The 57,671-nt window shown below is 36.3% G+C and carries 50 protein-coding genes, 2 tRNA genes and 1 rRNA gene (1 of these 53 running past the window's edge); 16 read left to right on the top strand and 37 right to left on the bottom strand.

The window, feature by feature from the left end:
- The 5 genes from ACN5J7_RS03990 to ACN5J7_RS03970 form a co-directional block, all read right to left on the bottom strand.
- Positions 1–483, bottom strand: partial view of a zinc-dependent peptidase gene (locus tag ACN5J7_RS03990; RefSeq protein WP_311940785.1) — the 5' portion only. The gene continues 369 nt to the left of window position 1, outside the view; 483 of the gene's 852 nt are visible here — the first part of the coding sequence; the start codon lies at positions 481–483; its stop codon lies off the left edge, out of view.
- A 95-nt stretch (positions 484–578) separates the two neighbouring features.
- Positions 579–1,601 (bottom strand): UDP-glucose--hexose-1-phosphate uridylyltransferase, encoded by a 1,023-nt coding sequence (locus ACN5J7_RS03985; protein ID WP_418602879.1) that lies wholly within the window; start codon positions 1,599–1,601, stop codon positions 579–581.
- A 22-nt stretch (positions 1,602–1,623) separates the two neighbouring features.
- Complete coding sequence (gene galK, locus ACN5J7_RS03980) at positions 1,624–2,772, bottom strand: galactokinase (RefSeq protein WP_418602877.1); 1,149 nt, start codon at positions 2,770–2,772, stop codon at positions 1,624–1,626.
- A gap of 18 nt (positions 2,773–2,790) precedes the next feature.
- Positions 2,791–3,675 (bottom strand): aldose 1-epimerase, encoded by an 885-nt coding sequence (locus ACN5J7_RS03975; RefSeq protein ID WP_418602876.1) that lies wholly within the window; start codon positions 3,673–3,675, stop codon positions 2,791–2,793.
- Between the two features lie 20 nt (positions 3,676–3,695).
- Positions 3,696–4,688, bottom strand: a complete 993-nt coding sequence (locus ACN5J7_RS03970) for a GntR family transcriptional regulator (RefSeq protein ID WP_418602875.1) — start codon at positions 4,686–4,688, stop codon at positions 3,696–3,698.
- A gap of 141 nt (positions 4,689–4,829) precedes the next feature.
- Between ACN5J7_RS03970 and ACN5J7_RS03965 the strand changes: the two genes are divergently transcribed.
- Positions 4,830–6,479, top strand: a complete 1,650-nt coding sequence (locus ACN5J7_RS03965) for a sodium/sugar symporter (RefSeq protein WP_418602873.1) — start codon at positions 4,830–4,832, stop codon at positions 6,477–6,479.
- Positions 6,480–6,726: 247 nt separating this feature from the next.
- Here the strand turns inward: ACN5J7_RS03965 and ACN5J7_RS03960 are convergent.
- The 15 genes from ACN5J7_RS03960 to mraZ form a co-directional block, all read right to left on the bottom strand.
- Positions 6,727–6,800 (bottom strand) — tRNA-Arg (locus ACN5J7_RS03960).
- Positions 6,801–6,815: 15 nt separating this feature from the next.
- Complete coding sequence (locus ACN5J7_RS03955) at positions 6,816–7,265, bottom strand: GatB/YqeY domain-containing protein (RefSeq protein ID WP_311940765.1); 450 nt, start codon at positions 7,263–7,265, stop codon at positions 6,816–6,818.
- A 217-nt stretch (positions 7,266–7,482) separates the two neighbouring features.
- Positions 7,483–9,471 carry a cell division protein FtsZ gene (gene ftsZ, locus ACN5J7_RS03950; RefSeq protein WP_418602871.1) on the bottom strand — a complete coding sequence of 663 codons (1,989 nt, stop codon included), beginning with the start codon at positions 9,469–9,471 and terminating at the stop codon, positions 7,483–7,485.
- Positions 9,472–9,527: 56 nt separating this feature from the next.
- The gene (gene ftsA, locus ACN5J7_RS03945; protein WP_311940757.1) at positions 9,528–10,838 is read right to left on the bottom strand and encodes a cell division protein FtsA; all 1,311 of its coding nucleotides are present in this window, start codon (positions 10,836–10,838) and stop codon (positions 9,528–9,530) included.
- Positions 10,839–10,901: 63 nt separating this feature from the next.
- The gene (locus ACN5J7_RS03940) at positions 10,902–11,597 is read right to left on the bottom strand and encodes a cell division protein FtsQ/DivIB (RefSeq protein WP_418602870.1); all 696 of its coding nucleotides are present in this window, start codon (positions 11,595–11,597) and stop codon (positions 10,902–10,904) included.
- A 16-nt stretch (positions 11,598–11,613) separates the two neighbouring features.
- On the bottom strand, positions 11,614–12,966 hold the full coding sequence (murC, locus tag ACN5J7_RS03935) for a UDP-N-acetylmuramate--L-alanine ligase (protein WP_418602868.1): 1,353 nt from the start codon (positions 12,964–12,966) through the stop codon (positions 11,614–11,616).
- Positions 12,967–14,070, bottom strand: a complete 1,104-nt coding sequence (gene murG, locus ACN5J7_RS03930) for an undecaprenyldiphospho-muramoylpentapeptide beta-N-acetylglucosaminyltransferase (protein WP_418602866.1) — start codon at positions 14,068–14,070, stop codon at positions 12,967–12,969.
- Positions 14,071–14,129: 59 nt separating this feature from the next.
- Positions 14,130–15,323, bottom strand: a complete 1,194-nt coding sequence (locus ACN5J7_RS03925) for an FtsW/RodA/SpoVE family cell cycle protein (protein ID WP_418602864.1) — start codon at positions 15,321–15,323, stop codon at positions 14,130–14,132.
- A gap of 5 nt (positions 15,324–15,328) precedes the next feature.
- A complete protein-coding gene (murD, locus tag ACN5J7_RS03920) occupies positions 15,329–16,660 on the bottom strand; it encodes a UDP-N-acetylmuramoyl-L-alanine--D-glutamate ligase (RefSeq protein WP_418602862.1) in 1,332 nt (443 codons plus the stop codon).
- On the bottom strand, positions 16,661–17,902 hold the full coding sequence (gene mraY / locus ACN5J7_RS03915) for a phospho-N-acetylmuramoyl-pentapeptide-transferase (RefSeq protein ID WP_311940736.1): 1,242 nt from the start codon (positions 17,900–17,902) through the stop codon (positions 16,661–16,663).
- A 69-nt stretch (positions 17,903–17,971) separates the two neighbouring features.
- On the bottom strand, positions 17,972–19,435 hold the full coding sequence (locus tag ACN5J7_RS03910; protein WP_418602861.1) for a UDP-N-acetylmuramoyl-L-alanyl-D-glutamate--2,6-diaminopimelate ligase: 1,464 nt from the start codon (positions 19,433–19,435) through the stop codon (positions 17,972–17,974).
- The gene (locus ACN5J7_RS03905; protein ID WP_418603232.1) at positions 19,432–21,393 is read right to left on the bottom strand and encodes a penicillin-binding protein; all 1,962 of its coding nucleotides are present in this window, start codon (positions 21,391–21,393) and stop codon (positions 19,432–19,434) included. Before ACN5J7_RS03905 ends, ACN5J7_RS03910 begins: the two co-directional genes overlap by 4 nt.
- Before the next feature lie 64 nt (positions 21,394–21,457).
- Positions 21,458–21,775 carry an FtsL-like putative cell division protein gene (locus ACN5J7_RS03900; RefSeq protein ID WP_418602860.1) on the bottom strand — a complete coding sequence of 106 codons (318 nt, stop codon included), beginning with the start codon at positions 21,773–21,775 and terminating at the stop codon, positions 21,458–21,460.
- 132 nt (positions 21,776–21,907) lie between these two features.
- A complete protein-coding gene (gene rsmH, locus ACN5J7_RS03895) occupies positions 21,908–22,804 on the bottom strand; it encodes a 16S rRNA (cytosine(1402)-N(4))-methyltransferase RsmH (protein WP_418602859.1) in 897 nt (298 codons plus the stop codon).
- On the bottom strand, positions 22,791–23,261 hold the full coding sequence (mraZ, locus tag ACN5J7_RS03890; protein ID WP_311940722.1) for a division/cell wall cluster transcriptional repressor MraZ: 471 nt from the start codon (positions 23,259–23,261) through the stop codon (positions 22,791–22,793). Before mraZ ends, rsmH begins: the two co-directional genes overlap by 14 nt.
- A gap of 295 nt (positions 23,262–23,556) precedes the next feature.
- On the opposite strand from mraZ, the gene ACN5J7_RS03885 reads away from it, so the two are divergent.
- From ACN5J7_RS03885 to ACN5J7_RS03870, 4 genes are all read left to right on the top strand, one after another.
- Positions 23,557–24,321 carry an alpha/beta fold hydrolase gene (locus tag ACN5J7_RS03885; protein WP_418602858.1) on the top strand — a complete coding sequence of 255 codons (765 nt, stop codon included), beginning with the start codon at positions 23,557–23,559 and terminating at the stop codon, positions 24,319–24,321.
- 70 nt (positions 24,322–24,391) lie between these two features.
- Positions 24,392–25,003, top strand: a complete 612-nt coding sequence (yihA, locus tag ACN5J7_RS03880) for a ribosome biogenesis GTP-binding protein YihA/YsxC (RefSeq protein ID WP_418602857.1) — start codon at positions 24,392–24,394, stop codon at positions 25,001–25,003.
- An 84-nt stretch (positions 25,004–25,087) separates the two neighbouring features.
- Entirely contained in the window at positions 25,088–25,759 is a 672-nt protein-coding gene (locus ACN5J7_RS03875; RefSeq protein ID WP_418602855.1) for a DUF1801 domain-containing protein, read from the top strand.
- A 190-nt stretch (positions 25,760–25,949) separates the two neighbouring features.
- Positions 25,950–27,155: a C40 family peptidase gene (locus ACN5J7_RS03870; protein ID WP_418602853.1), complete on the top strand. Its 1,206-nt coding sequence runs from the start codon at positions 25,950–25,952 to the stop codon at positions 27,153–27,155.
- A gap of 91 nt (positions 27,156–27,246) precedes the next feature.
- On the opposite strand, the gene ACN5J7_RS03865 is transcribed toward ACN5J7_RS03870, so the two are convergent.
- Positions 27,247–29,382 carry a carboxy terminal-processing peptidase gene (locus ACN5J7_RS03865; RefSeq protein ID WP_418603231.1) on the bottom strand — a complete coding sequence of 712 codons (2,136 nt, stop codon included), beginning with the start codon at positions 29,380–29,382 and terminating at the stop codon, positions 27,247–27,249.
- A 199-nt stretch (positions 29,383–29,581) separates the two neighbouring features.
- On the opposite strand from ACN5J7_RS03865, the gene surE reads away from it, so the two are divergent.
- The 5 genes from surE to ACN5J7_RS03840 all read left to right on the top strand — a co-directional run bounded on the left by surE (position 29,582) and on the right by ACN5J7_RS03840 (position 34,589).
- Positions 29,582–30,358, top strand: coding sequence for a 5'/3'-nucleotidase SurE (gene surE, locus ACN5J7_RS03860; RefSeq protein ID WP_418602851.1), 777 nt, complete (start codon positions 29,582–29,584; stop codon positions 30,356–30,358).
- 66 nt (positions 30,359–30,424) lie between these two features.
- Positions 30,425–30,706: a hypothetical protein gene (locus ACN5J7_RS03855; protein WP_311940701.1), complete on the top strand. Its 282-nt coding sequence runs from the start codon at positions 30,425–30,427 to the stop codon at positions 30,704–30,706.
- Positions 30,707–30,742: 36 nt separating this feature from the next.
- Positions 30,743–31,858 carry a lipid-A-disaccharide synthase gene (gene lpxB / locus ACN5J7_RS03850; RefSeq protein ID WP_311940698.1) on the top strand — a complete coding sequence of 372 codons (1,116 nt, stop codon included), beginning with the start codon at positions 30,743–30,745 and terminating at the stop codon, positions 31,856–31,858.
- Between the two features lie 2 nt (positions 31,859–31,860).
- The gene (locus tag ACN5J7_RS03845; protein WP_418602849.1) at positions 31,861–32,361 is read left to right on the top strand and encodes a C40 family peptidase; all 501 of its coding nucleotides are present in this window, start codon (positions 31,861–31,863) and stop codon (positions 32,359–32,361) included.
- A 188-nt stretch (positions 32,362–32,549) separates the two neighbouring features.
- Entirely contained in the window at positions 32,550–34,589 is a 2,040-nt protein-coding gene (locus ACN5J7_RS03840) for a ComEC/Rec2 family competence protein (RefSeq protein WP_418602848.1), read from the top strand.
- 72 nt (positions 34,590–34,661) lie between these two features.
- Here the strand turns inward: ACN5J7_RS03840 and ACN5J7_RS03835 are convergent, their stop codons facing one another.
- The 4 genes from ACN5J7_RS03835 to ACN5J7_RS03820 form a co-directional block, all read right to left on the bottom strand.
- Entirely contained in the window at positions 34,662–35,210 is a 549-nt protein-coding gene (locus tag ACN5J7_RS03835) for a thioredoxin family protein (protein ID WP_311940687.1), read from the bottom strand.
- 88 nt (positions 35,211–35,298) lie between these two features.
- A complete protein-coding gene (locus ACN5J7_RS03830; RefSeq protein ID WP_311940684.1) occupies positions 35,299–37,083 on the bottom strand; it encodes a peptide MFS transporter in 1,785 nt (594 codons plus the stop codon).
- 65 nt (positions 37,084–37,148) lie between these two features.
- Complete coding sequence (locus ACN5J7_RS03825; protein ID WP_418602847.1) at positions 37,149–38,537, bottom strand: peptide MFS transporter; 1,389 nt, start codon at positions 38,535–38,537, stop codon at positions 37,149–37,151.
- Positions 38,538–38,563: 26 nt separating this feature from the next.
- Positions 38,564–40,795 carry a S9 family peptidase gene (locus tag ACN5J7_RS03820; RefSeq protein ID WP_418602846.1) on the bottom strand — a complete coding sequence of 744 codons (2,232 nt, stop codon included), beginning with the start codon at positions 40,793–40,795 and terminating at the stop codon, positions 38,564–38,566.
- A gap of 150 nt (positions 40,796–40,945) precedes the next feature.
- Between ACN5J7_RS03820 and ACN5J7_RS03815 the strand changes: the two genes are divergently transcribed.
- Positions 40,946–42,268: a hydroxymethylglutaryl-CoA reductase, degradative gene (locus tag ACN5J7_RS03815; RefSeq protein ID WP_418602845.1), complete on the top strand. Its 1,323-nt coding sequence runs from the start codon at positions 40,946–40,948 to the stop codon at positions 42,266–42,268.
- A gap of 27 nt (positions 42,269–42,295) precedes the next feature.
- Entirely contained in the window at positions 42,296–43,639 is a 1,344-nt protein-coding gene (locus ACN5J7_RS03810) for a GYDIA family GHMP kinase (protein ID WP_418602844.1), read from the top strand.
- A 76-nt stretch (positions 43,640–43,715) separates the two neighbouring features.
- Here ACN5J7_RS03810 and ACN5J7_RS03805 read toward each other — a convergent pair whose 3' ends face one another.
- From ACN5J7_RS03805 to ACN5J7_RS03790, 4 genes are all read right to left on the bottom strand, one after another.
- Positions 43,716–43,853, bottom strand: a complete 138-nt coding sequence (locus ACN5J7_RS03805; RefSeq protein WP_162835818.1) for a hypothetical protein — start codon at positions 43,851–43,853, stop codon at positions 43,716–43,718.
- 42 nt (positions 43,854–43,895) lie between these two features.
- A complete protein-coding gene (locus ACN5J7_RS03800; protein ID WP_311940662.1) occupies positions 43,896–44,057 on the bottom strand; it encodes a DUF1328 family protein in 162 nt (53 codons plus the stop codon).
- A gap of 299 nt (positions 44,058–44,356) precedes the next feature.
- On the bottom strand, positions 44,357–44,806 hold the full coding sequence (locus tag ACN5J7_RS03795; RefSeq protein ID WP_311940661.1) for a PA2169 family four-helix-bundle protein: 450 nt from the start codon (positions 44,804–44,806) through the stop codon (positions 44,357–44,359).
- Positions 44,807–44,971: 165 nt separating this feature from the next.
- The gene (locus tag ACN5J7_RS03790; protein ID WP_418602843.1) at positions 44,972–45,409 is read right to left on the bottom strand and encodes a hemerythrin domain-containing protein; all 438 of its coding nucleotides are present in this window, start codon (positions 45,407–45,409) and stop codon (positions 44,972–44,974) included.
- 192 nt (positions 45,410–45,601) lie between these two features.
- Here ACN5J7_RS03790 and ACN5J7_RS03785 point away from each other — a divergent pair, with 192 nt between their 5' ends.
- A complete protein-coding gene (locus ACN5J7_RS03785) occupies positions 45,602–46,213 on the top strand; it encodes a DUF2652 domain-containing protein (RefSeq protein WP_418602842.1) in 612 nt (203 codons plus the stop codon).
- A 6-nt stretch (positions 46,214–46,219) separates the two neighbouring features.
- Positions 46,220–47,248, top strand: coding sequence for a helix-turn-helix transcriptional regulator (locus tag ACN5J7_RS03780; protein WP_418602841.1), 1,029 nt, complete (start codon positions 46,220–46,222; stop codon positions 47,246–47,248).
- A 53-nt stretch (positions 47,249–47,301) separates the two neighbouring features.
- Here ACN5J7_RS03780 and ACN5J7_RS03775 read toward each other — a convergent pair whose 3' ends face one another.
- The 7 genes from ACN5J7_RS03775 to ACN5J7_RS03745 all read right to left on the bottom strand — a co-directional run bounded on the left by ACN5J7_RS03775 (position 47,302) and on the right by ACN5J7_RS03745 (position 55,266).
- Positions 47,302–49,458, bottom strand: a complete 2,157-nt coding sequence (locus tag ACN5J7_RS03775) for a SurA N-terminal domain-containing protein (protein ID WP_418602840.1) — start codon at positions 49,456–49,458, stop codon at positions 47,302–47,304.
- 214 nt (positions 49,459–49,672) lie between these two features.
- Positions 49,673–50,962: a hemolysin family protein gene (locus ACN5J7_RS03770; RefSeq protein WP_418602839.1), complete on the bottom strand. Its 1,290-nt coding sequence runs from the start codon at positions 50,960–50,962 to the stop codon at positions 49,673–49,675.
- The gene (locus ACN5J7_RS03765) at positions 50,963–51,157 is read right to left on the bottom strand and encodes a hypothetical protein (protein ID WP_311940644.1); all 195 of its coding nucleotides are present in this window, start codon (positions 51,155–51,157) and stop codon (positions 50,963–50,965) included. It abuts the gene before it with no gap.
- Positions 51,158–51,225: 68 nt separating this feature from the next.
- Positions 51,226–51,780: an LPS export ABC transporter periplasmic protein LptC gene (gene lptC, locus ACN5J7_RS03760; RefSeq protein ID WP_311940641.1), complete on the bottom strand. Its 555-nt coding sequence runs from the start codon at positions 51,778–51,780 to the stop codon at positions 51,226–51,228.
- A 40-nt stretch (positions 51,781–51,820) separates the two neighbouring features.
- On the bottom strand, positions 51,821–53,200 hold the full coding sequence (locus tag ACN5J7_RS03755) for a tetratricopeptide repeat protein (RefSeq protein ID WP_418602838.1): 1,380 nt from the start codon (positions 53,198–53,200) through the stop codon (positions 51,821–51,823).
- Between the two features lie 18 nt (positions 53,201–53,218).
- Positions 53,219–54,538: a hypothetical protein gene (locus tag ACN5J7_RS03750; protein ID WP_311940634.1), complete on the bottom strand. Its 1,320-nt coding sequence runs from the start codon at positions 54,536–54,538 to the stop codon at positions 53,219–53,221.
- Positions 54,538–55,266, bottom strand: coding sequence for a type III pantothenate kinase (locus tag ACN5J7_RS03745; RefSeq protein WP_311940631.1), 729 nt, complete (start codon positions 55,264–55,266; stop codon positions 54,538–54,540). Before ACN5J7_RS03745 ends, ACN5J7_RS03750 begins: the two co-directional genes overlap by 1 nt.
- A 173-nt stretch (positions 55,267–55,439) precedes the next feature.
- On the opposite strand from ACN5J7_RS03745, the gene ACN5J7_RS03740 reads away from it, so the two are divergent.
- Positions 55,440–55,512: transfer RNA gene (locus tag ACN5J7_RS03740), tRNA-Phe, on the top strand.
- A gap of 222 nt (positions 55,513–55,734) precedes the next feature.
- Complete coding sequence (locus ACN5J7_RS03735; protein WP_418602837.1) at positions 55,735–57,285, top strand: FG-GAP repeat domain-containing protein; 1,551 nt, start codon at positions 55,735–55,737, stop codon at positions 57,283–57,285.
- A gap of 262 nt (positions 57,286–57,547) precedes the next feature.
- On the opposite strand, the gene rrf is transcribed toward ACN5J7_RS03735, so the two are convergent.
- Positions 57,548–57,655, bottom strand: a 5S ribosomal RNA gene (rrf, locus tag ACN5J7_RS03730).
- Positions 57,656–57,671: the final 16 nt, after the last annotated feature.

Raw genomic sequence — 57,671 nt, 5'->3', positions numbered from 1 at the left:
TAGCTTAGGATTGAATTCACCGCGGTGATAGGCTTTATTGGTATTGGAATAAAACTTTTTAGGATAGATAACAATTTTAGAAATTACACCAATATAAAAGTCCCTAAACCCGAAGGTAAGCATTACGGCAGTGGCAGAGATTAAAACTTTCATCTCATCGGTAATCCTGTTTCCGTCCCTACCAATAAAATCTTTGTCTTTAATAAATAAGGCCACACGGTGCTCGAAATATTTTTTTTCTTTATCCGATAACTTCTTATAAAACGAAAATCGATTTTTTAAAATTGTTTTTTGCGACTCATTTAGCTGTTTTAAAAATATATAAAAGTGATTGTACAACGGCTTTTTATGCTTTAAAACATATGCCATTTCGGTCATTTTAAAAGCAAAATAAAGCAATAAATAGGCTAATACCGCAAACAGAATACCCAATATAACTTTACTGCCCAAGGTATAAGTCTCAATAATAAAAAAATAAAGCATATAGCATAAACGTTTTTAAAAAGTTAAAATTGCCAGATTTTATTTGTCCTTTACTTTACATAGTTTCCGGCAATTTACAATTAAAAACCCAAGTTCTATTTAACTAAATCACGTAGTCGTTGTGCCGCTTGTTCTGCAGTGATGTCGCGCTGTGGCGTACCAAACATTTCGTAACCTACCATAAACTTTTTTACGGTAGCACTTCTTAATAACGGCGGATAAAAACCCATGTGCCAATGCCAATGGTTATTGTCTTCACCGTTTGTTGGCGCTTGGTGGATACCGCTGGAATAAGGGAAAGAACAGTCAAATAAAGCATCGTAAACTTTGGTTAAAACCGAAATAGCTTCGGCATACGCAAGACTTTCCTTTTCAGAAATTTGGGTAATATCTTTGTATTGTTTTTTTGGTGCAATCATAGCTTCAAATGGCCAAATGGCCCAAAAAGGGATTAGCACTACAAAATCGTCATTTTCAAAAATGATTCGTTCTTTGGCTTCTAATTCCTGTTTTAAATAATCGCCTAAAAGGCTGCTTTTATTTTTTGAATAGTAGGTTTTTTGCTGATTGTCTTTCTTTTCAACTTCGTTTGGAATTGTAGACTGGCTCCAAATTTGACCATGCGGATGCGGATTACTACAGCCCATTACTGCGCCTTTATTTTCAAATATTTGGACATTATTTATGGTTTCGTTTGCACCGAGCAATTGGTATTCTTCCTGCCAAACTTTTACCACTTTGTTAATGGCATCAACACCCATATCGGCCAAACTTTTAGAGTGGTCTGGACTAAAGCATATCACTTTACAAATTCCCGTTTCGCTTTCGGCTTTAAACAATCCGTTATTTAAAGCAAACGTTTTGGAGTTGGATTGTAGTGCAGCAAAATCGTTTGTAAATACAAAAACATCTTTATAATCTGGATTTACTTCGCCGTTAATCCTCGTGTTTCCGGCGCATAAATAACAGTTAGGGTCGTGTGTTGGGCGCACCTCGTTTGAGACCGATTCGTTTTGTCCTTGCCACGGTCGTTTGGCGCGATGCGGAGACACCAACACCCATTCGCCCGTTAATATATTGAATCTTTTATGCGAGTAATCTTGTAAATCTGTATTCATTTTTAGTGGATATAATTAAGTACTACTTTACTAAATGGGTGCCGTTTGATAATTTCACAAAATACACCGAGCAATCTTTACCAAATTTATTTTTGTAAGCTTTAGATGCTGCATCGGCAAAAGCCTTTGCTTCGGATTTGGCAACCAAATTAATGGTGCAACCTCCAAAACCGCCACCCATCATTCTGGCTCCTAAAACATGTTTATTCTTCTTGGCTTGTTCAACAAGAAAATCCAATTCATCACAACTCACTTTATATTGATTTGATAAGCCTTCATGCGATTGATAGATTAAAGCTCCCAATGTTTCAAGGTCGTTATCTTCAATAGCTTTAGCCGCTTTTATGGTTCTTTTATTTTCCTGAATAACGTATAACGCTTTTTGATAATTTTCTGGCGTCACTTTATCTTTAATTTTTTCCAAATCGGCTTCGGTAGCATCACGAAGTGCTTTTATTCCTAGTAATTCAGAAATATTTTCGCAAGCAGCTCGCCTATCGTTATATGCGCTATCAGACAAACTATGCTTTACATTCGTGTTTATTATCATAAGTTGATGATCCTTGAAATTAATTTCGAATGGTTTAGATTCAACCGTTCTGCAATCTAAGTGCAACGCGTTGTTTTCTATCCCAAACATGCTGGCGTATTGGTCCATAATCCCACATTTAACACCCACGTAATTGTGCTCTGCTTTTTGTGAAATTAAAATCATATCGTGCTTTGTCAACCCTAAATCAAATAGTTCGTTCAGCCCAAAAACCACACTATTTTCCAGAGCTGCTGAAGATGACATACCGGCACCTCCAGGAATATCGCCCTTAAAAACGATATTAAAATTGCCTACAACTATATTCTTTTTTTGAATTTCGGCAACTACACCAAGCACATAATTTTCCCAACTGCCCTCGGGTGATGGTTTTAATTTATCCAAGTGAAATTCAACCGTACTATCCAAATCCAAGGCTATTGCCGTACAATGCCCGGAATCGCTTTTTTGAATAGCTGCGGCAATACCTTTATCTACTGCGGCAGGAAAAACAAAACCTTCGTTATAATCGGTGTGCTCGCCAATTAGGTTAATTCGCCCAGGAGAAAAAACAAGCAAAGGGTTTTGGTTAAAGGTTTCAATATATGTTGTCTTTACGGCGTTAATTAATTCAGCATTCATTTTTTATGTGTTAAGTTATTATATCATTTTTAAACGCCATTCTATGTGATAAGACGCGTTGGATTTTAAAACTTTAAGCCCGATTTGGTTATTAAAACTATCCGACACACCTGTTGTTGGCTCTATGGCAATAATGTTTTCTTTTGGCGGTGTATAAACCTGTAAAAAATTATTTTCTTCAGAAGATTCAATCACAAATTGATATGTTGGCGTGTTGAATTTAACGGTATCATCATCTAAAATCCAACAATCGTCCAGTTTTTTATCTTTAATATTAAAAGTTTTAATGGCTTCGATGTTTTCAACACCCATGGTTATATTGCGTTCTCCCAACTTTAATTTTTGATGGCTTGAAAATTCTAAATTACTGGCGTATAAATTTTCACTTAAAAAATAAGGATGCCAGCCCAAAGTAAAGGGAAACGACGCTGTACTTGTGTTTTTAATCGAAACCAATAAATTCATGGTGTCTTTAGTAAAAACATACTCCAATTGTATGGTATAGGTAAACGGAAATCCTTTGGACAATGCATTTTCCTCATATTCCAATTTAACCGAAATGGAATCGTTGCCGCCTTTGTGCGCTATAATTTTAAAGGCTTTGTTGTAAACCAAACCGTGTAACGCATTGTTTTCAGATTTATTATTGGTGTCTAGCTGATAACGGGTTTTATTAAAAATATAAGTGCCATCTTTAATCCGGTTAGCAAACGGAAATAGAATAGCACTCGCATAAGTTTCGGCATAAACCAAAGGGTTTAAATCTACTATAATCGATTTGCCGTCAAGCATTAATTCTTGTAAACTTGCGCCATCATTCAAATGTATTTTGGCATAAAACGAATCATCGGAATTTTTTAATTCCAACACATTGGTTTCATTATGGTGTTTAATACTGTACACTATGATTTATGTTTTAATGGTTATAACGAGTTTCTTAAAATAAGGTTATTCGGGTTTACAATTTTACCCACTTCTTTATTGCGTATCATGCTTGCCAATTTTTTCCCCATGGCATTAAAATCGGTGGAAATGGTAGTTATACCATCAGCGACAATTTCTTTGAGCAAGGTATCATTATACGAAATAACGCCCACATCCTGAGCCAATATCAAATTGTTGTTTTTAAATGATTTTATAATTCGAAGCAAGTTTTTATCATCCGGAATAACATAAAGTTCACCAGGTTTCGGGGTGTTGTTTTTAAGTGAATCAACAACCGAATAGTTAATATGATAGGTTTCACAAAATAACTTAAACCCTTTAAGCATACCTTGCGGCTGCTTATCTTCAGGGAAAAGCAAAATTAGTTTTTTATATTTTTCAATAAGATGCAATGCCTTTTTTAAGCCATTAAAAATATCTTTTTCAAAATTTTGGTAAATGGCAGAATAGGGTTCTAAATCATCATGTAATTGATCTAAAATATAAACCTTGTCCTGTGGCAGATTTTGAATAACCGCATTTGTATTGGTCAAATTGGCCGGCATAATAACATAGTAATTATAGGCTCCAATATTGTCGTGAATCAGTTTACTAAAAATAGTCGTATTAAAATGATGGAAAAAAATATCTACCTGGATGTTCTCCCCCAAATCTTCTAAAAACGAATTGTACAAATCTTCTTTAAACGAGTTTAACTCATCGAAAAGCAAAAACACTTTCTGATTCACATTGATATCCTCACTGGAAACGTAGTATCCTTTACCGACAACAGATTGAACAATTCCTCTGTTTTTCAGTTCGTTAAAAGCCGTTAAAACCGTGTCTCTAGAAAGCGAATGCGCATCTTTAACCTTATTAATCGATGGCAACTGATCGCCTTTTTTAAGCACACCGGATGTAATGGCCTCTTCAATGGAGTTTACAATTTGCTTGTATTTTGGTATGCCTATTTTATCTTGAATTGAAATCATATCGAGTACAAAGGTAGCATTTTAAATCATAAAAACCTACTAGACCCTACTAGTTGTTTTTTATTTATTTAAAACTATAAGTCTTTAAAAATAAATATCTATATTTGATGCTTTAATACTAACTAAACTAACTATTACATTATGACAGCAGGATTTGGTACTTGGGACTATGTGGTCTTTATTTCATACGCCATTTTAATTTTGGGCGTAGGATTATGGGTTTCTAGAGACAAAAAAGGACATCAAAAAAACGCCGAAGATTATTTTTTGGCCAGCAAATCCCTGCCATGGTGGGCTATTGGAGCATCATTAATTGCAGCTAATATTTCAGCTGAACAATTTATAGGCATGTCGGGTTCTGGTTTTGCATCAGGGCTTGCCATAGCATCTTACGAGTGGATGGCTGCCATTACCCTTATAATTGTCGGTAAATATTTCTTGCCTATTTTTATTGAAAAAGGGCTTTATACCATTCCGGAATTTGTTGAGAAACGTTATTCTACCAACCTTAAAACCATTCTCGCTGTATTTTGGATTGCACTTTATGTATTTGTGAATTTAACCACCGTTTTATATTTAGGCTCCTTAGCCTTAAACACCATTTTAGGAATACCATTAATTTACGGTGTTATAGGATTAGCATTATTTGCTGCAGCCTATTCGCTTTACGGAGGTTTATCTGCCGTGGCTTGGACCGATGTAATACAAGTTATCTTTTTGGTACTGGGAGGTTTGGTAACCACTTATTTAGCGCTAAACACCGTTTCGGGTGGCGAAGGATTTATTTCGGGATTAACCACTGTTTTTGAAGAAGTGCCTGAACGTTTTGAAATGATTCTTGACAAATCCAATCCGGAATACAAAAACCTACCGGGTATTGGCGTTCTTGTTGGTGGTATGTGGGTAGCCAACTTGTACTATTGGGGTTTCAACCAATATATCATTCAAAGAACATTAGCGGCGAAATCTTTAAAAGAAGCTCAAAAAGGAATTTTATTTGCCGCGGTATTAAAATTAATCATTCCTTTAATTGTAGTTATTCCTGGAATTGCTGCGTATGTAATGATTAATGACCCGGAAATTATGGCACGATTAGGCGATGTTGCCGCTAGAAACCTACCGTCATTGGAGCAAGCGGACAAAGCTTACCCTTGGTTATTGCAATTTTTGCCAACCGGCCTTAAAGGTCTAGCATTTGCCGCCCTAGCCGCTGCCATAGTATCTTCTTTAGCCTCGATGTTAAACTCTACATCTACCATCTTTACGATGGATATTTACAAACAATACATCAATAAGACCGCTAGCGATAAAGCTACCGTAAATACGGGAAGAATCTCTGCGTTTGTCGCTTTGGTGATTGCCTGTATAGTGGCACCTCTTTTAGGAAACCTAGACCAAGCATTCCAGTTTATACAAGAATACACCGGAATAGTGAGTCCAGGTATTTTAGCAGTGTTCTTATTAGGTTTATTTTGGAAGAAAACCACAAACAAAGCAGCTATTATTGGCGCATTGGCCTCAATCCCGATTGCGATGTATTTTAAAGTAGCGCCAAAAGGGTGGTCAACATCTCCGTTCTTTGTGGATGTACCATTTATGGACCAAATGGGATTAACGTTACTTTTAACTATGTTGGTAATAGCGATATTTAGTTATATACAGCACAAAGGTGCAGATGATGAAAAAGGCATACCAATTACGAAGCAACTGTTTAAAACCTCGCCATTGTTCAACATTGGGTCGTTTGCAGTAATGATAATTCTAACTGTTTTATATGCCTTATTCTGGTAAACGGTTCAATTATAAAAAACCAAAAGCCCTGTAGTTTCACATTACAGGGCTTTTTTTATTTGTAATCACCAAAGGGATTAATTACGCTTTTAGGTTTTCTTTTTTAATAAAGAATGAAGTGAAACTTTAAGTTTCCACGAACAGGCTCCGCTGCGCTCATCCCTAAAAGCTCCGCTTTAAAAATAGAAAAAGGATAAATAAAACTATGGGTAAATTCAGTTTTATTTATCCTTTTTCTTTTTATTCGTGACCGCGGAGGGATTCGAACCCCCAACCCTCAGAGCCGAAATCTGATATTCTATCCAGTTGAACTACGCAGCCAATTGTATTATACTATTACGATAATTTTTGTCTTACTATATTAGAAATGGTTTTTCCATCGGCTTGTCCCGCCAACTCTTTGCTAACTATACCCATAACTTTCCCCATATCCTTCATGCCTTCTGCCCCTATTGAATCGATGGTCATTACCACCACTTTCTCTATTTCCTCATCGCTTAAAGCTTCCGGTAAAAACTGAGCAATAACATCGGCTTCGGCCAACTCGGGAGCAGCTAAATCTTCGCGCCCTTGTTCCAAATAAATCGCAGCACTGTCCCTGCGCTGTTTTACTTGTTTTTGAAGTATTTTAACCTCCTGCTCCTCGGTTAGTTCTGCCTTAGCACCACTTTCGGTTTGCGCCAATAAAATAGCGGATTTAACCGCACGTAACGCAGTTAAAGCAGTTTGGTCTTTAGCTTTCATCGCTGCCTTTAAAGCCGACATGACATTGTGTTGTAAACTCATGGGTTTTTATTTGAAATGCGAAGATATAAAAAAGTATGCAGTATTCAGTTTACTGTCTTCAGTTAAAAAATCATTTATAAAACAAAAAAAAATCCTTTTCCAAATTAATAAAAGAGCTAAGTTTTATTTCGCTTTAAAAAAAATGATAAAATAAAAAACCCGAAAAGTTGAGGGAACCTTTCGGGCGCATAAACAAGTAAGTTCAATGTGTGTAATTTTAGTCTACATTATCGTGTAGAAAAGAATTATTATTTCGCAATTGAATATCGTCGTTATCATCTAAACCAATGCTGGTTCGCGACATATCGTTTTCAGAGGAGTGTTTGGCTTCTTCTAAATTTACACCTTGACGCTTATAAGCGGGCGTTTTTTCGATATCGTCAATTTTAGCGCTATTGAATTTATAGTTGAACTCTTTCATCTTCCGTCTGCGTTCGTCTGCGCGTTCTTTCAATAAATCCGAAATTGGGCTATTCAATGGGTCTACCTCCTCGCTTGCCGATTCTTCATTATTTTCTTGAGGCAAAACTTTTTTCTCAAAAACAATATCGTTGTCAATTTCCTCTTCAACGTCTTTGGATTTTGATGCTTTTTTATTTATTGAAGATTCCACTTCAACATAATCATCCAAAGCATAACGTATATCACCTTTTTCGTTGGTTTCGTTTACGGTTATAAGCTCCACATAATCATTAACCGGAATGTTTTTTGCTTCTTCATTTAGTTGATGCGACACAACGTCATCGTTGTTGCTGTCTTCCTCAGCATCTGAAGATAATGGCAAATCGAAAGTTAGCGTGATTTGTTGTTCTTCTTCGATATAATCTGAAATCACCTCAACATCGGTCATGTTTTCAACATCGCTAGACATTTTTGTTACGGGCTTGATAATAAAATCCTCTTCTTCAATATGATTGGATTTTACTTCATCATAAACCACATCGATATTTTTAATGATTTCTGAAGTTGGAATTAAATTGATATCCTTTGAAAAATCGTCAACAATATCCTGTTTTACTACCGCTTTTTTTGTGGGTTTTACAGGTTCTTCATCCAAATCTAAATCTAAAGTATGCCTAACAATCGGTGTTTCTTTTTTCTCTTCTAATTCAACAATAGGTTCAATAATTACCGGATCTTTAGCTTTAAGGCTAATATCTTCTTCTTCGTTTAACGAGTGCACTACTTTTTTGGTTTCCGTATTGGAAATCTCGTCTTGCTGTTCAATATTAAAACCGGTTGCAATAATAGTAACCGCAATGGATTCTTCTAAAGCCTCGTCTTCGCCTACACCCATAATAATGTTAGCGCCATGGCCAGCTTCGGTTTGAATATGGTCGTTAATTTCCCCAATTTCGTCAATGGTAATTTCGTGCGATCCGGAAACAATTAAAAGCAACACATTTTTAGCGCCCGTAATTTTATTATCGTTTAATAATGGTGAATCCAATGCCTTACGAATAGCATCTTGCGCACGGTTTTGACCGGATGCCAAGGCAGAACCCATTATGGCCGTTCCGCTATTGCTTAAAACGGTTTTGGCATCGCGTAAATCGATGTTTTGTGTGTAGTGATGCGTAATAACCTCAGCTATACCACGAGCAGCAGTAGATAGCACTTCGTCGGCCTTTGAAAAACCAGCTTTAAAGCCAAGGTTTCCATAAACCTCGCGAAGTTTGTTATTGTTTATTACGATTAAAGAATCGACAACATCCCGTAATTTTTCAATACCTTTTTGAGATTGCTCGATACGCATTTTACCTTCAAAAGCAAAAGGCATGGTTACAATACCAACGGTTAATATATCCAAATCTTTTGCCATTTTAGCAATAATTGGTGCCGCACCGGTTCCGGTACCTCCGCCCATTCCGGCCGTTATAAACACCATTTTTGTGTTGGTGTCGAGCATGGTTGAAATATCGTCAAAACTCTCAACTGCCGATTGCTCGCCAATATCCGGGTTCGCGCCCGCTCCCAATCCTTCGGTTAAATTAACGCCTAATTGGATTTTGTTGGGAACACCACTGTTGTGAAGGGCTTGTGCATCGGTATTACAAACGTAAAAATCGACGCCTTTAATACCTTGTTGGAACATGTGGTTAATGGCATTGCTGCCGCCACCGCCAACGCCAATAACTTTAATGACATTTGATTGATTCTTCGGTAAATCAAATGCAATGCTTTCGAATTCTTTTTTGCTGCTCATAAATTCTGTTTTACTGGGGTTTTGTACTTTATATTTTTAATTCAATGGATTTATAATCATTCTGCGTTATCTAAAAAATCTTTAACGCGTTCTGTTAACTTATCAAGGAACGAGCGTCGTTCTTTAACCGGTTTTTCCTTTATTTCTTCTTTAGGAGCTTCAGCCTCTTCAATTTCTTTTTGTTGCTGTTGCTCAATCTTTTTTCGGTCTTCACGTTTTAAGCCATCTAAAACCAAACCTACTGCGGTAGCGTACAGCGGGCTTGTGATATCCTCATCACTATCGCCTGCCAAATGCTCGTTCGGGTAGCCTATTCTGGTGTCCATGCCCGTTATATATTCCACCAATTGCTTTAAATGTTTTAACTGCGCGCCGCCGCCTGTTAACACAATGCCCGCAATGAGTTTCTTTTTTTGCTCTTCGTGACCGTAGTTTTTAATCTCAACATAAACCTGCTCTACAATTTCAACAACACGCGCATGAATTATTTTGGATAGGTTTTTTAAAGTGATTTCCTTTGGCTCTCTACCTCGCAACCCCGGAATAGACACAATCTCGTTGTCTTTATTTTCCCCGGGCCATGCCGAACCAAATTTTATTTTTAAAAGCTCCGCTTGTTTTTCAATGATGGAGCATCCTTCTTTTATATCTTCAGTTATCACATTGCCTCCAAATGGGATTACCGCTGTATGCCGAATGATACCATCTCTAAAAATGGCTAAATCGGTGGTTCCGCCACCAATATCGATTAATGCTACGCCCGCTTCTTTTTCCTCTTGACTCAATACCGCATTTGATGAGGCCAATGGTTCTAAGGTGATGCCTTCTAAATTTAAACCAGCACTTTGAATGCAACGCCCCACATTTCGAATAGATGATACTTGCCCAACAACCACATGGAAATTAGCTTCCAATCGTCCGCCGTACATCCCGATGGGTTCTTTTATTTCGGCTTGCCCATCAACCTTATATTCTTGTGGCAACACATGGATAATTTCTTCACCGGGAAGCATCACCAATTTGTGTACTTGGTTAATCAGTCTGTCAATATCGTTATCGTCAATAACGGTTTCAGAATTAGAACGGGTGATATAATCGCTATGTTGAAGGCTGCGTATATGTTGCCCCGCAATACCAACGGTTACGCTAATAATTTTCATATCGGCTGCAGCTTCGGCCTCTTGAACGGCCTGTTGGATAGATTGAATGGTTTGGGTAATATTATTTACCACACCACGATGCACACCCAAACTTTTAGATTTACCAATACCCAAAATTTCGACTTTGCCGTATTCGTTTTTACGACCAATCATAGCCACAATTTTTGTGGTTCCTATATCTAATCCTACTGCTAAATTATGCTCCATGGTTTACGTTTTGCTCAATCATTGAGGTTTTACATTCAATGCTTTCACCGTTTATTAACTTATTCAATTTAGTTTACTGCACACTACTTGGTTTTCAAATTGCAAATTGACTTTGCTATAGTTATTAAGCGTTTTGTCCTTTTGATTTTTTTGATAAAACGCCTTTAGGTTATTGATTTTCTTATCTAAAAAATCAACGTTGCCTAATTGAACTATAAAATTACACTGCCTAAGTTTTAAGTAGATTTTTTTATTGGCACTTTGATGAATTTCAATAACATTCTTTTTCAGAAAATCATCGTTCCTAATTTTATGGGCTACTTTATAGACATTTTTTAAATTATTTTTTTCAACATAACCAGTAACTAACGGCACTCTTGCCGAATAATTATTTGATAACGGCATGTATGAACCTTCGTCATCAATATAATAAGACGCATTTGTGCTTACTCTTGCAATAGGTTTTTTTTGTTCAATTTCCGCGTTAAGTGTACCATTAACAGCAACATACACTTCCGCAGTTTTTATCATGGGATTAGATTTTAGGGCGTTTTCTAATTCATTCAAAACTAAAGTTTCTTTGGGTACATTTTTAACCCCTTTGTAATTTTGTATTAACAATTTACTAACAGCCTCATTAGTAATAAAAAGGTTGTTTTCGCCAATAAATTTCACCTGCGGTTTGCTAATTGTTCTTTGTCCGTTTCTACTTGAAGAAAAAGCAAACAAAAACACTACCAACCCTAGCAGACAAATCATTTTTATGTAATTCCAGTTAACTCGCAAGGCTCAATTCTTTTTTAATGTGTTTTACTTCTTCGCCAATATCGCCAGCCCCCATAGTCAATATGATTTGGGCATGACTTTTTTGTATGGTTTTTAACAAATTGGCTTTACTAACCAATTGTTTGTTTTCATTTTTTATTTTACCCAACAACCACTTGGATGTTACACCTTCAATGGGCGCTTCGCGAGCTGGATAAATATCTAACAATACGATTTCGTCGAACTGCGATAGACTTTTAGCAAAATCGTCAACAAAATCCCGTGTTCGTGAGTACAAATGAGGCTGAAAAATAGCCAATGTTCTTTTTTTAGGATACATTTCCCGAACCGCTTGATGCACCGCATTGATTTCTTCGGGGTGATGCGCATAATCGTCAATAAACACTAAATCCTCGGTTTTTATTTGATAGGTAAATCGACGTTTAACACCTTTATAAGATGCTAAAGCTTTGGCGAGCTGTTGGTGTGGGCAACCATATTCTACAGCCATCGCCAAGGCTATTAATGCATTCGACAAATTATGTCTACCAGGTAGGTTAAATTCTAAATTTTCAAGTACCCTTTTTGGTGTTTTCACATCAAAAACATAGGTGCCGTTTTCTATTTTTATATTTTGAACGCTGTAGTCTGAATGGTCTTCAATGCCATAAGTGATGCCTTTTAATGGCAATCCGTTTTTAACAAACAACTTTCCCTTGGGTTTTATTCGTTTTGAAAAATCCTTAAATGAATGTATTAATTCTGAAGCTTCTCCGTAAATGTCCAAATGGTCGGCATCCATTGAAGTTATGCATGCCAAATCTGGCGATAAGGTTAAAAACGATCTATCAAACTCATCAGCCTCAACCACTGAAACTTCAGTTCCTTTTAATATTAAATTCGAATTATAATTTTCGCTAATGCCGCCTAAAAATGCCGTTAATTCAACACCGCATTCATACATTAAATGCCCTAGAATACTAGTTGTTGTTGTTTTTCCGTGTGTACCTGCAACGGCTAAGCAATAGGTGTTTTCGGTTATCAACCCTAAAACCTCAGAGCGTTTTAACACCTGAAAACCATGCGCTTTAAAAAAATTTAATTCGGTATGGTTTTTAGGAATTGCCGGCGTGTACACCACCAAAGTGCTTTCGGGGTTTAAAAATTTAGCATCAATTTGTTCAACGGTATCATCAAAATGAATTTGAATATTTAAAGCCGACAACGCATCAGTAATTGCAGTTGGCGTTTTATCATAACCAGCTACATGTTTGTTATTGGCGTGAAAGTAGCGCGCCAAGGCACTCATGCCAATGCCGCCAATGCCAATAAAATAGATGTTATGTTTGCTTTTTAAATTCATTTATTTTTTGAGCAGTTTTTCTACTTCGTCGACTATTTCTTTTGTGGCATTAACCAATGCCAGTTTTTTTATATTTTTTCCCAGTTCTTTTTGTTTTTCCGCGGAAGCGATTAACTGCGAAAACTTGTTCTCGAAATCGGCATCTAAATCTTCTTCTTTAATAATTAATGCCGCATTGTTTTTAACCACAGCCATAGCGTTTTTGGTTTGATGGTCTTCGGCAACATTTGGCGACGGTATAAAAATTACGGGTTTGCCCACAATGCACAACTCCGATACCGAAATGGCTCCTGCTCTGGAAATCACAATATCGGCCGCGGCATAGGCAAAATCCATATTATTTAAAAACTCATAGACCTGTACGTTTTTTGTGTTTCCGTAAATTTTATATTGCTGGTAATACAGCTTGCCGCATTGCCAAATTATTTGCACGTTTTGAGTATCTAGAAAATCCAATTCTTTTTCAATCAATTCATTAATTCGTCTTGAACCCAAACTGCCGCCAATGACCAAAAGCGTGAATTTTGCGTGTTTTAAATTGAAATGGTTTTTGGCTTCAACCGTTTTAGTGTCAATATCCAATAAATCTTGACGTACGGGATTTCCTGTTTTAATCAGTTTTTCCTTTGGGAAAAAGCGCTCTAAATTATCATACGCCACACAAATTTTATCTACTTTTTTTCCTAACAATTTATTTGTAATGCCAGGAAAAGAATTTTGCTCTTGTATTAAGGTTGGAATCTTATTTAAGGTAGCCACATACAACAATGGCCCGCTTGCAAAACCACCTGTGCCAATGGCAATATCGGGTTTAAAGGCCTTAATGATTTTTCTGGATTTAAAAAGGCTACTGTTCACTTTAAAAGGAAACGATAGGTTTTTTAGAGTCAGTTTTCGTTGAATTCCAGAAATCCACAAGCCTTTAATATCATATCCTGCTTGGGGCACTTTTTCCATTTCCATCCTGTCTTTTGCACCAACAAATAAAAATTCAGCATCGGGATAACGAGACTTAATTTCGTTTGCAATGGCAATAGCAGGATAAATGTGTCCGCCTGTGCCTCCTCCGGAAAGGATAATTTTATATGTGTCTTTTTTTGCCACTAATTCACAAATGTTTTTTTTTATATACCTACAAGGTTTTTGAAACCTTGCAGGATAACTTAAATCGCTTCCGATAGAATTTCTAACGGATTATCTTCACTGTTTTCTTGTTCTTTTATTTCTTCTCGTTTTGCACTTACGCTTAGTATGATACCAATAGCTAAACAGGTCATCCAAATAGATGTGCCTCCACTACTAATTAACGGCAGGGTTTGCCCTGTAACGGGGAACAATTCTACTGCCACGGCCATATTAATTAACGCCTGAAACACAATGGGCAAGCCCACACCAAGCACTAATAGTTTACCAAAAATGGTGTCTGATTTCTGCGCTGCTATTACGATTCTGAACAACAGCCACATGTATAAAATCATGATGGTAAAGCCTCCCAACAACCCGTATTCTTCGATAATTATGGCGAAAATAAAATCGGATGAGGATTGCGGTAAAAAATTCTTTTGTATGCTTTTTCCCGGACCAACACCTTTTACACCCCCAGAAGCAATGGCTATTTTGGCTTTTTCAATTTGGTAATCGGCCACAGTATCTTCAGGGTCGGAAAAACTTTCTATTCGGCTCATCCAAGTGTCCACCCTATTTGGCATAGCATCGGGAAATGCTTTTGCTATCAACACAAACATCACCAACACCAAAACACCAGAGCCTATAATTACGGCTAAATACCGAATGGGGTATCCGCCCAAAAAAACCAACATAACAACCATTAAAAACATAATGGCTGCCGTTGAAAAGTTAGCCGGAAGTATGAGCACCAATATCAAAAAAACCGGCAACCAAAGCGGCAATATAGTCTCTTTAAATGTTACCGTTTTGTCCTTTATTTTAGACATATAACGCGCTACATAAACCATTAATACCACCGATGCAAATGTGGAAGTTTGAAACGACATGCCCACAATGGGTATTTGTATCCATCTACTAGCATTTGCGCCTTCAATGGTGGTGCCTTGCAACATGGTAATGCCTAACAGCACCAAGGCCACAGGAACCAACACCAACGAAAGGCCTTTAAAATATCGATATGGAATTTTATGCACCCCATACATAATAACAAACCCTAAAAACAAATGCATAAAGTGCTTGACAAAAAACGCAAACGTGTTACCGTTACCTCCCCGATAAGCCAAATTACTTGCAGCACTATACACTGGTAAAAACGACAGTATAGCCAACAGCGCCACTATAGCCCAAATCAAACGATCTCCTTTTATGTTTTTAAATAGTGTTTGCACTTTTGTTATAAATTTCTTACTGCATTTTTAAACTGACGACCTCGGTCTTCGTAATTTTCAAACAAATCGAAACTGGCACAAGCTGGCGACAACAATACGTTATCACCTGATTCAGCGATTTTATAAGCTATTTTTACGGCTTCAGACATAAATTGTGTTTCAACTATGATATCAACCATATTTCCAAACGTGCGCATCAGCTTTTCATTATCGGCACCCAAGCAAATAATGGCTTTTACTTTTTCGTTTACAAACTGAAACAATTCTTCGTAATTATTGCCTTTATCTGTTCCGCCAACAATCCAAACCGTAGGTGCATCCATACTTTCCAAAGCATAATATGTCGCGTTTACATTGGTTGCTTTTGAATCGTTTATGTACTGCACTTTATTGATTTTCAATACACTCTCCAAACGATGCTCGACACCTTGAAAATTTTCTAAGCTTTCGCGAATGGTTTGCTTTCTAATTTTTAATAAATGTGCTACTGTCGAGGCAGCCATAGCATTTTTAACGTTGTGTTTTCCCTCTAATGCTAGATTTGTTGTTGGCATAATTATCTGGTTGTTATCTATTGTTATTATTATATTTTGTTTGTCTAAATACGCGCCATTTTTTATTGTTTTTGTCAACGAAAATGGCAATAATGTGGATTGAATTGGATGGTTTTTTAAATGATTGGTAATCACGTCGTCATCGGCATCGTAAATCAAATAATCGTTATTTGTTTGATTCATCGCTATTCTAAATTTTGAAGCGATATAGTTTTCAAATTGATTATTATACCTATCTAAATGATCGGGCGTTATATTGGTAATCACAGCTATTTTTGGTTTAAAATCGATAATATCATCTAACTGAAAACTACTAATCTCAAGCACGTAATTTTTAAAATCGTCTTCTAAAATCTGTTTTGCAAAACTGTCGCCAATATTGCCGGCCAACCCCACATTTAACTCTTGTTTTAAAATATGATGCGTTAAGGTTGCCGTTGTGGTTTTACCATTGCTTCCTGTAATTCCTACTATGGTTGCTTTGGTGAATTTTGATGCAAACTCAATTTCTGAAACCACCGGAATTTGATGTTCGCGAATTTGTTTTACCAAAGGCACTTTATCTGGAATTCCCGGGCTTTTCATGACGATATCGGCTTTCAAGATTTTACTTTCCGAATGCATTTCATCTTCCCATTCAATCTCATTATGTATAAGAACTTGTTTATATTTTTCTTTTATTTTTCCTTTATCGGAAACAAAAACATCGTATCCTTTTGCCTTTCCCAAAAGCGCTGTTCCCACACCACTTTCTCCTCCGCCAAGAATCACCAACCGTGTCATCTATCGAATTTTCAATGTTACAATCGATAGAATAGCCAGCAGTATGCCCACAATCCAAAATCGTGTTACAATCTTACTTTCGTGATACCCCGATTTTTGATAATGATGATGCAGTGGTGACATTTTAAAAATGCGACGTCCTTCTCCGTATTTTTTCTTGGTATATTTAAACCAGCTCACTTGCATAACCACCGATAAATTTTCTGCTAAAAATATACCGCACAATACAGGGATGAGCCACTCTTTACGCACCGCTATGGCGATTACCGCTATAATGCCGCCAATGGTTAAACTTCCCGTATCGCCCATAAACACTTGTGCCGGAAAAGCATTGTACCATAAAAACCCAATGAGCGCACCCACAAAGGCGGCGATGTAAATTGTAATTTCTTCCACCCGTGGGATGTACATAATATTGAGGTATTCAGAGAAAATAATATTACCCGAAACCCACGCAAAAATGCCCAAAGTGAGCACAATTATGGCCGATGTTCCGGCTGCTAATCCATCAATGCCATCGGTAAGGTTTGCACCGTTTGACACGGCAGTTATTATAAAAATGGCCACTAGAATAAAAATAACCCAAGCGTATTTTTCTAAATCCGGGCTTATCCAGGTGATTAATTTTGCGTAATCAAATTCGTTCCCTTTTACAAAAGGAATGGTTGTTTTGGTTGATTTTATTTCGTCTTCAAATAATTTTGAAGGTTCTATTTTTGGATTTTCGGCCAAAAGCTCTTGCCGCACTTCTAACGGAAGTTTTTCTTTCATGGTCACATCGCTATGAAAAAACAATGTGGTTCCAACAATGATTCCCAAACCTATTTGCCCTAACACTTTAAAACGTCCTTTTAAACCGTCTTTATCGTTTTTAAACTTCTTTAAATAATCGTCAAGAAAACCAATAACCCCCATCCAAAGCGTGGTAATAATCAGTAAAATAATGTATATATTTTCTAGTTTGGCGAACAACAAAACCGGAATTAATGTGGCAAGAATAATAATGATACCACCCATAGTTGGCGTGCCTGCCTTTTCTTTTTGACCTTCCAATCCTAAATCCCTAATGGTTTCTCCCATTTGTTTTTTTTGAAGAAAACGAATGATTCTTTTTCCGTAAATGGTAGAAATTAGCAATGATAAAATCATAACTAATGCTGCTCTAAAAGTTAAATAACTAAAGAGTCTTGCTCCTGGCACTTGGAATTCGCTTTCTAAATATTCAAATAGGTAATACAGCATTTATACTATTTTTTATTGCTTATTTTTATAATTTATTGTGGATTCCTGCCTTCGCAGGAATGACAAAAATTATTTCTGTAATTGTTTTAAAAATTCCTGTACTATTTTATAATCATCAAAATCAAAGCGTTCGCCTTTAATTTCTTGATAGGTTTCGTGCCCTTTTCCCGCTATTAAAATAATATCGTTAGGTTGCGCCATTTGGCAGGCCGTTTTAATAGCCTGTTTTCTATCGGTTATGGTTACTGTTTTTTTAAAATTTTGAGGCTCGACACCTTTTTCAATATCTTCAAGAATGGCCTCCGGTTTTTCGCTTCGCGGATTATCGTTTGTAAAAATCACTTTACTGCTTAATGCCGAGGCTATGTGTCCCATTTTTGGACGCTTGGTTTTGTCTCTATCGCCACCGCAACCAACAACCGTTATTAATGCTTCGTTTTTGGTGCGGATACTATTAATGGTTTCCAACACATTTTTTAAGGCATCAGGCGTATGTGCATAATCTACAATGGCCGTTATTTTTTCATCTGAAATGATGTATTGAAACCGCCCGCTAACACTTTCCAATTCGCTAATCAACCTTAAAATCTCCACTTTTTCCAAGCCCAATAATTCCGCGGTAGCGTAAATTGCCAATACATTATACGCATTGAAATTCCCGATAAGCCGCGTCCATATTTCACTGTCGTTCACTTTTAGCAATAAACCACCAAACTGGTTTTCCAATATCTGCGCTTTATAATCGGCATAGCCTTTTAAAGCATAGGTGTACTTTTTCGCCTTTGTATTTTGCAGCATGACCAATCCGTTTTTATCATCGGTATTCACAAGTGCAAATGCTTTTGACGAGAGACTGTCAAAAAACACTTTTTTTACATCGCGGTATTCCGCAAATGTGTTGTGATAATCCAAATGATCGTGAGACAGATTGGTGAAAATGCCGCCTTCAAAATACAATCCCTCAATTCTATTTTGATGAATGCCGTGAGAGCTCACCTCCATGAAGCAAAACTCGACACCGACTTCGTTCATTTCCTTTAAATACCTATTTATGGTTAACGAATCTGGCGTGGTATGAGATGCTTTGTACGTTTTATTATCGACTACTATTTTTACCGTTGAAAGCAAACCGACTTTAAACCCTGCTTTTTTAAACAATTGATACAGTAAACTTGCCACGGTGGTTTTTCCGTTGGTTCCCGTAACTCCAACAAGCTTCAAGTTTTCTGAAGGCGCACCGTAAAAATTTGATGCCATAAACGCCAAAGCTCTGTTGGAATTATCGACTTCAACATAGGTAACGCCATCAACCAAATGTTCCGGTAATGTTTCGCAAACAATGGCTACGGCTCCGTTTTTTATAGCGACATCAATAAATTTATGCCCATCAACCACATGACCTTTAATAGCGACAAAGAAGTCAGCTTTTTTAATGTTTCGCGAATCGAAATGCACAGCATTTACAGACACACTCGTGCTCCCAACAACGGCGTTGATGGTTACTTTGTACAGTATGTCCTTTAATACTATCATGATGCTTTTAAAACGATGGTTTGATTGTTTTTTAGCTTTATGTTTTTACTGATAGATTGCTCTTTTACAGTGCCACTACCTTTAAGTTTCACTTTAATGTTTACATCCATATTTTCCAATAAGGCCACGGCATCCATAGCGGGCAACCCAACAACGTTTGGCATAATGGTTTTATAGGTCTGCGCTGTTTTATAAAAGCTTTCGTATTCTTTTTCTGTTGATGCGCTTTTAACTTCTAAAGACGCAACCTCATCAATAATGGGCGTATCGGTAAATATTTTTTGAGCAATTTTTTTGAAAACAGGCCCAGATACATCGGCACCGTAATACCCAACACTTTTATCTGGCTCGTGGATAACAACAATGCAAGAATACTTTGGGTTATCCGCTGGAAAATACCCCGCAAACGACGAGATGTAATTCAGTTTTTCCTTATCGCTGTAATCTTTTTGACAAGTCCCTGTTTTCCCTGCCATCGAGAAATTTTCAGAGTACAATTTATTACCCGTTCCGTGCTTTTTCTCAACCACGTTCTTTAATAATTGTTGCACTTTGGCAACAGTTTCTTTCGAGCATATGCGCCCGTTTATCACCTCTTTTTCAAAAGGCACAATGGTTTCATCAAACTCTTTAACCTCTTTTAAAAACTGCGGTTTTACCATAACACCATCATTGGCAATCGCGTTATAAAATGTTAGGGTTTGCAGTGGCGTAAACGACACACCGTAGCCATACGCCATCCATTGCAATGCAATACCGCTCCAGCGTTTGTTTTTTATTCGTGGGTCTGGAATAATCGGACTGGGTTCACCAATAATGGGCAATCCTAATTTTTCATTCAAGCTCATACTGTAAAGCCTATCGACAAACTTGCTTGGATTTTTCCCATAAGCCTCATCGATAACCTTAACGATTCCTGTATTTGACGACACTTCAAAAGCTTTGGCTACCGATATTTTACCATAGCCGCCATGTTTTGAATCTCTTACTTTTTTTCCATAAAATGACAAGATCCCTTTTTCGGTATCAACCACATCACTGGTATCAATCACCTTATCTTCAAGAGCCGCTGCAAGCGCCATGAGTTTAAATGTTGAACCCGATTCGTGAGATTCCCCAACGGCATAATTCAAACGTTCGTAATAATAGCCTTTACTATTTCTACCTAAATTAGAAATAGCTTTCACCTCGCCCGTTTCTGTTTCCATGACCACCACGCAACCGTGGTCTGCCTTGTATTTTTCCAACTGCTCCAAAAGTGCATGATGCGCGATATCTTGAATGTTTACATTAATAGTGGTGTACACATCGTAACCATCTTTGGGTTCAATTTCGTTCGCGTCGCTTAACGGTTTCCATTGCCCTTTTCCTATTTGCTGTTTTTTTCTTTTCCCGGGTGTGCCTCGTAAATACTGAATACCGTACGCGCCATCAATCCCAGGTCGTGTTACATTACCATCCTCATCAAAACGTTCGTAACCAATAGTACGTTGCGCGATGCCACCCATAGGATGTTCGCGTTTTGTAGTTTGTTTTACAATTAATCCGCCTTTAAAAGCACCAAGATTTAACAATGGAAAGTTTCTGATTCTGATATAATCCGAATACCCAATATTTCTGGCCAACAAATAATATCTGTTTTTATTCGCTCGGGCTTTTCTGATTTCCTTTTGATAATAATTAGACGATTTCCCCGAGAATTTTGATAGTGAATCGCACAATGGCTTTAAATATTTCTCGAAGGTTTTTGAGGTTGGCGTAATGGCATCAATTCTAATATCGTATTTAGGAACCGAGGTGGCCAACAAATTCCCGTTTGCCGAATACACATTGCCTCTGTTGGCAGGAATAACAACATCTTTAATTATGCGCTCACTTGCCATGGCTTTGTATTTATCGCCTTGTATAAATTGAATACTCAGCAATTTAAACACCACAGCAGCCCCGAAGATGAACATACATCCTGCTATAAAATACAATCGGTTTAATATGCCTTTCTCGTTTACTGCCAAGGTTCGCTTTTTAATTTTGGGATTTTACTTTTATTTTTTTGGGCGGTATCACCGATGGCGACAGCCCTTTTTCTTTCATTTTACTAACGACTGCCGATTCCATTTTGAGGCGCATCAGTTTTGATCTGCCATCAATAAATGCCGAACGCATTTCGTTTACTTCATTTTTTAATCGCGCAACTTCGTACACTTTTTTATCGGCACTGTGCGAACTTGCAATCATAACAATAGCCAAACCAGATATAAAAAGAATCATGCGCCAATTTTTAAACGAATCGTCGCTCACTAAAAATGTTCCTTTTAATATACTGTAAATGTTTTTTTTCATTCTAGCTTTTTAATTTTCATCATTGTGAGCCTTTTTAGGCGTGGCAATCTGTTTCTTTTTATTTATTAATAAACGTTTTTCAATTCAAGAGATTCTCACGTCTCAAAAAATGCTCCTCAGAATGACACCCTATTAAAGTTTTTCAGCAATTCGAAGTTTCGCACTTCTTGCCCTACTATTTATTTTAATTTCTTCTTTTGATGGCACAATTAAACCGTTTACTTTTTTTAACGGTACTTCAAAATTCCCGAACATATCGCGTTCTGGTTCGCCTTCAAACAATCCGTTTCTTATAAAACGCTTTACCAACCTGTCCTCCAAAGAGTGATAGGATATAAAACTTAAACGGCCACCAACTTTTAATATTTCCGGTGTTTGCATCAAAAACTCTTTTAACGCCTCAATTTCCTGATTCACTTCAATCCGAATCGCTTGATAAATTTGCGCCAACACTTTATTTTCATGTCGCGGTGGCAAAAACTTTTTCAATACTTTTTTTAATTGCTCGCTTGTTTTTATTGGCTCGTTATCCCGATGCTCTACAATTAATCTCGCCATGGCCGGAGCAGCGCGCAATTCACCGTACTGCAACAACACTTGCTTTAAGCGTTCTTCCCCATATTCGTTAACCACATTAAATGCAGACAGCTCGTTTTGCTGGTTCATGCGCATATCCAAATCGGCTTCAAAACGTGTTGAAAAACCACGTTCGGCAACATCAAATTGATGTGACGACACACCAAAATCGGCCAAAATGCCATCCACTTCTTTTACACCATGAAATCTTAAAAACCGTTTTACGAATCTAAAATTCTCATGTATTAAGGTAAACCGATCATCATCAATTGCGTTTTCAAGAGCATCCAAATCCTGATCGAAAGCAAACAACTTTCCGTGTTTACCAAGTCGTTTTAAGATTTCCTTACTATGCCCGCCGCCGCCAAAAGTGACATCGACATAAACACCATCTTCTTTTATATTTAAACCATCAACGGTTTCTTTTAATAAAACTGGGTTATGATATTCCATGGTCGTCATCGTCTTGTCCCATAACTTCTTCAGCTAAATCCGCAAAATCAATCGCGGCATCATCAATAGCTTGCTCGTATTTATCTTTATCCCAGATTTCGATGATGTTTACCGCTGGAGAAATCACGATGTTTTTTGAAATACCCGCAAATCCAATTAGGTCTTTCGGAATCAACAAACGCCCACTCCCATCAATATCCACCATGCGTGCACCGGCATTAAACCGACGGATAAAATCGTTGTTCTTCTTTTTAAACCTATTGAGCTTATTTATTTTTTGCATCACGGTTTGCCACTCGCTCATGGGATACAATTCCAAACACGGCTGAAACACCGAACGCCTTAGCACAAACCCATCTTCTATAACAGATGCCAATTGCTTTTTCATGCCAGAAGGCATCATAAGCCTGCCTTTGGCATCTACTTTACAATCGTATGTTCCTATTAATGAGTTCAAAGCGATTTATAATCGTTTTAAGGTTTAAGTTTCAAATATATCGAAAATTTTACCACATTTTACCACTTTGTTGCACTTTGTTAATAATTTTTCGATTAAATACCATTTTAAATAGATATTAAATGGCTGGAAATATTTTAACCACTTGCTATCAGTCCCTTACAAAAAAATCTAATTTTATAAACACACTGTTAACATCTTCATTTAAAAACAATTATTCCCTACTTAAATTAAAATGGCTGAAATATGAATGAAATAACTATATTTGTTTAAACGAAAAAAGACTAACCAGTTAATGACGCATCGTTTAAGAAAAGAAAAGAATTATAGCTATATTGAAGTTGGAGAAGGCAAACCCATTATTGTTCTACACGGTTTAATGGGCGGATTAAGCAATTTTGATTCTGTCACAAATTTTTTCAGCAAAAAAGGATATAAAATTATTATCCCCGAATTACCAATTTACAGCATGTCTTTACTTAAGACCAACGTAAAAAGTTTCGCCAAATATCTGCATGATTTTATTGAGTTTAAGAGATATGAAGATGTTATTTTGTTAGGCAATTCGCTTGGTGGACACATTGGTTTATACCACACCAAATTATTTCCAGAAAAAGTAGAAGCCCTAATAATTACCGGAAGCTCAGGCCTATACGAGAGCGCTATGGGTGGCGGCTATACAAAACGCAGTGATTACGAGGTGATAAAAAAGAAAGCGCAAGATGTGTTTTACGACCCTGAAATTGCGACAAAAGACATAGTCGACGAGGTTTACAAAACGGTAAACGACCGCAACAAACTTATTAAAACACTGGCCATTGCCAAAAGTGCGATTAGGCACAATATGGCTAAGGATTTACCGAAAATGCAAACACCAACCTGTATTATTTGGGGTAAAAACGACACGGTTACACCGCCAGAGGTTGCCGAGGAATTCAACGAGCTTTTACCGGATTCGGAGTTGTTTTGGATTGACAAATGCGGACACGCCGCTATGATGGAACACCCCGATGAATTTAACCAAATTCTCGATGCTTGGTTGCAGAAACGCAAAATTTAAATTACCATAACGAGTATAATTAATGAGAATCCTCCCGATAACTATCGGGATTCTCGGGAATGACAAAAAAATGAAAATCAAGTCTGCCGAATTTGTAATGAGCAATTCCGATGTTGCAAAATGCCCAAAAAGCATGTTGCCGGAATATGCATTTATTGGTAGAAGTAACGTTGGGAAATCGTCGTTAATCAATATGTTAACCAGCCGAAAAAGTTTGGCAAAAACTTCGGGCAGACCAGGAAAAACGCAACTTATCAATCATTTTTTAATTAATAAAAACTGGCATTTAGTCGATTTACCCGGTTATGGTTACGCGCGTGTTTCAAAAAGTGCAAAAAAGGTTTTCCAGAAATTTATAACCCAATATTTTGGGTTGCGCGAGCAATTGGTTACCGCTTTTGTTTTGGTTGACATTAGGCATGATCCGCAACCTATCGATTTAGAATTTATGCAGTGGCTGGGTGAAAATGGTATTCCGTTTTCAATTATTTTTACCAAGGCCGACAAGCTGAAACCCAAAGCTATCGAAAGATATGTTGAAGCTTATAAAAAAGTGCTTCTAGAAACTTGGGAAACCATGCCCAATTACTTTATAACCTCATCAACCAAAGACATCGGTAAAGATGAAGTTTTAAGTTATATAGATGAGTTGAATGGGAATATGGATTTATCTTCTAGCTAAAATTCCTTAAGCTTTTCTTTTTTGATTAATTGAAAAAAAACAGAACTTCGTTTAGGTCTTACAACAAAAAACTGTGTACAACATTTGAAAAACCCTGAAATTAGAGAGCAAATGAACCTTGAAGTTGATACATATCTCGACAATTTAAACAAATGGCAAAAGGAGCTATCGAGACTCCGTGACATCGTAGCCAATTGTGGATTGACCGAGGAATTTAAATGGATGCACCCATGCTATACTTATAATAAAAAGAATATTGCATTACTTCATGGATTTAAAGATTACTGTGCTATACTTTTCCACAAGGGCGCATTATTGAAAGATCCAAAACGTATTCTCATACAACAAACAGAAAACACCCAATCCGCCCGACAAATCCGATTCACCAATCTATCGGAAATTGAAACACTTAAACCCGTAATTAAAGCCTATATCTATGAAGCCATTGAAGTTGAAAAAGCGGGATTAAAAGTAAAGAAGAAAAAAACTTCAGACTTAGAAACACCCGAAGAATTAAAACAAAAATTCATAGAAAATCCAGATTTCGAAAATGCCTTTAATAACCTAACTGAAGGTAGGAAAAGAGGCTATCTTTTACATTTTTCTAAGCCGAAACAAGCAAAAACCCGAATTTCGAGAATAATAGAACATACCGATAAAATCTTTAAAGGAAAAGGGCTGAACGATTGCGTTTGTGGTCTTTCAAAAAGATTTCCAAATTGTGATGGCTCTCATAAACAATTGAAAAAAAAGTGAGCTGCTGCGCTATACAAATTTTTCAGGTCCATCCTTTTTAGTTACCAAGGCCCCAACCACAACCTTATTCGTATTCTATAGCTTTAAATAAATTATCTTTTTGGCCTTCAATACATAGCAAAATCATTACGGTAACTGGAGCTGTAATTTTAGTTTGTTTTAGTATTTTAGCTTACTAAATTTATAATTGATGAAAAATCACATTATTCTATTCGCATTGCTTTTTTTAGTCTCTTGCAACAAACAACAAAGCAACTTTCAAAACGATTTTGAAGCGGTAAAAGACAGCCTAAAAACCATTTATGCGCCAGATACCCGGGTTGAAGTTTTTGATATTAAGCTAGAAAAAAAAGATAAAACCTTATCCGTTACCGGAGAAACCACCAACGCTGACGTTGTTTCGATTTTTAATGACCAACTCACGCCTTTAATTGATAAAACCGGAGCGTTTCATATTGATTACACCATCGATTTATTACCCAACAAATCTGTTGGAAAAACCAAATATGCCGTTGTTAATAACTCGGTAGCCAACATACGCTCAAAACCCAAACATTCGGCAGAATTGGCAACACAAGCCATTTTAGGAACGGTTTTAAACGTACTGAAAATTGATGGTGATTTTTATTTAATACAAACCCCCGATCGCTATATTTCTTGGGTAGATCACGGTGGCGTTAAGCTAATGACCGCTGCAGAACTAAATACATGGCAAACCGCCCCTAAAATAATATATACCCAAACTTTCGGGCATGCTTACGCATCAAAAAACGCAAATGCGCCTATTGTTTCAGACCTGGTTTTAGGTGCTCAATTAGCGCTTTTGGAAACGGGTAAAAACTTTTACAAAGTAGCTTATCCTGATAGTCGTGTGGGCTACATCAATAAAAAGGAAGCTGTTATTTACAACCATTGGATTAAAACCGTGCAGCCTTCCGGCGATTTAATTGAAAATACCGCAAAACGTTTTGTGGGTTCGCCTTATTTATGGGGCGGCACATCAACCAAAGGAATGGATTGTAGCGGCTTTACCAAAACAGTGTATTTAATGAATGGGTTTGTAATCCCGAGAGATGCTTCACAACAAATTAACGCCGGTGAAGTTGTGGATTCAAATTTGGCTTTTGAAAATTTACAAAAAGGCGATTTATTGTTTTTTGGCAAAAAAGCAACCGATAGCACCAAACAGCGTACCACCCACGTCGGCATTTGGTTAGGCAATGATAAAAACGAATTTATACATGCCGCAAGTCAAGTTAGAATAAACTCCATAAACCCTAAAGCAGATAATTATGACGCCTTCAACAAAAACAGGTATTTAGGCGCAAGACGTTATTTGGGTGTTGAAGATGCTATGATAATCGATTTAAAAAAAGACACTACCGTAAAACTATAACTAAGTACAAACCAAAAACGCTCCAAAAGTTTTTAAGCATTTAGAGCGTTTTTTATTTTAATGAATTCGAAAATCAATACACTTGCAAAAACTAATCTTTTACAGTCGCTACTTTTTTAATCGTGTAAGACATTTTTAAATCTTCAAGAACATTTAAAGCCTCTTCAATGTAAACATCCTTACTTAAGCTTTGATGCCATCTTTCGCGTTTTTCCCTTAAATCCGTGGTGTCACTTTCAAAAAGATTTCTCTCAAAAGCATGTGATGTAAAGGTTAAGTTTGTTTTGTAATTTGATATCGCATCAAAGCGTTTTGATTCCAATTCGTTTAAATCATTGGCCGATTTATAAGCCTCATATTTTAAGGGCACAACGGTATCGTCAATTTTACTTTTCACCCATTTGGCATTCTCTTCAATAAGCTTTAACTGTTCGTTATTACGCATGCGCTCATTGCTTCTTTTAATGGTTTCGTCGTAATCAAAATAACCATCCCAAACGGTATAATTGGCAGCATCTATTTCGTCCCAAGGCAAAGGGTTTTGCTTATCTTTTTCGCCTACATCTATAAAACTGAATCGCCCGGGCACCGTAACATCGCTTTTTACGCCTTCCAACTGTACCGAGCCGCCATTGATTCTGTAATATTTTTGAGTAGTTAAGGCCAACGAACCCAAATCGCCACTGGAACTATTTCTAACTACATTGTTTAAATTCACCACATTTTGCACGGTTCCTTTTCCATACGTTTGTTTGCTTCCAATAATAATGGCGCGCTTGTAATCTTGCATGGCCGCTGCCATAATTTCGGATGCCGAAGCAGATATTTCGTTTACCAAAATAACCAATGGACCATCCCAAGTAATGGATTTATCCTTATCTTTTAAAACCTCTTTGGGCTTTGCTGTTGAGCGTACTTGCACAATAGGGCCTTCTTCAATAAACAAACCTGCCATATCTACTACAGCGGGCAACGAACCACCGCCGTTGTTACGTAAATCGAGTACCAAACCTTGCATGCCTTCAGCCTTTAAGCGCTCAATTTCCTCTTTAACATCGGTTGCAGCGTTAAGCTTTTTGTAATCATTGAAATCCAAATAAAACGAAGGTAAATTTATAACTCCAAACTTTTTATTGTTTTTCTCTACCAATGACGATTTGGCATAAGTTTCGCCTAACTCAACAATATCCCTGGTAATGGTAATATCTTTAATGGAGCCATCAACTTTTTTAATAGTTAAGGTTACTTTAGTGCCTTTTGGCCCTTTTATCAACTTAATGGCATCGTCTATTCGCATACCAACAATACTAACCGCCACGTCTTCATCCTCTTGTTTTACCTTTAAAATAACATCGCCCATTTCCAGCTCTTTGCCTCGCCATGCGGGACCTCCGGATACTAAATACGTTACTTTTATATAGTCCATACGTTTTTGAAGTCCGGCACCGATACCTTCGAGTTTTCCAGACATACGCTGATCGAAAACTTCTTTACTACGAGGTGCCAAATAATAGGTGTGCGGGTCGAACTCTTCCACAATGGCGTTTACATAAACGGCAAAATAGTCGTCGCGTTTTAAGTCGTCGATATTATCGTTAAAATATATATCAAGGGATTTTAAGGTCGCTTCTCGCGCTTCCTTTTCAATAGCTTCCTCGGTTTTCATAACATAGGATGGGTCCTTTTCTTTAGCTTGCCGTTCCTGTGTAAAGATATCGTCGTAATTTGTAAGTGTTGAAAACTTAAGTTGTTGCCTCCAACGCTCTTTTAATTCTTTTCGGTTTTTGGCGTAAGCGGTGTTTTCAGAATTCGTATCGAAAACCTCATCTTTGGAATAATCAAAGGGTTGTGCTAGCACTTCCTTGTAAAGCGATTTAGCTTCCTGAATTCGTTTTAACATACGCTCGTGCGTCACATTAAAAAAGGTGACGTCTGAAACTTTTAACTGATCATCTATCGTAAATTTATAATTTTCAAAATCTTTAATGTCCGATTCGTAAAAGTAACGTTTTAGGGGATCGACGGTTTCTATATAACCTGAAAATAAGGCTTCCGAAAATTCATCATCCATAGCAATAGGATCGAAATGAAGTTGTTCCAAAACATTTTTAATAATGTGGATTAGCAATTTATCTTTATCAGAATCATCAAATGTTTTAGTGGTAAAACTACATGATGCAAATGCCAGCAACACCATTAACAGCAATACTTTATAATTCCTCTTCATAATATTTTTCATCTGTTTATCTTTTTCTTGAATTTTAAAAAACAACTCCGATTTAAAAAAAATCAATTGTTATTTTTCACTAAAATAAAGAAAAAACCATGCCAACACAGACATTTGCTACTAATTTTTTGTTAAAGCAAAGAAATTAAGTGTTTGCTGACTAAATTATGTATTTTAGCGGTGTATTTACAACCAATATATGACAAAAAGACCTCTGATTTTAGTAACTAACGACGATGGCATTAATGCTCCGGGCATTAGGGCTTTAATTGAAGTAATAAATACCATTGGCGATGTTGTAGTTGTTGCACCCGATAGCCCGCAAAGTGGCATGGGGCACGCCATTACCATAAACTCGACATTATACGTTTGGCAAATAAATTCCGATAACGAGTCACAATTGGAATATTGCTGCTCCGGAACTCCTGCCGACTGCGTAAAACTTGGCGTTAGGGAAATATTGGACAGAAAACCCGACTTGTGCGTTTCTGGCATAAACCACGGCTCCAACTCTTCTATTAACGTGATTTACTCTGGCACGATGAGTGCCGCCATTGAGGCCGGTATTGAGGGCATTCCTGCTATTGGATTTTCGTTATTGGATTACAATTGGAAAGCTAATTTTGAAGCCTGTAAACCGTTTGTTAAAACCATTACCGAGAACGCCTTAAAACACGGCATCCCTGAAGGTGTGGTTTTAAATGTGAACATCCCAAATGTTTCAAAAGAACAAATAAAAGGCATAAAAATCTGCCGACAAGCAAAAGCCAATTGGGTTGAAGCATTTGACAAACGACAAAATCCCCAAGGGAGGGACTATTATTGGCTTTCGGGCAAATTTGTTAATTTGGATAGCGGCGAAGATACCGACGAATGGGCATTGGAAAACAATTATGTTTCGGTAGTGCCAACACAATTCGATTTAACGGCGCACAACCATATAAAAACATTAAACAACTGGAATTTAAACCGGTAATGGCATAAACTGAAAACCCATACCAATTGAATTACTAAATAACGGATTGTTGCAAAATTTAAGTAAATGAAAAAAGAAATTTTTATAGGCATGTTTGTAGGATTGATCGCTAACGCTATCGGCCTCATTTTAGCGGCAACTTTTTTAGGCGGCGGTGACGATTTTACTACCGTAATAAAAAGTGCCGCTGCCGAAGGTTTTTTGGGTAAATTAATAAGTTTAGGAGCTATTTTAAATCTGGCTGCTTTTTTTATCTTTATAAAAAAGAAACAGGATTATCGCGCCAGGGGCGTTTTGTTAATCACTGTTTTTATCGCTGTTTTTACCTTTGTATTTAAACTTTTTTAAATCAAAGCGATTTGCTTAAAAATATAAAATAATCGCATGAAGTACTATATTATTGCTGGCGAAGCATCGGGCGATTTACACGCCTCCAACTTAATGAAAGCACTGCAAAAAGAAGATGTTAATGCTAACTTTAGGTTTTGGGGCGGCGACCTTATGCAAAATGTTGGCGGTACTTTGGTAAAGCATTATAAAGAGCGTGCTTTTATGGGGTTTATTGAAGTAATTTTGAATCTCAATAAGATATTTAAAGACATTTCGTTTTGTAAAAAAGATATCGAATCTTTTAATCCGGACGTCATCATTTTTATAGACAATTCGGGGTTTAATTTACGTATTGCAAAATGGGCAAAACAAAAAGGTTTTAGAACCAATTATTACATTTCGCCACAAGTTTGGGCATCCAGGGCCAATAGAGTACACGCTATTAAAAGGGACATTGATGCGATGTACGTTATCCTGCCCTTTGAAAAAGAGTTTTATAAAAACAAATTTGATTACGATGTTACTTTTGTTGGGCATCCTTTAATTGATGCCATTGCCGACAGAACACAGGTTAACGAATTTGATTTTAGAACCACTTACAACCTAAGCAACAAACCAATTATTGCACTTTTACCGGGCAGCCGAAAACAGGAAATCACCAAAATGCTTTCTGTAATGCTTAGTTTAGCTAACCATTTTACAGATTATCAATTTGTTATTGCGGGGGCACCAAGTCAGGATTATGCATTCTACAAAACCTTTATTAAAAACCCCAACGTTCGGTTTATCGACAATAAAACATACGATTTGTTAAGTGTTTCCACAGCGGCATTGGTAACTTCTGGCACCGCCACCCTTGAAGCGGCCTTGTTTAAAATACCGCAAGTGGTATGCTATAAGGCCAGTAATATTTCGTATCAAATAGCAAAACGGATTATTACTTTAAAATTTATTTCTTTGGTTAATTTAATTATGGACAGAGAAGTGGTTACGGAGCTTATCCAAAATGATTTCAATAAAAAAAGACTGAAAAAAGAATTGGAATCAATACTCAGCTCTGAAAAAAGAAAGCAGCTATTTTTAGATTATTACGATTTAGAAAAAAAACTTGGAGGTAAAGGTGCTAGCGAGAAAACGGCTAAACTTATTTACAAATCCATTAAAGCATAAATATGAAGAAGTTTCTTTTAATACTTTTGTTAATGGCAGGCTTTAGCGGCTGTAAATCTTCTAAATCTGTAACAAAAAAATCGAAAGTAGTTGTAAAAAAACCCGAAACCGAACCACTTTATAAAGCTGAGAACATTATCGATTTCGCTAAAAAATTTGAAGGCACACGCTATAAATATGGCGGCACCACAAAAAAAGGAATGGATTGTTCGGGCTTAATTTATACGGCGTTTAAAAGTGAAGCCATTTCGCTTCCCAGAACCACAAAAGCCTTGGCCATTACTGGCGATTGGATAGACCTAAAAGAAGTTAAAAAAGGCGATTTGCTTTTTTTTGCTACCAAAAAAAACAGCCGAAAAGTGAACCATGTGGGCATTGTAACAACATCGCAAGTGGGGCGCGTAGAGTTTATTCATTCAACCACAAGCAACGGCGTTATAACTTCGGAGCTATCCGAACGCTATTGGTATTACGCCTTTGTTCAAGCAAGGCGTGTTCTTTAAAAAAATATTTTACACCGCTACGCTTTAAGAATTTAGAATCGAGGCTTGTCTCTGACTTTGACAAACAACAGTTGCCGCAAATTAACCCAATTAGATTAGGTCTTTCTCGGTATCGAACAATTTTACTCGGATATTGTTGATTTCAAAATTCATTTGGGATTATAGTTTTTTTAGTAACTTTCGGTTGTATGAAGTTACTCAATTTCACCATTATTAAATTAACGTGTTTCTTAATTTTAGGAATCCTCATTTCGTACTTATTCCCTATTTCCATCCGCTTAAGCATAGACATAACGGTGGGGTTACTGGTTATTTTATCTATCTTTTTTTTAAAGGCAAGAAAACAATTTGTCAAAACCATTTGGTTTGGTATTGCGGCTTACATTTTAATGATTTTTATTGGGTTTTTAACCACGTCTTTTCATAATCAAAAAAACTTTTCGAATCATTATTTAAAATTTATTTCAGTTGAAAAAGATTCACTGGAAACCGTAACATTTAGAATTAGAGAGGTTTTAAAACCGGGGAATTATTACGATAAATACGTTATTGATATATTAAAAATCAACGACAAAACGGTTTCGGGAAAATCGTTGTTAAACATTCAAAAGGACACGACGCAATCCGCATTAAAAGTAGACGATATCATTATTGGAAATATTGCTTTTCAGAATCTTATTCATCCATTAAATCCACATCAATTTGATTATAAAAAGTATCTCGAAAAGAAATACATTTATCATCAAATATTTACTGAAAACACATCGCTTTTAAAGACAAGTTCCGATAGGCACACCTTATTTGGGATGGCCGATAATATTCGAGAACACATCAATTTAAAACTCGAACCCTATCATTTTAAACCCGATGAACTCGCTATAATTAACGCTTTATTACTTGGGCAACGACAAGACATTAGCGAAGAAGTTTACACCAGTTACACGAATGCAGGTGCCATACATATTTTAGCTGTTTCTGGATTGCATGTGGGTATTATTTTACTCATTTTAACCTTTGTTTTTAAACCCATAGAACGCTTAAAACACGGCAAACTTATTAAAGCCATTTTACTCGTTTTATGCTTGTGGTGTTTTGCTTTAATTGCTGGTTTGTCGGCGTCGGTAACCAGGGCCGTAACCATGTTTAGCATTGTTGCCATTGCCATGAATTTAAAGCGGCCCACCAATGTTTACAACACTTTGGCCATTTCCATGTTTGTCATTTTACTTTTTAAACCCTTGTTTTTATTCGATGTTGGTTTCCAGTTAAGCTACTTAGCCGTTTTTGCCATTGTAGCCATAGACCCGATGTTGTATAATTTATGGCGGCCAAAAAATTGGTTTCTCGACAAATATTGGCACACGCTTACCGTAACGGTTTCGGCACAATTTGGAATAATACCGGTTAGCTTATTTTATTTCCATCAGTTTCCGGGGTTGTTTTTTATTTCGAATTTGGTCATTATTCCATTTTTAGGGCTCATTTTAGGATTGGGAATTCTCGTGATTCTATTGGCAGCAATTAACATACTCCCAAACTTTTTTGCCGAAATTTACGGTTATATTATTAGCGGTATGAACGGTTTTGTAGGTTGGGTCTCTAAACAAGAGGCCTTTCTTTTAAAAGATATTGCTTTTGGTTTAATTTATGTTTTCGCATTCTATTTAGGCATTATTGCACTTGTGAAATTTTTGAAGAAACGCAGCTTCTCGAATTTAAAATTGCTACTCGTTTCGGTAATATGCATTCAATGTGCTTTTATTTATATACATTACAAAAACACTTCAAATGAATTTATAGTGTTTCATAAAAGTCGGTATAGTTTACTGGGAAACAGCACAAACCACAGCCTTTTGGTTGCTCATGATTTTGATAGCTTAACGGCTTCAAAAAATAAAATAATAAAAGATTACACGGTTGGAAATCATATAAAAACCATTAAAAAAGATACGCTAAAATCTATTTATATTTTAAATGATAAAACGCTTTTAGTTGTTGATAGTTTAGGTGTTTACAATATAAAATCGTTTCAACCCGATTATGTGCTGTTGAGACAATCGCCTAAAATAAATTTGAATAGACTGATTGATTCCATAAAACCGAAACACATCATTGCCGATGGCAGTAATTACAAATCTTACATTAAGCAATGGGAAGCTATTTGCGAAAAGAGAAAACTCCCTTTTCACCAAACTAGTAAAAAGGGAGCTTTTATTATTGCTTATTAAAATGGATTCCCGATGTCTCGGGAATGACAAATTTTTGAAATCTTGAAATAAAAAATTTCAAGAAGCTAATTTTCAACCTTCAAATTCAGACTTAAACGCTTTGTAATAGGCATTAAACTCTTCTTGGGTCTTTATCGTTTTATGGTCGTCTTCTTTAAACATTTTTAGATATAACTCTAATTGTGCCGGAGTTTGGTAACCACGTAATGGAAAAATCAATTCACCCTTTTCATCAATAAATACGATGGTTGGGTATGCACTAACTTGAAAATATCCCGCCAATTCATGTGGCGTGTTACGTCTATTCGCATTTGCAGGATTATATCTAGGGTTAGAAAATGTTTTTTCTTTGTAGTTTACACTTTCGTTCCCTTCGCCATTAAACTTAACGGCATAATAATGTGCATTAACATAATCGGCAACTTCTTTATTTTGAAAGGTGTTGCGATCTAACAATTTACATGGGCCACACCAGTTGGTGTAAACGTCCATCATAATTTTTTTAGGGCTTTTCTTTTGAAGCTCTAGAGCCTCTTGAAAAGTAACCCAATTTATTTTTTGTGCGAAACCACTAGCCGATGTTAAAACGGCCAATAGTAATATAAGTACTGTATTTTTCATAGTAATCTAAGTTGCAAAATTTGTTCCGAACTTACAAAAAAAGCTCCTAAAGAGGAGCTTTTTGAATAATTTTTAACACTTTTTTCGATTAACGAACACCATGCATTAGTTTTTTGAGTAATGGGTTTAACAAAATGGAAATTAATCCAACTCCCATCGGAATTAAGGTAAATATTAAAAAGAAAGTACCAAGTGAATATTGTTCAGATATTTTATCAATCATGCCACCCATAGTTCCGGCAGCCTTTTGCCCTACTGCAATGGCTAAATACCAAACTCCAAACATAAAACCAATCATTCTGGCAGGCACCAATTTGCTTAAATACGATAACCCAACTGGTGATAAACACAGTTCTCCCATAGTATGTAATAAGTATGCTAATATTAAGAATACAATACTAACCGATGCTGTTTGAGCTCCTGAAGGAATGCCAGATGCTCCGTAGGATAAAATCGCAAAACCTAAACCTAACAAGATTAAACCTAAACCGTACTTCATTGCGGCACTGGGGTTGTATTTACTCTCCCACCATTTAGAAAACAAGGGCGCCAATGTTATTATAAAGAACGAGTTTAGAATACCAAACCAAGTGGCTTCAATTTCGTGACCTTCTTCGGTGAATTTATTTACCAATCTAAAAATAACCAAAAACCAAATTCCAGCGAACGCAATAGCTAATACAACGTTAGATAGTCCGATTTTAGCAAAGGTCTTTTTTACCAACAAGTAAAGCACCCAAGTAATAATAATTAAAGGTACAGTAGTTAATAAGGCGTCAACTATTTTAAAGATCATGGCAGAGTTTCCAACTAAGGTTCTATCAGTGTAATCTCTAGCGAACAAGGTCATTGACCCTAAAGATTGCTCAAAAAAGGCGAAGAAGAACACGGTAAACACACCAAAAATAGATACAGCAATAATTCTATCTCTAACAATAGGCAAATATCTGGCAATACGCGTTACCAGTAAAACTAAGAACAATGCCAAAGCTAAAAGCACTATAAAGCTAGAGCCACTTAAGCCACCAACTTCAAAAGGCATTAAACTAGTTCCTTCTATTTTCTCTAAAGGGTCATTAAAAAGATAGAGCAAGCCTCCTACGGAAGATAAAACAATTAATATTTTATCGAAAGCGGTAAACGGATTCAGTTTTTCATCAACAGCGGATTCTTCTTGTTCTTTAGGGGCTTCTTCATTAATATTCTGAGGAATTTCAACCACGTGTTTCAATGACGGTTTTCCCCCTACATTTCCAAACAAATCTTTAGCCAACCAAAATTGCAACATGCCTAAAAACATAAAAATCCCAGCTAAACCAAAGCCCCAAGGCCAACCATAATTTTCAGCCAAATAGCCACAAAGCATCATCCCAAAAAATGCCCCGGCATTAACACCCATATAAAAAATGGTATATGCGCCATCCTTTTTAGACTCCTTCCCCTTGTACATTTCAGAAATAATCGATGTAATATTTGGTTTAAAAAAACCGGTACCAATAACAAGCAAGGCTAAACCTATATAAAAAGACGAGGTAGTTTCTAAGGCCATAGAAGCATGGCCAAGCGTCATTATTAAACAGCCAATAACAACGGCTACACGATATCCTGTAATTTTATCGGCAATCCATCCACCTATAATTGGCGTTAAGTATAACAGCGAAGCATAAGTACCAATTAAAGCCAAAGCATGTTCGCGGGGCCATTCCCAACCTGGGTTATCACTTATTATAGGCGCCGTTAAAAACAGCACCAATAAAATACGCATCCCATAAAAGGAAAAGCGCTCCCACATTTCGGTAAAAAACAATACAAATAATCCTGCTGGATGCCCTATTACCTTGTCTTTAAATAGATTTTCGATATCGGTATTCATAAAAAGAATATTTAATGGTTTTAATGAAGAAAACCCCATAATAAATTACGAGGTTTATTGATAGTTTATTGATTATCTGCTAATTCGAAGCCTTCAGCCTCCTCATGCATTGTTCTTTCATTATCTTCGGCGCCATGGGTTAAAGTTTCCAGTTTCTTCCTGAATAACATCACTAGAACTCCAAACACCACACAGAAAACAGCTATTCCCGTAAATACCGTAAGCTCTCCCAAACCTTCAGCCGATTCGCCTAATAATCCCGCAAGTTTATTACCAAAACCAGTCATGGCAAAATAAACTCCCATCATTAACGAAGCATACTTCACTGGAGCAAGTTTTGTTATATATGATAATGCAACTGGAGAAATACATAATTCACCAACTGTGTGAAACAAGTAAGCCAGCACTAACCAATACATAGCGGAAGAACCCGTGCTGTTAAATTCTGAAGCTGCGGCCGACATAAAGAAAAATCCTGTTCCCATTATAATTAACCCAACTATCATTTTAAATAAAGAAGTTGATATTTTTCCTTTTAATTTTCTATTTGCCCAATAAAGAGCCACCGATGTTCCTAAGAAAATAATAAACATGGCATTTAAGGATTGAAACCAAGATGCAGGCACTTCCCAGCCCATGAGCATTCTATTGGTATTTTCTTTGGCATATATATTCATCAATCCACCCGCTTGTTCGAATGCACCCCAAAAAACAATTACCAATAAAAATGATATAAACAGAACAATCACGCGATCCTTTTCTATTTTAGTTAAAGGTTTTTTCATCAGCTCTTTATCATCTGAATTTTGAGAAGCCCCAAGAAAGTTACCCACGTGTTTTAAATGTTTTTGTCCTACAACATACTGAATTAACCCTAATGTCATACCAATTCCGGCTAATCCAAAACCGTAATGCCAACCATGTACTTCGCCTACATAACCAACAATTAAACTAGATAAAAAGGCACCAACGTTTATTCCTATATAAAAGATAGTGAATCCCTTATCTCTTCGAATATCCCCTTGCTTATACAACCCACCAACCATAGTAGAAATGTTCGGTTTTAACATCCCAACTCCAGCTATGATTAAAGCCAAACCTGAATAAAAAGCCCACATTTGTTCAACAGCCAAAATACTATGGCCTGCAACTAATATTATTCCGCCATAAAGTACAGATTTTTTCTGCCCAAGAAACTTATCGGCAATCCATCCTCCGGGAATTGACATCACATAAACCAGCATGGTATACCAGCCGTAAAGCGCTAAAGCTTCTCCGTTGGTCCATCCCAATCCAGGGTTTGTATCAGATGTTGTCTGCACTAAATAAAGCACCAAAATAGCTCGCATTCCATAATAAGAAAAGCGTTCCCACATTTCGGTAAAAAACAGAACATATAACCCAACCGGATGTCCAAATAATTCTTTTTGTTTAATTGTAGCTGAATTTGCCATAAATTTATTGTTAGTTAGTTATTATTTTATCCTTTTATATCTACTTTTTTTGTTTCGTTTACTTTGGCTTTTTCTCGTTTATCGCCAAGTTTAGAATTTATAAAAGTAGTCATTTTTTTATAGAGGTGTAACCTTGTGTTTCCACCGTAAATACTATGATTATCGTCAGGGTAAACCGCCCATTCAAACTGCTTATCAGCATGAATTAAAGCCTCAACCAATCGCATGGTGTTTTGCAAATGTACGTTATCATCGGCAGAACCGTGAATTAACAAATAATCGCCCTTTAATTTATCGACGTGGTTAATTGGTGAATTATCGTCGTAGCCACTTGGGTTTTCCTGTGGTGTTGTCATGTAGCGTTCTGTGTAAATGGTATCGTAAAAACGCCAACTCGTTACGGGAGCAACGGCTATGGCCATTTTAAATACATCGTTACCCTTAAACAAGGCATTGCTACTCATAAAACCACCGTAGCTCCAGCCCCAAATACCTATTCTGCTGGCATCAATATACGGTAATGCTCCCAATTGTTTTGCGGCATCAATTTGGTCTTCAACTTCGTATTTGCCCAATTCATTTTGAGTCATCTTTTTAAATTGTGCGCCTTTAAAACCGGTACCACGACCATCAACACAAACCACAATATATCCTTGTTGCGCTAAATGCTGATACCAATAATCGTTTGAATTATTCCAACGGTTAGCCACCTGTTGAGACCCTGGACCCGAATATTGATACATTAACAACGGGTATTGTTTTGTAGCATCAAAATCGGCTGGTTTAACCATCCACATGTTCAAATCGTTACCGTTTACATGAATGGTGCTAAACTCTTTTTTTGAGGTTTTATAGTGGGAAAGTTTTTTGGACAACACATCGTTATCCTTGATGCTTTTAATGAGGTTTCCTGAAGATGCACTGTTTAACGTGTATTCCGGTGGCGTAGTGGCGCTTGAAAAGGTATTGATAAAATATGAGAAATCCGCACTGAATGAAGCATTGTTTGTGCCTTCGCTTTTTGTCAATCGCTTTTTATCGCGACCGTTTAATTTAATAGAATACACATCGCGATTTATTGAACCATTTTCAACAGATTGATAAAAAATCCTATTCGCTTTTTCATCATAACCATAGTAATCCGTGACTTCCCAATTGCCTTTGGTAACTTGGTTAATGAGTTTGCCCTCTTCAGAATAATGATAAATATGGTTGTAACCATCTTTTTCGCTGGTCCAAATAAAACTATTGTCTTCTAAAAAAGTTAGGTTATCCGTAACGTCAATATAGGCATCGTCTTTTTCAGCAAGTGTTAAATTGGAGGTGCTGGTTTTGGCGTTTATCAACCATAAATCCAATTCGTTTTGGTGACGATTCATGTATTGTGCACTTAAAATATCGGGGTTATTTGTCCATTCAATTCTAGGAATATAAAAATCGTAATACGCCTTACCTACTTTAACCGGGTTTGTTTTATTGGCATCCAAATGATACATATAAAGCGAAACCACAGCATTCTTTTCACCTGCTTTGGGGTACTTAAACACCTGCTGAGTTTGGTATAATCCGGTGCCGTAAACATCCATTGAAAACTCAGGGACATCGGTTTCATCAAACCTTATAAAAGCGATTTTATTGCTATCGGCGTTCCATTCAAAAGCGCGAACAAAAGCAAATTCTTCTTCGTAAACCCAATCGGTAATCCCGTTGATAATTTTGTTTTTTTCACCATCAAAAGTAATTTGTGTCGTGCTACCGGTATGTAAATCCTTAAAGTATAAATTGTTTTCAAACCCATAGGCAACCTTAGTACCATCGGGAGAAAACGTGGGTTCTTGAATTCTGTTTTCAGAAATTAAGGTTATGGATTTAGCATCAATATCAAACACATAATAATTTCCTAATGTCGATCTTCTATAAATAGATTCTTCATTTGTGGCCAAAATAATTTTGCTTTCATCTTTGCTAAAGGTGTAATCGGTAAAATAATTAAGCTCGTTGATATCGGAAGAATTTACCAGCGTTTTTATCTTTTTCAACGTTTTATAATCGTAAATATCTATCGAAGTCGACCTCGTATATCTATCAAAATTCAACACCGAATATTGCTTCCCGTTTTTCATGGAATGCAACACATCCATACTGTTGGTGCTAAAGGTGCCATCCCAGATTTCGTTAAGTGTAATTTGCTTAGTTTGAGCCGATAAGATTAAGGTAGTGAAAAGACAAATAAATAAGGGCAATCGTAGAATTTTCATTTAAATTATTTTTTTGACAAAACGATGTCAAGTTTACTAAAAATTATGCAAAAAACCGACACTATTAACAGTTAAATGGACGAATGTGAAAACTAAGCCTTCAATTTTCATACCAAGAATGGTATATTTGTGCTGTAAATGAGTTAATAAATGAGCAAAACAATTTCAGGGTTTTCTAAGCTTTCAAAATCAAAAAAAATTGATTGGATTGTAAACACCTATTTTTCAAATACCGAAGAAGCAAAACGCGTTTTAAAACAGTATTGGAGCAGCAACGAAAAACTGCAACAATTGCACGACGAGTTTATCGAAAACACCATAACCAATTATTATTTGCCACTTGGTGTAGCGCCAAATTTTTTAATAAACAACACGCTTTATACCATACCCATGGCAATCGAGGAAAGTTCGGTGGTGGCAGCCGCAAGTAAAGCGGCAAAATTTTGGTTGGATAGAGGCGGCTTTAAAGCCACCGTTATGTCTACAACCAAAATTGGGCAAGTCCACTTTATGTACCATGGCGACTTTAACAAATTGCAACGTTTTTTTAAGCATGTAAAACCAAAGCTTATTGAAGATGCAAAACCCATTACCAAAAACATGGAAGCCCGAGGCGGCGGTATTATTGATATTGAATTGCGCGATAAAACCAACGATATAAAAGGGTATTACCAATTGCACGGATCTTTTGAGACCTTAGATGCCATGGGCGCCAATTTTATAAATTCGTGTTTAGAACAGTTTGCAGATACCTTTAAAAACGAGGCTTTAGTATTTGACGGTTTTTCTGATGATGAAAAGCACATCCAAATCGTAATGAGTATTTTATCCAATTACGTTCCCGATTGTTTAGTGCGCACCGAAGTTAGCTGTAAGGTTGAAGATTTGAAGGAGGACGATTCGATTTCGGGAGAAGATTTCGCCACTAAATTTGTGCAAGCCGTTAACATTGCCGAGATAGAACCCTACCGTGCCGTAACGCACAACAAAGGTATAATGAATGGTATTGATGCTGTGGTTTTGGCAACCGGAAATGACTTTAGAGCTGTTGAAGCTGGGGTGCACGCTTACGCATCGCGACACGGAAAATACAGCAGCTTATCGCATGCAAAAATTGAGGGTGGCATATTTACATTTTGGATGGAAATCCCTTTGGCGCTCGGTACTGTTGGTGGCCTTACAGGCTTGCATCCGTTAGTAAAACTAGCTTTAGAATTGTTACATAAACCCTCGGCCAAAGAGTTGATGCAAATTGTTGCCGTTGCTGGTTTAGCACAAAATTTTGCGGCACTGCGTTCGTTAACCACAACGGGCATCCAACAGGGCCACATGAAAATGCATTTGATGAATATCCTAAACCAATTTGAAGCTAGCGATAACGAAAAGATCTTATTAACCGAACATTTTAAAACCAATACGGTAACCCATAGTGCAGTTGTTGAGGCTTTAAATAAGTTACGTAATGGTGCCTGAGGCTCTCGAAGGCACAAACCAACTAAAATGCAAAAAGGATACGTTTACATATTAGAATGTAGCGACGGAAGTTATTACACTGGAAGCACTATTGATTTAGAACTAAAAATTCAACAACATCAAAACGGTTTAGGTGCAAATCATACAAGAAAAAGGCTCCCAATAAAACTAGTTTACTGTGAGGAATTTGAAAACATAGGCGAAGCGTTTTATAGGGAAAAACAAATACAAGGATGGAGTAGAGAAAAGAAAGAAACTTTAATAGAAAATAATTTTGAAAAATTGCCTTATTTATCTTTAGCTTATCGAGATAAGGCGTCTTCGAGTGCCTCAGACACCACGAGTGCCTCAGACACCACGAGAACTTCAAATACAACACCTCAAATGGCTAAAAACTTAAACAATATAACATTTAATTCAAACGGAAAACTTTTATTAACGGGCGAATACGTGGTGCTCGACGGTGCTTTATCGTTAGCCATACCAACTAAATACGGACAAGCGCTAGAGGTTGAACCCATAAACGAATCCAAACTTATTTGGAGAAGTTTGGATGAAAAAGGAAGTGTTTGGTTTGAGGATACTTTTGAAATTATAAAAAATGAGATTTCTCACTCCGTTCGAAATAACAACACTATTTCAGATAGATTGCTTCAAATATTAAATTACGCAAAACAACTCAACCCTGATTTTTTAAATAGTAATGGAGGATTCAAAATCACTACAAAACTAGATTTTCCAAGACATTGGGGGTTGGGCACCTCCTCTACCTTAGTAAACAATATGGCACAATGGGCGCAAGTTGATGGCTATAAACTTTTAGAAAACACCTTTGGCGGTAGTGGTTACGATATTGCTTGTGCGCAACACAATACTGCAATTACCTATCAATTATTTAACGAAGGAATACTAAAAAAACCTTTCGACTGCGCTCAAGGTGACACGATAAAACACGACAAAAAGAGAAACATTGACGAAATAGATTTTAATCCTTCATTTAAAAACCACCTGTATTTTGTTTACCTCAATCAAAAACAAAATAGTCGGGATGGGATAGCGCGATATAAAAACAATAGATCAAATTTATCGGACTCTATTTCAGAAATAAACGACATTACCCAAAATATCATCTCTTGTAAAACACTTGAAAACTTTATATTTCTTATCGAAAAACACGAAAACATCATTTCAAAAATCATAAAACAAAGTTCTGTAAAAGCGAGCTTGTTTAACGATTTTAATGGCGGTATAAAAAGCCTTGGCGCTTGGGGAGGCGATTTTATTTTAGTGGCTGCCCAAAACAATCCTACACATTATTTTAGCCAAAAAGGATTTAAAACCATCATTCCGTTTGAGGATATGATTTTATAAATTACAGTATGTACATAAAAAAATAGAACCTATTAAAAATAAGTTCTATTTGATATGTTTTGTTTTTATTGTTTAATTAATCTACAGCGTCTTCAACATCATCGGCTACATCTTCTACGGCATCCTCTACCTTGTCGCCTGTTGTTTCTCTACAACTTGTAAATACCGTTGAAATGGTAAATAAAATTAAAAATACTTTTGCTAATTTTTTCATTGTGATTGTGTTTTAAAGTTAATAATTGGCTTAGTGTTCTATCTACTTTTTAATAACACCTTTTAGTAATGATAAAATAAAAAGCACTATAAAAATAAAGAAGAAAATTTTTGCAATACCTGCAGATGCTCCTGCGATGCCTCCAAATCCTAAAACTCCAGCGATTACTGCGATGATTATAAATATTATTGTCCAACGTAACATAATTATATGGTTTTAATGGTTAATATTAAGAAATCCGACTATCGAATTCCATATTACAAATGTGGCATTTTGTTTAAAGTTAGGTTAACTCTTATAAGGTTGATGTTAACGCAAATAAAAAGAATATCCTTTTTATTGAAATACAAAAAGACCCTGATATATTAGAAATACACCAAGGTCTCATTCACTAACCAACCAAGTTCAATATTAGTGTTATTATATAGTTTTTGTTGACTCAAATAGCCAAACTTTTAACTGTAATAAAATAATAAATTGTCTTTTTAAAATTTATGCGGATTTTAGCTTAAATCCTCTAAAGTTTTAATTTTAGATAAGCCGTTTTCAATTTTATTTTTTTGGGACTCTAAAATTGATTTTGTGCTCATTGGCAAGCTTGTTTCATTAATAACATCGCTATACTCTTCAATGGCCGATTTTTCACCTCGAATGGCTTCTTCGAGCATCGACTCTTCATTATCGGATGAGAATAAGGCTTTTACATCCATCCAGGTTCTGTGTGCCGATCCTTTAAGGCTTCCGCCTTTGTCTACATCTTGTCCAAAAGTTTTTATTTCAGATTTTAATTCGTGCCCAAAACCATAACGCTCTTGTGCTTTTTGTTTAAAATAAGATTTTAAAGCCGCGTTATCAACTTTATCTGCTGCCTTTTTAAACCCTTTTTCGGCATCGTAGGTTTTCTCCAATAAGTCATTTAACTTATCTCCAATTTCTTCTGTGTAAGTACTCATAATTATATGTTTTTATATTAGCAGTAATTTATTTTAAGATGCCTACTGGTTTACATCTGTGTTAATAACAACACATTTACTTTTGTTTGCTATTGTAAAATTAGCTAATGGCATGGCTTCTATTTAGTGCAAATCCATTAGTTATTAACTCATATCAATAAAATGCTACAGATTAGCATGCATATAATTGGTGTAATCTTTTGCTAAACTTTCCTTTTTGGTTTCAGAAAATACCTTGCCTGCTAATTGAAAAAACGTATGCTCCTCATCTTCTAAATGGTGCTCTACTTTGTGTTTTAAATCTTTGGCATACTTTAACCAAGCGGGAGAATCAAATTCTGTTTCCTCCAACTTCTCAATTAATTCGTCAATTTCATGATGCTCTGCAATACCGTGTCTCGCCTTTTCCTGCATCATATCATTACTAATTAAGGGTTTGTAAAAATGACGCTCTTCTGCATTGGCATGCACTTCCAATTCGTTTTTAAGCGCTTTAAAAGTTTGTTTCCTTTCTTTTGTATCTCCAGAGGTCTCAACTAATTTTTTGAGTAATTTTCTTTGCGTGTCGTGGTCTTTTCTTATGGCTTCAAATATGTTCTTCATTTTGTTTTATTTATGTTTTCTTGTCTCATTTTGCTTATTACTCAAAATTAAAACACTTAGTAGTTTAGGCTTTGTTCAATCAAAATAATGATTAACTCTAATGCTATTTTTATTAGCTTTTTCCGAACTTGCACTTTTATTAATCGTTTAATAAACTATCTTTAGCTTATTTTTTATTAAATAAGCAATTAAATGAAGCAAAGCCCAATGTTAATATGTATTCCGGATATAAGTGGTTTTACACAATTTATGAGCGAAACAGATTCTGATTTAAGCTCTAAAATTATTCCTGCTTTATTGAATAAAATTATTTATTCAAACGAAATTGGTTTAAAGGTTTCAGAAATTGAAGGCGATGCTGTTTTGTTTTATAAAGCCGGTAAATTACCGCCTTTAAAAATATTGGTAAATCAATGCATTTATTTTTACAAAGAATTTTACAAGCAATTACATATTTTAAAAGTAACGCACGATAACAACGAAGACAGTCATAAAATACCAAAAACCCTGGGGTTAAAAATTATTTTGCACTATGGGCATGAGATTGATACCGTGCAAATAGGAAAACACATAAAACTTATGGGAGAAGATGTTATTATTGCCCATAAGCTACTTAAAAATAAAGTGCCAAAAGACGAATATTTATTAATATCTGAAAATTTACTGCGGCAATACGATATGAATGAATTGGACAATAATTTATATTGGGGCGATTTAAAAAAAGGTGAAAATGTATATGAACATCTGGGAGAAATTAATTACACCTATATAGACTTAGAGCCTCTGTTACATTTAAACACATAGTTTTTTATGATAGAAATTGAAATCAAAGCCAACAATTCAAAAGAAATTCTTGAAGACATTCAGAAGCATATTGGCGGCACCATACTTGAATTGTGGAGCGAATGTACCTTAATTGTTGATAACGATTTGGCAAAAGGCAGCATTCGATTTATACCATTTGATTGGGGCGTAAACCTTTTGGATTACAACATTACATTTAAAGATGAAACAAGGCTTAAAATGCATGCCGATGCCTACAACCCCATTAGGTTTATTTATGCTTTAAGCGGTAGCTTTAAACATCGATTTGGCGTAGATAACAGAGAAGAGTTGGTAGAACCATACCATTCTTTAATATTCACAAACAAAAGCAGCGGCATTAACTATATTCATTTTCCTAAGGATACCAAACTAGAAATTAATGTTATTCAAATTATACGAAAACGCTTTTTGAAAAAGCGGACCACCAATGTCTCTACACTAAACAAAAAGCTTTATGAAATTTTTCTGGACACAGATCATGAAAACAGGTTTATCCACTATGGTACGTTAAACCTAAAAATGGCAGACCTGGTTAAAAAAACGCGAAATCTTAAAGCCAAAGGCATGCTCCGGGTTTTAAAAATTGAAGCTAAGGTTTATGAGATTTTAACCTTGCACATTCAGCGGCATAACAAATTGCAACAAGGTGTGCCCTTACCAACTTCGCTAATTAAAAGTGAGCTTATTAAGGTTAGAAAACTTGGTGAAGCCATATTAAAAAATCCTGCAAAAAATTATTCTTTAGAACAATTGGCATCAGACACCGGCTTATCTCAAGCAAAGCTCCAAGATGGTTTTAAATTTTTATACACGCGAACCGTAACAGAATATATTAGACATGTTAGGTTAGAATCCGCACGAAATTTAATTTTGACAACAGACTTAAACATTTCTCAAATAGTTTATACCATTGGCTTTACCAGCCGAAGCTATTTTTCGAAAATATTTAAGGAAAAATACGATATAACACCAAATGAATACAAAAAACAAATAGTAACCCCGATTGCTGTTTAATAAAAAAGCCTCGATAAACGAGGCTTTTTTTATATAATCTATGTGCTATTTTTTTATTGAATTTGAGTTTTAGCTCTGTTGTCTTCAATAGCAGCAGCTTCTTTTAAAGCAGTATACAATTTAGCCGTTACCACACTTACTTTTTGAGCTTCTACTTGATTGGCATATGTTTGGTAATTGTCCAACTCAACCGCTGGGGTTACCTTTGTAACCTGAATCATATAAACACCATTGGCGCCATCAATTAACTGAGAAGTTTCGCCTTCGTTCAATCCAAAAGCAGCCCCAACAATTATAGGCTCTCTACCGGCACCCGCAAGGGTTGGAGATTTCATGGTAACCGCCGAAGCCGTTCTTACCGTGGTGTTTTCGGCAGCAGCCAAATCCTCCAAAGTATTTACGGTTATTCTATCTCTAATAATTTTAGCTTTTTTCTCTTTACGTATCGCAGGTATAGCAATTGCCGACGCATCCTCAACGCTTTGCAGCCCTTCTTTATGCTTTGCCACCAATTGTGCAATAACATAACCGTCAGTCATGTTAAAACGCTTAATCGCGCCTACTTCTACACCTTCTTCAAAAGTCCAACGTACAATTGGTCGTTGGTTACCAACGCCAGGGATATTTTCGTCCAATGCTTTTATACCGTTTACGGGTCGCACCGTAAATTTGTTTTCGGTGGCTATCTCTTGAAAATCGTTTTCTGCTGCTTTTCTTTCAAAGTTAGCGGCATCTCTAAACACTTTTGAAATTGTGGCTTCAGACGGTTCGATTTTACGTGCTATGGTAGCAACTTGAACGGCTCTCTTTTTGTTCTTTTGTCCTTCGATTTCAATAATATGATAACCGAAAATCGTTTTAACCACACCCAAATCACCTACTTTACCTTCAAATTCAAAATCGTTGAATTCCGGCACCATGGTGTTGTACGGATGCCAATCGTAACGTCCTTCGTTTTGAATGCTTCCTTGGTCTGAAGAATATTCTTTTACAAAGTCTCCAAATTTAGATTTGTTTGATTTTAAAACAGTTAAAAGACTATCGGCAGTAGCTTTAGCTTGCGCTTCAGATTGTGCAACATCCGGTGAAGCCGATTGGGCTCCTAAAAACGGAATCAATATATGACGCACTTTTGCTGAATCTGGAATTTGTTTAACCGCCGCAACTTTAGATACTTTAAAATACCCATTGTCTTTATATGGCCCGTAAATCTCACCTTCGTTAAGGTTAAAAATACTGTCGGCAACGCTTGTTGGTAACGACGATTTAAAAACAAAACGACTATCAAATTTAATATCGGAGTTTGAGTTAACAAACCTTTCGTTATCCTCTGTTTTAGAAAATCCTGCAATGGTTTCGTTAGCCTTTAGGCCTTCGCTATATTCTTCTCTATCGTTTAATAGTTTTGTTAATTCTTCTTTTATAGCATTTTCATCTTCAATGGTTGCCGCTTCTTTAAACTCAACATACCTGATGTCTCTTGAAGCTTCAACTTCAAATTGCTTTTTGTGTTTTTTGATATACTCTGAAATATCAGATTTTGAAACCTTAATCGTGCTATCTGCAACCGATGAAAAAGGCACTTGCACATACTTAATATCTACTTTATCGCCTTGTAACTTATGCTCTATTGCACCTTCGGCAAGCGTACCTGTTAAACCTGCTTTTACCAAGTTAAAGTAGTTTTGGTTAAGCGCATTATTAGCTAATTGCTTCTCGTAATTTACCCAATCGGCAAAGGTTAATGGCTGCCCACCAATAAAACCGGGTTGCGGCGAAAGCTCTTTAAGGTTGGCAATAAATTCGTTTAACTTGTTTTCGTCAAACATACCCGCTTCATTTAAAAACTCAGGATTGGTTGCCATAGCTGTTTTTAACAAATCGCGCATTTGATCTTTTTCAATAGAAATCCCTAAGGCTTCGTATTGCGTTTCCATTACGGCTTGTCTCACCTCTTGCTCCCAAACACTGTTCATTACTTGTGTGTTTGTCGCCGATGCACCTGCACGTTTTTGTGCTATTTCCACTTTTTGTAAAAAGTCTTCGCGAGTAATATCCTTACCGTTTATAGTCGCTACGATATTTTGCGATTTAGATGTTAGCGCATCGCTATTTTTAAATAAATCTGCTAAAACAAAAGAAAATAATGCCAATGCTATAATTAATATTAAAAATAGTGAACGTTGTCTAATCTTATTTAAAACTGCCATTTGTAATTAAAATTTAAAAAATCCTGATTTGGGATTTAGCTTATTAAGTTGTTAGTATATAAAATCTGTTATATTGATAAAATACAGTGCGCGAAAATACCATTTTCTATTTAATAATGAAAGCGTTATTTGGGATTTGTTTACTTATAAGATGGAAGACCGATTGACTGAAGACCCATGACTGAAAACCGTTTACTGAACACTGCCAACAACATCAATCTTCATCCAAACATTTTAGCTCTACCAAATCGATTTTAGTGGTTGATACCTCTAAAACAGTAAACTGAAACCCCTCGATAATAACAATATCGTCTTGAGCCGGAATTTGTTCGGTTTGGTTAACAATCAAACCGCCTAAAGTCTCGTAATTTTCATTTTCGGGAAGATTCAATTTGTAGGTTTCATTTAAATAATCGACTTCCAATCGCGCCGAAAGCGTAAAGGTATCCTCATCAATTTTCTCTTCAATTAAATCTACGGTATCGTGCTCATCTTCAATCTCGCCAAAAAGCTCTTCAACAATATCCTCAACCGTCATAATGCCCGATGTTCCGCCATATTCATCTAAAACAACCGCAATACTTTTGCGTTTTTTTGTGAGCACATTTAGCACATCTTTAATAAGTACCGTTTCCGGAATATACTCTACCGGTAACATGGCAGATTTTATGGTTTTGGGTTTTTTAAACAGCTCGAAGGAATGCACGTAGCCTAAAATATCGTCCACCGTTTCTTTGTACACCAAAATTTTGGTACAACCCGTTTCGGTAAAAAGTGCGTTAAGGGTTTTAATCGATTCGTTAATTTCCACGGCGATGATTTCGGTTCTGGGTATCATCACTTCGCGAGCTTTAACATCGGAAAACTCCAAGGCGTTTTGAAATATTTGAATCTCGGAATCCACATCGTCATGCGCTTCAACCGATTCCATTTGCTCACTAATATAATTGCCCAATTCTATTTTTGTAAAAGCCAATTGAATTTGATCGCCTTCGGTTTTAAAAAGATGTTTGAGTAAAAAATCTGAAATCCAAATAACAAAATCTGAAATAAAGGTAAACAGCACATAAAAAATATAAGCAGGAACTGCCAGCACTTTAATAAGTGTGTTTGAATAAATTTGAAAGAATACTTTGGGCAAAAACTCTGCAGTTATTAAAATAACAAGGGTTGATATAACGGTTTGCGATAATAAACTTAAATCGGTAAGCATGTAATTTACAAAACCCGAAGTGGTGGGCAGTAGAGATTGAAACCAATTAACCAATACATCGCCCATAAAAAAGCCATAAACCACCAGCGCTATATTGTTGCCAATTAGCATGGTTGTAATAAACTTTGATGGTTTTGCCGTAAGTCTACTTAATATCTTTGCGAGGATACCGTCTTGCTTTTTTTCAATTTCGATATGGATTTTGTTTGACGATATGTAAGCAATCTCCATACCCGAAAAAAAGGCCGATAGCAATAATGATACAATTATGATAATGGCATAAATGCTCATTTATTTTGAGTTGTTGCTTTTTTCGATTTTTTTGGCAAATTTTCTTCTAAAGAAAAATATAAAAACTGCCAATGCTGCCAACGCAAATGAAACATAGGCGCCGTTTGTGCCGTCATTCCATTTTGAAATCCCATCGTAAATAAATAAAACGGCAAATACTAAATAAGCGTATTGAAAAATCTTAGAATATTTCATTTTTGAATCTTAAATTAAATTACCGCAAAGATAATTAAAATAGGGATGCGGAATTTGATGAATCCCACTTATTCGTCAAGTGTAATTGTACCCGTTACCTCAAGGACTTCGGCATTAGTAAAATTTTTATTGGAATCGAAACCATTGCCGTTTATTACGTCTAAACCCGTTATAAAAGTTACTGGTTTATTTGTAAATAACCATTCCTTTTTCTGGTCGTAAAACAATTGTTCGGCATACAAGGTGTCGTTTGTACTGGTTGTTATTTTTACATTGCCTTGCAAATCTATAAGGTTAGTTTCACTGTAATTAATGGCGTAATCGGCCACAACCACATTTTTTTTGTTTTCGTCATCCAATAAATCCAAAGTAATTCCATTGGGGAATTCAAAAAAAGGGAAATCCCTGTTTTGATAGTTTAACATTTTCGGGCTTAATAGAATGGCCTTAACCTTACCAGAATCTGTGTGTACTAAATTAATGTTTTCGGCAATGCCTATGGGCTCGTTTTCAGATATGCCCATTTTCTGCACCTCTTTAAAGTTGTCTTTACACGAAAAAAACATAGCCACAACAATTGCTGTGACTATGTTTAAAATGTAATATTTATATGTTCTTTTCATTAACTATATTGAATACATATTCAATACTTTAGTTCTTTTTTCAAACCGATGGCACGGTAACAGAAGCCCCAATCCAACAACCAATTTTAATAACTTCACCAGAATTGGCGGCACTAAATATATCTGATTTAGAAGGTGCTTTGGCCGAATAACTTGTAGCCGATTGTGCTGCTGCACTTTTTAATGTTGGGTCTACACGTCCTGCTTTTCTTGCCTCGTCTGCTGCTAACCAATACACGGCTCTTTTATTAAAAGTGGTATCGCCACAACTATTGGCACTTGCTGCATACATAGCTGCAATTGATAAATGCGGACGGCCATTTGAAGGATTGAGTTTTAAAGCATCTCTAAAATATCCTCTGGCTTGCCCATATCTCCCTTTGCTTTTAAGAATAGTGCCTATTCTATAAGCCAATTTACCTTTTTTATAATCGTCCTTTTCTAAATCGAACGACTGTTTGAAATAGCTAATTGCCTCGGTTTCTTTGTTTTCTTTTAATAACAATCCTGCAACAAAGTATTTTGTGTCTGCAGAAGGAGCCGTTTCATCATAAGCTTTTACCAGTTTAATATATAAAGGGTCATCGGTACATTCTTTATTAAACATTCTGCTTACGGCACGTCTTAACCAAACGGCATCATTTTTAAAGGCTTCAAAGTCTCTTTGATACAGCGGAATCAGGTTTTCGCAATTAGCCCTTTGACCTAATTTTTGGTCTATACCACTTGAAATTTTATCATAAGCGCCAAGTGTTTGTTCGTAGAACCTTTTATAGCTACCTTCTTTTTTTGTTAAAGTTGTACCGGCATCTTCTTTTTCAACTAACTCATTTAGTTTTTCAGAATAGTTTTCAACTTCGCCTTCAATCTTTTCAACAACATCATCGTATTTATTAAATAAATCTTGAGCGGGTTTTTTACCGGCATCATACAAGTCTACCATTAAAGAAAAATAGGTATACAAGCTTTTAGGGTTTGTAAATGTTTCCTTATCTAGCTTATAAGCCGCGTCGAAACATTCGTAAAGCTCTGCATCAGTTTTATTTAAAATATCCTTATTATCGTACATGAGTTGGCAAGCTTTAGCGGCATATTCACCTTTAGGCGTTTTGCTGGCAAAGTACGTGCCTCTTTCTTCCCATAGTTTTACAAGGTCGTTTACATAGGCTACTTTGTCTGCTCCGGTAGATTTTTCAATTTTATCATCTAAAATTTTCTCACCGTATACGTAAATAGCCCTGTTAAATTTAGGATTACGCTGCCTAAGCTCCATAAATGGTTTATAAGCGGCCTCGTAGTTTTTTGCTTTAGCGTACTCTGTCATAATCGACAGGGTAGCCATATCCTCTTCATTTTGTTGGGCAAAACCAATGCTCAATCCTAAGAATAATAATGTTAATAGTGTAATTTTCGCCTTCATGATAATAGTTTTATGTTGTTAGTCATACTTCCTTTTATTGAACCATCTATCGTTCAAAGATAAGCTTAATTGGAAATTTACAAAATTCTCTTGAATTAAGTTACTGTTTTTGGTTCCGCGCTTACCTATTTCGAAACCTATATTGGCATTAGAAAACACTCTAATATCTCCAACTGGTAAACCTACTCCAAAAGATATGCCAAACTCTTTTATGGATTCGTTATTTATATTTAATCCTGTTTTTTCCGATCGAATACCTGCTCTATAAACAACGCGTTTAAAGTAGCCGTCGAGCGTATTGTAGTTAGGAATAAAAAATCCACCAAACGAAATTGTTGATGCATCTTCATATTGGGTAGCGCTGCTACTGTAAAGTGCATTAGAAAAATTACTGGTTTTTTGAGATGTATACTCACCACCAATAAACCATTTTCTCGGTTCGCCAATTCCGGCACCAAATGAAAATTTAGATGGAATAATTAAATCGGTTTCTTTTAAACCAATGGCTTCAAGGTCCACATCAATAGTGCTTCCCGGGTTTGCAAATTCCTGTCCGGTAGTGGGATTGATTGTTATTGCAGAAAACGTACGCTTGTTTTGCGATGTTAAACTGCTTTCGGGTGAAAATGTAATACCGGAAACCAGCTCTAGTTTTTCCGATAACATCTTTTTATAGGATAAACCAATATTAAAACTCAATCCGCTTAAATCCGATCGGTTAGCTTCACGGGATTGATATTGGGTAAGCACGCCTTCATCATCATAAAGAAACTCAATGGTTGCATTCTGGACATTTCCGAAGTTATAATGGGCATCAACGCCAACACTCAAACCTTTTGCGAGCAAGTACCCAAGTCCTATATATGCTTTATTAACACCGCCTTCGCCTCTAAACCTGTTTACGGGATCTCCGGAATCGTTAAGCGATTCCAGCTTATAGCCCACTGCCGTGTATGGCATTAAACCAAAACCCAAACCGAACTTGCCCATAGGCACAGACAAGGCCAAATAATCAAATGTGGTTGCCGTAGCTTTATCGTTGCCCGAATTGCTTTTTAAATCTATGCTTGAATAACTGCCGCCAACCGTAAATTTAACAGGTCGTGTTTCGTTATTGTAAAAAGCTAAATTTTCGCTCGCATACGACGCCGGATTTCGTAAATTAATATGAATACTATCGGTATAAATGCTCAATCCGCCCATACTTCTATTTTCAACAGTGCCTTTAAATTTAAGGCTCCCAATTCCATAAAACGAATATGGCGAAGCAGTACCTTGTTGAGCGTAACTCTGAATTGCAAAAAACGCAATAAAAACTATTACAAGTTTTTTTATCATTAGTTTGAATTAAATTGTAAAATATAGTTTAGTCCCTCTAAAAGAAAATTAGAGTTGGCAAATATGCTACTTTTTAATTGTTTTGACAAGAAATTAGCATCGCCTCCTGTTAAAATAACTGTTAAATCTGAATATTTTTGTTCATATTCCTTTATCACCCCTTCAATTTCTTTTAAAACGCCATGCACTACTCCAGAATGTATTGAAGCGTTTGTGGAGTTTCCTGTTATGGAATTTGGGATTTCTGTTTCTAATAACGGCAAATTGGCCGTTAAATTATGTAACGATTTATAGCGCATCCGAATCCCTGGCGATATGGCGCCTCCCAAATATTCGTTTTTGTTGCTAACAAAATCATAAGTAATGCAGGTACCCGCATCAATTATTAAAGCGTTATTATCCGGAAATTGATGTACCGATGCACTAACCAATGCTATTCTATCTATGCCCAAGGTTTTTGGTGTGCTGTATAAATTTGTAAAAGGCAGTTTGGTATCAGAATTTAAGAGTATTACATTATAGTGTTTATCGATGTGATTAACGGTTTCCTTCTTTAACTTTCCTACCGAGGATATAATTACTTTTGTAATCGAATTATATTCCTTTTTCAATAATTCAATATGGTTTAAAAGGTGATTAAGTTTAATCACATCCTTTCTTTTAATAGCATCACCCTTAAAAACAGCAAGTTTCACATAAGTATTACCAACATCTACAATTAAATTCATATCCAATTAAAACGCTAAATTTACAAAACCGGTAACAATTAAATTCTTAATTATATTATAATATTAATTTTTAAAGACTCTTGCATCAATTATATACCACAAAACCATAATTTTTTGTATTTTTATTTTGGCGAATAACAAAAATGAATATATATTTGCAACCGCTTTGGCGAGGTACCTTAGCTCAGTTGGTAGAGCAAAGGACTGAAAATCCTTGTGTCCCTGGTTCGATTCCTGGAGGTACCACAAAAAAAATCCCGAAACATTTATGTTTACGGGATTTTTTGTTTTTAATTACGCCTTCTTGTTTAGACAAGCAAAAAGCACTTCATTAAGCACCAAGCAATCTATTCCCAATTTCCCAATAAACTCTAAATAAGTCAAAGCCGGTTTATATGTTTTAAATATATTTAAGTAGTCCATTTTGAATAATTTTATTTTATATTTAAATTATAAATAAGCATACCAATGGCATTTTTAAAAACAGCAAATTTTGCTTTTATAATTTTTATTCTAATTTTAATAAACATATTTTTCTTTAACAACCGTAAAACAACCGAAATATATAGCCTACAAAACAGGATATACACGCAAGACACTGTACGTTCCGGTAAACAATTAGCACAAATTTATTGTAAAATCTGTCATCAATTTCCAGAACCAGAACTACTTGATAAAGGCACTTGGGCTAACCATGTGCTTCCCAATATGGGAATGAGAATGGGGATTAAAATTCCCGGCGTAGATCCATTTGCGGGCACACCAAAAGAAGATCTCGATTTAGTAAAATCGTTAGGCATTTACCACGATGAGCCAATAATAACCGAGGAACAATGGGCAAAAATTACGGACTACTATTTAAACGAAGCTCCGAATAAACCCCTAAAACAAAACTTAGAATCTAAAAAAATTGACCACCTTTCTTTATTCCAAACCAAAAAGGTTTTTATCAACAACAAAGGCTTCCCAAGAACGTCCATGTTGAAATTCGATGAGTCAAAAAACCTATTGTACGTGGGCGATGCCAGCAACTTAATTTATGTTTTGGATAATACAATGTCTGTCAAAAAAACCTGGAAAATGCCAAGTCCTGCGGTAGACATTGACTTTCCAGCCAATAATTCTCCAAGAATATTAACTATTGGTAAATTTAGTCCTTCCGACCAAAAGTTAGGGAGCCTACTCTATAATAGCACTAGTCTTAAAAATTTACCCAGACCTGTAAGTTTTACTACGGCCGATTTAAATGCTGACCACAAAGAAGATGTTGTAATTTGCGGTTTTGGCCATAACACGGGCAAACTGTTTTGGTACGACAACTTTAACCCAGAAAAAGAACATGTATTAAAGAACGTGCCCGGAGCAAGAAAAGTAGAAATTACCGATTTAAACCATGATGGCAAACCAGACCTTGTCGTTTTAATGGCGCAGGCATTCGAGCAAGTATCCGTTTTTTATAATTTGGGAAATAATATGTTTGAAGAAAAGGTGGTTTTAAAATTTCCTCCAGTTTACGGCGTGAGTTATTTGGAATTGGCAGATTTCAACAATGATGGCCATCAAGATATTCTGTTGACAAATGGCGATAATTGGGATTATTCCATAATTAGGAAAAACTACCATGGCGTTAGAATATATATAAATGATGGCCACGACAATTTCGAAAACACCTTTTTTTACCCACTATACGGTGCAAGTAAAGCCTTGGCAAGGGATTTCGACAACGATGGCGATTTAGATATTGCCGCCTCGGCCTTTTACAACGATCACGATAAACCAGAACAGTCCTTTATATATTTATCAAACGAAGGAAACATGGGGTTTAAAGCGCATTCCACCCCCGAAGCAGCCTCGGGAAAATGGCTAACTATGGATGCCGCAGACTATGATAATGATGGAGATATCGATATTTTTTTAGGATCCTATTTCCATACATTTGGGGAATACTTCAAACAAGTTTCAAAAGGAGTTTCAGATTTCCCGCAATTATTGGTTCTTACAAACAATTTAGAAGAATAAGCATTTAATCACAAAGTAAAGGTTTCAGAATTATTTATTATGGCGGGTTTTAAGAAAAATAAAACCGCGCTATCCGTTACCAGTTTTGCAAAACCTTAAATGGAAGTTTTACAAAAGCTGACCACTGCTATCGCTCCCGCGCCCGTCCGCCAGGGCCCGTTCTTGATTAACGTGCCCTCGTTTCCGCTTCGGTTTGGCACAAAAAAATCCCCAACATATCAATGTTGGGGATTTACAAATCCCAAACCGGGTTTAGGATCAAAAAAGGCAACGACCTACTCTCCCACAAATGCAGTACCATCGGCGCTAACGGGCTTAACTTCTCTGTTCGGAATGGTAAGAGGTGAGCCCCGTCGCTATAACCACCTTAAGCTATAGCCGTTCGC

This window comes from Hwangdonia sp., from assembly GCF_048381975.1.
Classification (GTDB): Bacteria; Bacteroidota; Bacteroidia; order Flavobacteriales; family Flavobacteriaceae; genus Hwangdonia; species Hwangdonia seohaensis.
This window is presented reverse-complemented; position numbering and strand designations above follow the sequence as displayed.

What these genes read in the sequence shown, in the direction of transcription:
- ACN5J7_RS03985 (WP_418602879.1), bottom strand. Translation starts at nt 1,601, where the DNA reads ATGAATACAGATTTACAAGATTACTCGCATAAAAGATTCAATATATTA.
- galK (WP_418602877.1), bottom strand. Translation starts at nt 2,772, where the DNA reads ATGAATGCTGAATTAATTAACGCCGTAAAGACAACATATATTGAAACC.
- ACN5J7_RS03970 (WP_418602875.1), bottom strand. Translation starts at nt 4,688, where the DNA reads ATGATTTCAATTCAAGATAAAATAGGCATACCAAAATACAAGCAAATT.
- ACN5J7_RS03965 (WP_418602873.1), top strand. Translation starts at nt 4,830, where the DNA reads ATGACAGCAGGATTTGGTACTTGGGACTATGTGGTCTTTATTTCATAC.
- ACN5J7_RS03955 (WP_311940765.1), bottom strand. Translation starts at nt 7,265, where the DNA reads ATGAGTTTACAACACAATGTCATGTCGGCTTTAAAGGCAGCGATGAAA.
- ftsZ (WP_418602871.1), bottom strand. Translation starts at nt 9,471, where the DNA reads ATGAGCAGCAAAAAAGAATTCGAAAGCATTGCATTTGATTTACCGAAG.
- ftsA (WP_311940757.1), bottom strand. Translation starts at nt 10,838, where the DNA reads ATGGAGCATAATTTAGCAGTAGGATTAGATATAGGAACCACAAAAATT.
- ACN5J7_RS03940 (WP_418602870.1), bottom strand. Translation starts at nt 11,597, where the DNA reads ATGATTTGTCTGCTAGGGTTGGTAGTGTTTTTGTTTGCTTTTTCTTCA.
- murC (WP_418602868.1), bottom strand. Translation starts at nt 12,966, where the DNA reads ATGAATTTAAAAAGCAAACATAACATCTATTTTATTGGCATTGGCGGC.
- murD (WP_418602862.1), bottom strand. Translation starts at nt 16,660, where the DNA reads ATGACACGGTTGGTGATTCTTGGCGGAGGAGAAAGTGGTGTGGGAACA.
- mraY (WP_311940736.1), bottom strand. Translation starts at nt 17,902, where the DNA reads ATGCTGTATTACCTATTTGAATATTTAGAAAGCGAATTCCAAGTGCCA.
- ACN5J7_RS03910 (WP_418602861.1), bottom strand. Translation starts at nt 19,435, where the DNA reads ATGATAGTATTAAAGGACATACTGTACAAAGTAACCATCAACGCCGTT.
- ACN5J7_RS03905 (WP_418603232.1), bottom strand. Translation starts at nt 21,393, where the DNA reads ATGTTCATCTTCGGGGCTGCTGTGGTGTTTAAATTGCTGAGTATTCAA.
- ACN5J7_RS03900 (WP_418602860.1), bottom strand. Translation starts at nt 21,775, where the DNA reads ATGAAAAAAAACATTTACAGTATATTAAAAGGAACATTTTTAGTGAGC.
- rsmH (WP_418602859.1), bottom strand. Translation starts at nt 22,804, where the DNA reads ATGGAATATCATAACCCAGTTTTATTAAAAGAAACCGTTGATGGTTTA.
- ACN5J7_RS03885 (WP_418602858.1), top strand. Translation starts at nt 23,557, where the DNA reads ATGACGCATCGTTTAAGAAAAGAAAAGAATTATAGCTATATTGAAGTT.
- yihA (WP_418602857.1), top strand. Translation starts at nt 24,392, where the DNA reads ATGAAAATCAAGTCTGCCGAATTTGTAATGAGCAATTCCGATGTTGCA.
- ACN5J7_RS03870 (WP_418602853.1), top strand. Translation starts at nt 25,950, where the DNA reads ATGAAAAATCACATTATTCTATTCGCATTGCTTTTTTTAGTCTCTTGC.
- ACN5J7_RS03865 (WP_418603231.1), bottom strand. Translation starts at nt 29,382, where the DNA reads ATGAAGAGGAATTATAAAGTATTGCTGTTAATGGTGTTGCTGGCATTT.
- surE (WP_418602851.1), top strand. Translation starts at nt 29,582, where the DNA reads ATGACAAAAAGACCTCTGATTTTAGTAACTAACGACGATGGCATTAAT.
- ACN5J7_RS03855 (WP_311940701.1), top strand. Translation starts at nt 30,425, where the DNA reads ATGAAAAAAGAAATTTTTATAGGCATGTTTGTAGGATTGATCGCTAAC.
- lpxB (WP_311940698.1), top strand. Translation starts at nt 30,743, where the DNA reads ATGAAGTACTATATTATTGCTGGCGAAGCATCGGGCGATTTACACGCC.
- ACN5J7_RS03845 (WP_418602849.1), top strand. Translation starts at nt 31,861, where the DNA reads ATGAAGAAGTTTCTTTTAATACTTTTGTTAATGGCAGGCTTTAGCGGC.
- ACN5J7_RS03840 (WP_418602848.1), top strand. Translation starts at nt 32,550, where the DNA reads ATGAAGTTACTCAATTTCACCATTATTAAATTAACGTGTTTCTTAATT.
- ACN5J7_RS03835 (WP_311940687.1), bottom strand. Translation starts at nt 35,210, where the DNA reads ATGAAAAATACAGTACTTATATTACTATTGGCCGTTTTAACATCGGCT.
- ACN5J7_RS03830 (WP_311940684.1), bottom strand. Translation starts at nt 37,083, where the DNA reads ATGAATACCGATATCGAAAATCTATTTAAAGACAAGGTAATAGGGCAT.
- ACN5J7_RS03825 (WP_418602847.1), bottom strand. Translation starts at nt 38,537, where the DNA reads ATGGCAAATTCAGCTACAATTAAACAAAAAGAATTATTTGGACATCCG.
- ACN5J7_RS03820 (WP_418602846.1), bottom strand. Translation starts at nt 40,795, where the DNA reads ATGAAAATTCTACGATTGCCCTTATTTATTTGTCTTTTCACTACCTTA.
- ACN5J7_RS03815 (WP_418602845.1), top strand. Translation starts at nt 40,946, where the DNA reads ATGAGCAAAACAATTTCAGGGTTTTCTAAGCTTTCAAAATCAAAAAAA.
- ACN5J7_RS03810 (WP_418602844.1), top strand. Translation starts at nt 42,296, where the DNA reads ATGCAAAAAGGATACGTTTACATATTAGAATGTAGCGACGGAAGTTAT.
- ACN5J7_RS03805 (WP_162835818.1), bottom strand. Translation starts at nt 43,853, where the DNA reads ATGAAAAAATTAGCAAAAGTATTTTTAATTTTATTTACCATTTCAACG.
- ACN5J7_RS03800 (WP_311940662.1), bottom strand. Translation starts at nt 44,057, where the DNA reads ATGTTACGTTGGACAATAATATTTATAATCATCGCAGTAATCGCTGGA.
- ACN5J7_RS03795 (WP_311940661.1), bottom strand. Translation starts at nt 44,806, where the DNA reads ATGAGTACTTACACAGAAGAAATTGGAGATAAGTTAAATGACTTATTG.
- ACN5J7_RS03790 (WP_418602843.1), bottom strand. Translation starts at nt 45,409, where the DNA reads ATGAAGAACATATTTGAAGCCATAAGAAAAGACCACGACACGCAAAGA.
- ACN5J7_RS03785 (WP_418602842.1), top strand. Translation starts at nt 45,602, where the DNA reads ATGAAGCAAAGCCCAATGTTAATATGTATTCCGGATATAAGTGGTTTT.
- ACN5J7_RS03780 (WP_418602841.1), top strand. Translation starts at nt 46,220, where the DNA reads ATGATAGAAATTGAAATCAAAGCCAACAATTCAAAAGAAATTCTTGAA.
- ACN5J7_RS03775 (WP_418602840.1), bottom strand. Translation starts at nt 49,458, where the DNA reads ATGGCAGTTTTAAATAAGATTAGACAACGTTCACTATTTTTAATATTA.
- ACN5J7_RS03770 (WP_418602839.1), bottom strand. Translation starts at nt 50,962, where the DNA reads ATGAGCATTTATGCCATTATCATAATTGTATCATTATTGCTATCGGCC.
- ACN5J7_RS03765 (WP_311940644.1), bottom strand. Translation starts at nt 51,157, where the DNA reads ATGAAATATTCTAAGATTTTTCAATACGCTTATTTAGTATTTGCCGTT.
- lptC (WP_311940641.1), bottom strand. Translation starts at nt 51,780, where the DNA reads ATGAAAAGAACATATAAATATTACATTTTAAACATAGTCACAGCAATT.
- ACN5J7_RS03755 (WP_418602838.1), bottom strand. Translation starts at nt 53,200, where the DNA reads ATGAAGGCGAAAATTACACTATTAACATTATTATTCTTAGGATTGAGC.
- ACN5J7_RS03750 (WP_311940634.1), bottom strand. Translation starts at nt 54,538, where the DNA reads ATGATAAAAAAACTTGTAATAGTTTTTATTGCGTTTTTTGCAATTCAG.
- ACN5J7_RS03745 (WP_311940631.1), bottom strand. Translation starts at nt 55,266, where the DNA reads ATGAATTTAATTGTAGATGTTGGTAATACTTATGTGAAACTTGCTGTT.
- ACN5J7_RS03735 (WP_418602837.1), top strand. Translation starts at nt 55,735, where the DNA reads ATGGCATTTTTAAAAACAGCAAATTTTGCTTTTATAATTTTTATTCTA.